At 69.4% G+C, this 49,747-nt stretch carries 45 protein-coding genes, 1 tRNA gene and 1 pseudogene; 23 read left to right on the forward strand and 24 right to left on the reverse strand.

Going from position 1 to position 49,747, the window contains the following annotated elements:
- Positions 1–294: 294 nt before the first annotated feature.
- Entirely contained in the window at positions 295–786 is a 492-nt protein-coding gene (locus I8N67_RS44355; protein WP_307835416.1) for a helix-turn-helix domain-containing protein, read from the reverse strand.
- On the opposite strand from I8N67_RS44355, the gene I8N67_RS30160 reads away from it, so the two are divergent.
- On the forward strand, positions 692–1,012 hold the full coding sequence (locus I8N67_RS30160; RefSeq protein ID WP_200307399.1) for a transposase: 321 nt from the start codon (positions 692–694) through the stop codon (positions 1,010–1,012). The two genes, I8N67_RS44355 and I8N67_RS30160, sit on opposite strands and share 95 nt — an antisense overlap.
- A 913-nt stretch (positions 1,013–1,925) precedes the next feature.
- Here I8N67_RS30160 and I8N67_RS30165 read toward each other — a convergent pair.
- The 3 genes from I8N67_RS30165 to I8N67_RS30175 all read right to left on the reverse strand — a co-directional run bounded on the left by I8N67_RS30165 (position 1,926) and on the right by I8N67_RS30175 (position 4,991).
- Positions 1,926–2,660 (reverse strand): helix-turn-helix domain-containing protein, encoded by a 735-nt coding sequence (locus tag I8N67_RS30165; RefSeq protein WP_200307400.1) that lies wholly within the window; start codon positions 2,658–2,660, stop codon positions 1,926–1,928.
- Positions 2,661–2,723: 63 nt separating this feature from the next.
- On the reverse strand, positions 2,724–2,867 hold the full coding sequence (locus I8N67_RS30170; protein WP_200307401.1) for a hypothetical protein: 144 nt from the start codon (positions 2,865–2,867) through the stop codon (positions 2,724–2,726).
- An 888-nt stretch (positions 2,868–3,755) separates the two neighbouring features.
- The gene (locus tag I8N67_RS30175; protein WP_200307402.1) at positions 3,756–4,991 is read right to left on the reverse strand and encodes a PIN domain-containing protein; all 1,236 of its coding nucleotides are present in this window, start codon (positions 4,989–4,991) and stop codon (positions 3,756–3,758) included.
- Positions 4,992–5,124: 133 nt separating this feature from the next.
- On the opposite strand from I8N67_RS30175, the gene I8N67_RS30180 reads away from it, so the two are divergent.
- The 5 genes from I8N67_RS30180 to I8N67_RS30200 all read left to right on the forward strand — a co-directional run bounded on the left by I8N67_RS30180 (position 5,125) and on the right by I8N67_RS30200 (position 9,547).
- Positions 5,125–5,751: a hypothetical protein gene (locus I8N67_RS30180; protein ID WP_200307403.1), complete on the forward strand. Its 627-nt coding sequence runs from the start codon at positions 5,125–5,127 to the stop codon at positions 5,749–5,751.
- A 463-nt stretch (positions 5,752–6,214) separates the two neighbouring features.
- The gene (locus I8N67_RS30185; protein WP_200307404.1) at positions 6,215–6,355 is read left to right on the forward strand and encodes a hypothetical protein; all 141 of its coding nucleotides are present in this window, start codon (positions 6,215–6,217) and stop codon (positions 6,353–6,355) included.
- Between the two features lie 806 nt (positions 6,356–7,161).
- A complete protein-coding gene (locus tag I8N67_RS30190) occupies positions 7,162–7,998 on the forward strand; it encodes a hypothetical protein (RefSeq protein ID WP_200307405.1) in 837 nt (278 codons plus the stop codon).
- Complete coding sequence (locus I8N67_RS30195) at positions 7,998–8,978, forward strand: hypothetical protein (RefSeq protein ID WP_200307436.1); 981 nt, start codon at positions 7,998–8,000, stop codon at positions 8,976–8,978. Before I8N67_RS30190 ends, I8N67_RS30195 begins: the two co-directional genes overlap by 1 nt.
- Complete coding sequence (locus tag I8N67_RS30200) at positions 8,975–9,547, forward strand: hypothetical protein (protein ID WP_200307406.1); 573 nt, start codon at positions 8,975–8,977, stop codon at positions 9,545–9,547. Before I8N67_RS30195 ends, I8N67_RS30200 begins: the two co-directional genes overlap by 4 nt.
- A gap of 58 nt (positions 9,548–9,605) precedes the next feature.
- On the opposite strand, the gene I8N67_RS30205 is transcribed toward I8N67_RS30200, so the two are convergent.
- The 7 genes from I8N67_RS30205 to ssd all read right to left on the reverse strand — a co-directional run bounded on the left by I8N67_RS30205 (position 9,606) and on the right by ssd (position 18,114).
- A complete protein-coding gene (locus I8N67_RS30205) occupies positions 9,606–10,175 on the reverse strand; it encodes a DUF6262 family protein (protein WP_200307407.1) in 570 nt (189 codons plus the stop codon).
- Positions 10,172–12,706 (reverse strand): tyrosine-type recombinase/integrase, encoded by a 2,535-nt coding sequence (locus I8N67_RS44360; RefSeq protein WP_200307408.1) that lies wholly within the window; start codon positions 12,704–12,706, stop codon positions 10,172–10,174. The genes I8N67_RS30205 and I8N67_RS44360 overlap by 4 nt, the downstream gene beginning before the upstream one ends.
- Positions 12,703–13,749 carry a tyrosine-type recombinase/integrase gene (locus I8N67_RS30215; protein WP_200307437.1) on the reverse strand — a complete coding sequence of 349 codons (1,047 nt, stop codon included), beginning with the start codon at positions 13,747–13,749 and terminating at the stop codon, positions 12,703–12,705. The genes I8N67_RS44360 and I8N67_RS30215 overlap by 4 nt, the downstream gene beginning before the upstream one ends.
- 429 nt (positions 13,750–14,178) lie before the next feature.
- The gene (locus I8N67_RS30220; RefSeq protein WP_200307409.1) at positions 14,179–14,970 is read right to left on the reverse strand and encodes a type II secretion system F family protein; all 792 of its coding nucleotides are present in this window, start codon (positions 14,968–14,970) and stop codon (positions 14,179–14,181) included.
- Positions 14,967–15,806 carry a type II secretion system F family protein gene (locus I8N67_RS30225; protein WP_200307438.1) on the reverse strand — a complete coding sequence of 280 codons (840 nt, stop codon included), beginning with the start codon at positions 15,804–15,806 and terminating at the stop codon, positions 14,967–14,969. Before I8N67_RS30225 ends, I8N67_RS30220 begins: the two co-directional genes overlap by 4 nt.
- A 14-nt stretch (positions 15,807–15,820) precedes the next feature.
- Positions 15,821–17,023, reverse strand: a complete 1,203-nt coding sequence (locus tag I8N67_RS30230) for a TadA family conjugal transfer-associated ATPase (RefSeq protein WP_200307410.1) — start codon at positions 17,021–17,023, stop codon at positions 15,821–15,823.
- On the reverse strand, positions 17,020–18,114 hold the full coding sequence (gene ssd, locus I8N67_RS30235) for a septum site-determining protein Ssd (RefSeq protein ID WP_200307411.1): 1,095 nt from the start codon (positions 18,112–18,114) through the stop codon (positions 17,020–17,022). The genes I8N67_RS30230 and ssd overlap by 4 nt, the downstream gene beginning before the upstream one ends.
- A gap of 611 nt (positions 18,115–18,725) precedes the next feature.
- Between ssd and I8N67_RS30240 the strand changes: the two genes are divergently transcribed.
- Complete coding sequence (locus I8N67_RS30240; RefSeq protein WP_200307412.1) at positions 18,726–19,550, forward strand: HAD family hydrolase; 825 nt, start codon at positions 18,726–18,728, stop codon at positions 19,548–19,550.
- Between the two features lie 355 nt (positions 19,551–19,905).
- On the opposite strand, the gene I8N67_RS30245 is transcribed toward I8N67_RS30240, so the two are convergent.
- Positions 19,906–20,736 carry a Fic family protein gene (locus I8N67_RS30245; protein WP_200307413.1) on the reverse strand — a complete coding sequence of 277 codons (831 nt, stop codon included), beginning with the start codon at positions 20,734–20,736 and terminating at the stop codon, positions 19,906–19,908.
- Positions 20,737–20,836: 100 nt separating this feature from the next.
- Between I8N67_RS30245 and I8N67_RS30250 the strand changes: the two genes are divergently transcribed.
- Positions 20,837–21,817, forward strand: a complete 981-nt coding sequence (locus I8N67_RS30250; RefSeq protein ID WP_200307414.1) for an ATP-binding protein — start codon at positions 20,837–20,839, stop codon at positions 21,815–21,817.
- A gap of 12 nt (positions 21,818–21,829) precedes the next feature.
- Here I8N67_RS30250 and I8N67_RS30255 read toward each other — a convergent pair whose 3' ends face one another.
- Positions 21,830–23,134, reverse strand: coding sequence for a polysaccharide deacetylase family protein (locus I8N67_RS30255; RefSeq protein ID WP_200307415.1), 1,305 nt, complete (start codon positions 23,132–23,134; stop codon positions 21,830–21,832).
- A gap of 263 nt (positions 23,135–23,397) precedes the next feature.
- Between I8N67_RS30255 and I8N67_RS30260 the strand changes: the two genes are divergently transcribed.
- From I8N67_RS30260 to I8N67_RS43130, 6 genes are all read left to right on the forward strand, one after another.
- Positions 23,398–25,773: a SulP family inorganic anion transporter gene (locus I8N67_RS30260; protein WP_200307416.1), complete on the forward strand. Its 2,376-nt coding sequence runs from the start codon at positions 23,398–23,400 to the stop codon at positions 25,771–25,773.
- Positions 25,774–25,958: 185 nt separating this feature from the next.
- A complete protein-coding gene (acs, locus tag I8N67_RS30265) occupies positions 25,959–27,917 on the forward strand; it encodes an acetate--CoA ligase (RefSeq protein ID WP_200307417.1) in 1,959 nt (652 codons plus the stop codon).
- Between the two features lie 151 nt (positions 27,918–28,068).
- The gene (gene nhaA, locus I8N67_RS30270) at positions 28,069–29,472 is read left to right on the forward strand and encodes a Na+/H+ antiporter NhaA (RefSeq protein ID WP_200307418.1); all 1,404 of its coding nucleotides are present in this window, start codon (positions 28,069–28,071) and stop codon (positions 29,470–29,472) included.
- Positions 29,473–29,512: 40 nt separating this feature from the next.
- Entirely contained in the window at positions 29,513–29,992 is a 480-nt protein-coding gene (locus tag I8N67_RS30275; RefSeq protein ID WP_200307419.1) for a phage holin family protein, read from the forward strand.
- Positions 29,989–30,951 (forward strand): alpha/beta fold hydrolase, encoded by a 963-nt coding sequence (locus I8N67_RS30280; protein WP_200307420.1) that lies wholly within the window; start codon positions 29,989–29,991, stop codon positions 30,949–30,951. Before I8N67_RS30275 ends, I8N67_RS30280 begins: the two co-directional genes overlap by 4 nt.
- Positions 30,952–31,079: 128 nt before the next feature.
- Entirely contained in the window at positions 31,080–31,259 is a 180-nt protein-coding gene (locus tag I8N67_RS43130; protein WP_234046534.1) for a hypothetical protein, read from the forward strand.
- A 57-nt stretch (positions 31,260–31,316) separates the two neighbouring features.
- On the opposite strand, the gene I8N67_RS30285 is transcribed toward I8N67_RS43130, so the two are convergent.
- From I8N67_RS30285 to nth, 3 genes are all read right to left on the reverse strand, one after another.
- Entirely contained in the window at positions 31,317–32,516 is a 1,200-nt protein-coding gene (locus tag I8N67_RS30285) for a MarP family serine protease (protein ID WP_200307421.1), read from the reverse strand.
- A gap of 119 nt (positions 32,517–32,635) precedes the next feature.
- Positions 32,636–33,436 (reverse strand): NUDIX hydrolase, encoded by an 801-nt coding sequence (locus I8N67_RS30290; RefSeq protein ID WP_234046535.1) that lies wholly within the window; start codon positions 33,434–33,436, stop codon positions 32,636–32,638.
- A 199-nt stretch (positions 33,437–33,635) separates the two neighbouring features.
- Positions 33,636–34,583: an endonuclease III gene (gene nth / locus I8N67_RS30295; protein WP_443729050.1), complete on the reverse strand. Its 948-nt coding sequence runs from the start codon at positions 34,581–34,583 to the stop codon at positions 33,636–33,638.
- A 326-nt stretch (positions 34,584–34,909) separates the two neighbouring features.
- Between nth and I8N67_RS30300 the strand changes: the two genes are divergently transcribed.
- Together I8N67_RS30300 and I8N67_RS30305 are read left to right on the forward strand one after the other, a co-directional pair.
- Positions 34,910–35,584 carry a Crp/Fnr family transcriptional regulator gene (locus I8N67_RS30300; protein ID WP_200307423.1) on the forward strand — a complete coding sequence of 225 codons (675 nt, stop codon included), beginning with the start codon at positions 34,910–34,912 and terminating at the stop codon, positions 35,582–35,584.
- A 262-nt stretch (positions 35,585–35,846) separates the two neighbouring features.
- The gene (locus tag I8N67_RS30305) at positions 35,847–36,737 is read left to right on the forward strand and encodes a nucleotidyltransferase domain-containing protein (RefSeq protein WP_200307424.1); all 891 of its coding nucleotides are present in this window, start codon (positions 35,847–35,849) and stop codon (positions 36,735–36,737) included.
- Between the two features lie 35 nt (positions 36,738–36,772).
- Here I8N67_RS30305 and I8N67_RS30310 read toward each other — a convergent pair whose 3' ends face one another.
- From I8N67_RS30310 to sp36, 4 genes are all read right to left on the reverse strand, one after another.
- Positions 36,773–37,603: an MBL fold metallo-hydrolase gene (locus I8N67_RS30310; protein ID WP_200307425.1), complete on the reverse strand. Its 831-nt coding sequence runs from the start codon at positions 37,601–37,603 to the stop codon at positions 36,773–36,775.
- On the reverse strand, positions 37,600–38,487 hold the full coding sequence (locus tag I8N67_RS30315; protein WP_200307426.1) for an NUDIX hydrolase: 888 nt from the start codon (positions 38,485–38,487) through the stop codon (positions 37,600–37,602). The genes I8N67_RS30310 and I8N67_RS30315 overlap by 4 nt, the downstream gene beginning before the upstream one ends.
- A 71-nt stretch (positions 38,488–38,558) precedes the next feature.
- Positions 38,559–39,032, reverse strand: coding sequence for a RidA family protein (locus I8N67_RS30320; RefSeq protein WP_200307427.1), 474 nt, complete (start codon positions 39,030–39,032; stop codon positions 38,559–38,561).
- Positions 39,029–39,187: a Sp36 family protein gene (gene sp36 / locus I8N67_RS30325; RefSeq protein ID WP_005476015.1), complete on the reverse strand. Its 159-nt coding sequence runs from the start codon at positions 39,185–39,187 to the stop codon at positions 39,029–39,031. The genes I8N67_RS30320 and sp36 overlap by 4 nt, the downstream gene beginning before the upstream one ends.
- A gap of 140 nt (positions 39,188–39,327) precedes the next feature.
- Between sp36 and bagA the strand changes: the two genes are divergently transcribed.
- Both bagA and bagB read left to right on the forward strand, forming a co-directional pair.
- Positions 39,328–40,305: an ATPase BagA gene (gene bagA, locus I8N67_RS30330; RefSeq protein WP_200307428.1), complete on the forward strand. Its 978-nt coding sequence runs from the start codon at positions 39,328–39,330 to the stop codon at positions 40,303–40,305.
- Complete coding sequence (gene bagB / locus I8N67_RS30335; RefSeq protein ID WP_200307429.1) at positions 40,302–41,675, forward strand: ATPase BagB; 1,374 nt, start codon at positions 40,302–40,304, stop codon at positions 41,673–41,675. Before bagA ends, bagB begins: the two co-directional genes overlap by 4 nt.
- 148 nt (positions 41,676–41,823) lie before the next feature.
- Here the strand turns inward: bagB and wblA are convergent, their stop codons facing one another.
- Positions 41,824–42,162: a transcriptional regulator WblA gene (gene wblA / locus I8N67_RS30340; protein ID WP_033524587.1), complete on the reverse strand. Its 339-nt coding sequence runs from the start codon at positions 42,160–42,162 to the stop codon at positions 41,824–41,826.
- A 601-nt stretch (positions 42,163–42,763) separates the two neighbouring features.
- Between wblA and I8N67_RS30345 the strand changes: the two genes are divergently transcribed.
- Positions 42,764–45,055 carry a transglycosylase domain-containing protein gene (locus I8N67_RS30345; protein WP_200307430.1) on the forward strand — a complete coding sequence of 764 codons (2,292 nt, stop codon included), beginning with the start codon at positions 42,764–42,766 and terminating at the stop codon, positions 45,053–45,055.
- Positions 45,056–45,223: 168 nt separating this feature from the next.
- Here the strand turns inward: I8N67_RS30345 and I8N67_RS30350 are convergent, their stop codons facing one another.
- Complete coding sequence (locus I8N67_RS30350; protein ID WP_200307431.1) at positions 45,224–45,691, reverse strand: GatB/YqeY domain-containing protein; 468 nt, start codon at positions 45,689–45,691, stop codon at positions 45,224–45,226.
- 177 nt (positions 45,692–45,868) lie between these two features.
- Between I8N67_RS30350 and I8N67_RS30355 the strand changes: the two genes are divergently transcribed.
- From I8N67_RS30355 to I8N67_RS30365, 3 genes are all read left to right on the forward strand, one after another.
- Positions 45,869–46,798 (forward strand): metallophosphoesterase, encoded by a 930-nt coding sequence (locus I8N67_RS30355; RefSeq protein ID WP_200307432.1) that lies wholly within the window; start codon positions 45,869–45,871, stop codon positions 46,796–46,798.
- Between the two features lie 205 nt (positions 46,799–47,003).
- Positions 47,004–47,837, forward strand: a complete 834-nt coding sequence (locus I8N67_RS30360; RefSeq protein WP_200307433.1) for a Pr6Pr family membrane protein — start codon at positions 47,004–47,006, stop codon at positions 47,835–47,837.
- A gap of 29 nt (positions 47,838–47,866) precedes the next feature.
- A tRNA-Pro gene (locus I8N67_RS30365) sits at positions 47,867–47,940 on the forward strand.
- 291 nt (positions 47,941–48,231) lie between these two features.
- On the opposite strand, the gene I8N67_RS30370 is transcribed toward I8N67_RS30365, so the two are convergent.
- Positions 48,232–48,492 carry a Txe/YoeB family addiction module toxin gene (locus tag I8N67_RS30370; protein WP_200307434.1) on the reverse strand — a complete coding sequence of 87 codons (261 nt, stop codon included), beginning with the start codon at positions 48,490–48,492 and terminating at the stop codon, positions 48,232–48,234.
- 10 nt (positions 48,493–48,502) lie between these two features.
- Entirely contained in the window at positions 48,503–48,760 is a 258-nt protein-coding gene (locus I8N67_RS30375) for a type II toxin-antitoxin system Phd/YefM family antitoxin (protein WP_200307435.1), read from the reverse strand.
- 282 nt (positions 48,761–49,042) lie between these two features.
- Here I8N67_RS30375 and I8N67_RS43135 point away from each other — a divergent pair.
- Positions 49,043–49,747, forward strand: a pseudogene (locus tag I8N67_RS43135) (ATP/GTP-binding protein); the annotation flags it as partial.

Consider the following 49,747-nt stretch of genomic DNA (forward strand, 5'->3'; position numbering starts at 1 on the left):
TTAAGCACGAAGACTCCGCCGCCAGCGAATCCCGGGACGCTCTTGGCAATTTCCTCCACGTGACGTCGCGCAGTTCGTACGGCACGGTCTTGGCGTCCAGCCGCTCACCTCCGGACTGATCTACCCTGCCCACCGCCTTCCTGGCTAACAGGCTTTCCCGAAGGGGATTCACACCCACTTTCGATGAGTTCGGGAGGCCGGCCACACCCGCGAGGCCTGCGTGGGACGTCCGACCGGTTGCCGCCAGACCGGCAGACCGGACTCCGGAGCATCGTGATCATGTGGTGACGCCCCTCAGTTGCCGTCGCCGTTTCGGTCACGGCTGCTGAAGACCGAGAGGAGCTCCGACGGCGTCGTCTGCAAGCCGCGCGCAAGGTTGAGCAAGGTGGTCAAGCTTGGGTTGCGACGGCCGTGCTCGATGTAGACCACTCCGCGGAAACTCATCCCACTTCTACTGGCGAGCTCCTCCAGGGTAAGTCCACGAGCCTCGCGCAACTGACGCAGATACATACCGAAGGCGTGGAGTTGAGGGTCAGGCGGATCAAGGTGAGGCACAAACTTGACTTGACATCTGCGCCCATTTGACTGCCATGAACAGTTGTGCATAATCGGCGCTGAGTGCTGCGCTTCAGGCTTACCGCACCAAGGGACGGCCGTCGGTGAAGCCAGGTTGCTTGGAGAGGAAGCCCCTATGCCCGCCCCGAGGAAGTACCCACCAGAATTGATTGAGCGGGGAGTTCGGATGGTCATTGAGATGAGACCGGACGCCCCCGGCCGTTCCAGCATCGTGAGGCAGGTGGGAGAGCTCCTGGATATCCATCCAGAGGTACTTCGACACTGGGTCAATAAGGCCGACAAGGAAGCCGGCCAAAATCCCAACGCTGTCGCAACCGTCACTGCCAGAGTCCGTCAACTTGAGAAAGAGAACGCGGACCTTCGCCGCCTTAACGGCATCCTCAAGGCGGCAGCCGTTCTTTTCGCGGCCGAACTCGAATCCGGACAAGTAACCTGATGCAATCGTCAAGTAAGCGCAACACCCCTGGGGCGTGACCCCCGCTGCCTATTTTGCAGAGTTGCGAAGTGCAGCGATCGGAACGGGATAAAATAATTGCGCAGGCCCGTGCTTGCAGTGCGATGGCGCGGGCCTGTAACCGAAATGAGCGACCTGACCTTGTCCCGCCCCAACACCGAGACCTTGGTGGGGTGCCCACCAGGACCCTGAACCAACACGCCAGACATCAATGCTGGTGCACGGCACGGCTAGTGCCTGAGATCCTGTGAACGAACCTCGGACAGCACAAGGTTCGGGCTTTGATTACCTTGGACACGAAGTCAAGCTTTACCAGGATGTCGTTCAGGTCGATTCCTTCATTCTTGGCAAACGCGCGCAGTTGGCCCCACGTCTCGGAACCATTACTGACTGCTCTGCTCCTCGGAACCACTCAGGGCAGTTCCTCGCCCACTCGTCCACGTAAAGATCTGCGGCTTCGACTCTCGCCGCTTCCTCGCAGATGCTGATAAGAGTTACGGAGCTGGTCGTCAAGCGCCGCTCGATGAACTGGCAGTTGGGTTCATTCTCCTTGACGACCCGCGTGAAAACCTGGCGAGCTTGCCGGGTCAGCGCGCCACGCGGTCGGCGACTGGCCGACCAGGGCAAGAGTCTGAGCCTCCTCCGCTGGCTCCAAGCCCTCGCCCACCCGCTCGAAGACCGGCGGCCGGACCCTCTACCTGCAACCCCGCGACCTCATTCGCCTCGATGCCTGGTGGAACGGCCACCCGCTCGACCGCACCGCGTCAGTCAGCTTGCCCGCCTCGACCTCTCCCTCGCCGCGTGACCGCATGGGCCATCAGGATCATCGCCAGCCGCAAACAGCGGTGATCAAATACGGCGAGCGATGATCCGGGCTCGGTTCCGCAGGATGTCCTCAGCGCCGCGCCCGTATCTGCCACCAACGGCGCCGCTTCGTTTCGGTTGGGGCTACGTCGGTCAGTGGTGGTTCCGCCGACGGAGCTGCGGGTCGGGGAACCTGGATCCACTGAGGGTAGGCGTCGAGCCGGTTCCAGGCGGCCATCCAGTCAGCTTCTCTGCTGCGCAAGCTGCCTCGGTGGTCGTAGCAGATCGTCACGAAGGTTCTGGTGAAGTCCCAGCTGGGGAGGACGTCACGGTTCAGGGTGTCGCTGAGGGTTGAACTGGCCAGCGCCATCGTGACTCCGGGCTTGCGGGACGTGTAGCTCCGCATGCTGATTCGCTCGATCTCGCGCAGGGATAGGCCAGCGTGAGCGCGCAGTTTGCGCAGTGCCTCCATGAATTCAGCGGTGGTCTTGACACCCGACGGGTCGGGGTGCCGTTGGTAGTCGATGGCAAAGGACGCGAGTGCCTTGTCGAAGTCGAAGGGCGGGTTGGCAGTGCGGTCCAGTTCAGTCCAGCGGGTCTCCCACTCGGCTGTGTCGCCGTTGCATGCCTCGACGTAGGCGCGGGTGACGGGCCAGGTCGGCAGTGTCCTGCCGTTGGCCGCCTGCGACAGCGTCGCCTGGGAATAGCTAGTCGCTTCGGCCATGCGTGCGTAGGTCATTCTGGCTTGCGTCCGCAGGGCGCGAAGGGCGAGTGCGAATTCGGCGTAGGGGACGCCCTCGGCGATGGGTTTCTCGATTCCTGGCACCGCTCCTCCTCGGATCACGGTCAGGGGAGACCCCACCGAAATGGGGCCTCCAGTGATGAGGATTTAGGAAGAGCGAGCGGTGAGGCGCCAGATCCCCAGCAGTGCCACGAGGGCTTCCAGGGTGGCGGCCGGCACCTGCCCGAGGGCCACTAGGACGATGACGATGACGACCGTCGCAGTGATGGCTGTTGCTACCTGCGGCGTCACGCAGTAGGCAGCTGGTGTTGCAGATTCCGCAGGGGATGCCCCTGCTGCGGGTTTAGGGGCGAGGAGGAACGGGCGCGTGTACGTCCACGCGCTGAGGCGACCGTCCATGAGGGACACCTTCCGGTCGATGCGTTGGTCTGGGCGGGCAGCGCTCAACGGCAGCACAAGGCCACTGGGGGCAGTTCGAGCTACCCCCGCTGTCGGCGCTATCCCCCGCATCATGGACGCCCAATTCCTCAATTGGCAATAGCGGCCTGAGAATTGAGAAGGGCTTCATGATGCCAGTGCTGAACCTAAATCCACGTCGCGAAGATAGAGGTGCAGCTCAGTTCCGATTCGTGTCCGGAACCACTAAAGAATCCATTGGCCGACCTGAACAATGAGGCCCTGACCTGCGTGAACAGCCAGGCGGGGCGCGCATGTGTCCGAGTGAGTCCGAGTTGAGGTAGATGGTCGGCGAACGACGGGCACTCTCTACTCATCGCTGCGGGCTATGCCCCGGCGAGGGGCACCTGTCCGTTGGTCTGGGCGGGCCCTTGAGTCCTAGGGAGGAGTGACATGGCCAGCTGGCGTAGCTTCCACGCGGCACAGACTGTCGGTCACGCCTACTCCCATGCGACTCGCTGCTTGATCGGGGTGCCGTCGTTCGAGCGGCGGCACCCCCCTTTTGCGCCGCCGGTCGTCGTCGCACGCCCGAGTGTGGGGGATTGAGACCCGTACGGCGGGCGGGCGCAGTGACTCCTCGGCCGTTCGCGCGGTCAGCTCGGGCACCTTCGGCCACGGCCTCAGCCGCATCGACACCGGCTGCTACTGCGGCTGACGCAGCCTTGAGTACTGGGCAGCGGTACGGACGCCCCGTCACCCGAAAGGCGGCATGGTCCGATCCGGCTACTCGTCGGCGTCCGCCTGTTCGAGAAGGCCGGCCAGTCGCCGCTCGACGGCGCTTTGGCGCACCTGCCTCACCAACGCGCCCTCGTACGCCCGGGGAAGCCCTTGCGTCGGAGACCATGACGAAATCGCCTGTGCGATGTTCTGGACGACTTCGAGGAACGGGCGGATCGAAGTCGGCGCGTCGCCGCTCAGGCCGAGGGCGTTGAACTCCTCCCCGGTGAGCGGACGCGGGGAGTCGTGACGCAGGACCGTGACGCGCGGGTCGTCGGCGTTCGGGGTGAAGAGGACGGACGTGGTCCATGCACAGCCCGCGGAGCCAAGGCTCGGGTCTTCCCCGGAGATGAAGGCATTCCCGCCGATGTGCCAGCGAACAACTGCTGTGCACCACTCGTGCTCGCCGATCCGGTACGTCTTCACCTCCTCGACCGAAGCCAGCATCGGCCTGGCATCGAGCCACCCGAAGGCGGAGGAGACGGCCACCTCCTGCCCCACATCGCCCACGGACGTGGTGCACGAGAAGGCCACGCCAACGTCGAACCGCTTCTGTACCTCCTCGCTGATCGCCTTGCGCACGGCCAGCGAGCCGAGGATCTCGGCGGCGAGGGCGTCGTCCGTATCGGCGGGCTGCGTGAACCGGGCGATGACCTGGTCCAGGCTTGTCAGGAGTACGAAGCGGTCACCGAGACCGGCGACATCCTGGTCCATTGGGGCCCGATAGGCCGTGCCGTTCCCGAAGTCCTTGGTGTTCGCACTGACGAAGTAGATCGTCTCGCCCGGATGCTCGCGTGCGTACTCGACCGCGGACAGCCAGATCGCAGCGTCCCTGGCCCCGGTCTTCAGCGCCTTCCCGCTCTCCGTCTCCATGATCTTGCACGGGGCGAGGCCGTTCGCTTCCCGTACCATCCCCTCCCGCAGGGCGCGCTCGCTGGTCGCCAACACCTCAACGACCGCCGCGTACTGCTCCCGCCAGTGCTCCCGAACCCGCTCAGGGTCGCACGGCCCCAGCGCCACATCGACTCCCCAAGGAGTGACTCTCGTCAGGGACTTCGTCGCCTTGACCGCGGCGTCGAACTTCTGCGTGTACTCCACCGCCTTCCACGCGGCGAGCTCTTCCAGTACCAACCACGGCGCGGCGACGCTCTCGATGCCGACGGTGCGAAGAGTCCGCAGGAAATCGGCACTACTGCTTTCCAAGCGGCAGCCCCGGAGGATGTTCGTGTCCAAGATGATCAAGATTTGCCCCTTGCGCCGTCCGAAGCTGGATCACAGGATCTCAGGCGTTAGCCGTATCGCGGTCGATGACGGCACCAGAGCCCGGGGCAGCCCACCGCCGTACTGCCCTGCGCGGCACGGCAGTATGGCGGCCATGGATGCAGGAATGGCGGCTGTTGCGGCTTCGGTGGTCACGGGCGTGGTGTCGCTTGCGGCAATCGGGGGCGGGCTGCTGACGTCCCGAATGAACACGAAGGCTATGCGCCAGCAGGCGCTTGACCAGTCAGTGGCGGAACACGCTCACTGGCTGCGGGACAGACGGGCCGACGCCTGCCTCCACTTCCTCCAGCAAGCCTCCAAGACCCTCCTGAAGCTCGACGAGGTCGAAACGAGGGTGGACGCCGTTCGGGCGGACAGGGACACGAGTACCCGCGCACGCCACCAGCTGCACGACAGCACCCGAGATGTGCTGTACGGCGGGATGACCGAGGACATGGCCGCCCTGGACGATACGGTCGCGCACATCCGGCTGATGGCGCCGTCCCTCGTGCCGGCCGCCACCGACTTCCAGAAGACCGTCCAGACGTACGTCCGGGCGGTGTACGACGACATGACGCACAGGCTGGTGCCCGAGTCCGTGCCCCAGTACGAGCCTCTCGACATGGAGGCTTGGAACCACTCTAAAGACCAACTCGGTGATCAGCTCCAGCTCTTTACCTACGCGGCGAACGCCGTCCTTGCCGAACTTCCCCGGGCGGCCGTCCGGCAACCTGACCTGTAGTCGCGGCATCGGGCCCGGCAGGCGCCTCGCACCCGCGTCGGTGCCGCTGTTCCACATCCACGTGACCCAACTAGTCGTATTAATACGGTCGTTCGGGCCTGACGGTTCAGTTGGAACCTGGCATTCCTGTGTGAGATAGACGACTCTCCTGGGGGGAACTGGCACTCCGTTCCGGACGTACGGCCAGGATGAGTTGCAGGTAAGAGTGCCGTGATCGCGCGAAGTTGAGGATGCGTGCCCCTTGCAGCTGCCTGTCGTGGCACGCGGTGCCTCGCTCGCCGTGCAGCGAGGGGAAGTTGACGGCCCCACGGATTCCGCACCGTGCGGGTACGCTGCTCGCAATCAGTCACCCCTGGGGTCCGCGAGCACTCGTGGCTCCCCGCGGGAGTCCATGAAGGATATGGACCCACCCACCGGACCTGCGAAATCCGTAGGTCCCACGGAATGGGGTGATTTGATCCCAATGGCTGAGAAGAGCGAAAAGCCGGAGGGGCACTGCCGCTGCTGCAGCAAGCGGATTCCGCCGCACCGACGGGCGGTCCGCTGGCTGGGGCCGGTCGTCTACACGGTCTACAAGATCGTGCGGGACTACGGGCCGCTGTAACGCGAAGAGCCCCGACCTAACGGTCGGGGCCGCGCTGCAGACGGAGTGCTGAGGGAGGGCCTCACCAGGATGCTTCGCGGGCGTCAGGTGGGGCCTTCCGCATTTCCGAATGCGGTTACCGCCGCGTACGCAAGACAAAGGCCGCCTTTGTGGCGACGATCACACTCGGGTGCGGCGATGCCCCTATCTTGCCTTGCGTGTTGTGGTTGTGCATCGTGTAGCCACATGTTGATCTGCGTATTTTGATCTTGCTTATCCGGTAACAGCCCAGGTTAGCACCCCTATTTTACCCTTCGAGTGACGGACATCACACACCCTGGAGGGTGAGGGAAGGCACACCCGAGCGGTTGTTTTTGGGTTGATTTGCCGGGTGTTCACCCAGTGAAGTGGGCAGAATCCGTTGCCCCGGAAATGCGCGGGGGCACTGTACCCGCGCCTACTGACAGTCGACGGTCGCCAAGCCGTGGCTTCGTCCCGATCGACGGCGTGCTCACCGACCGTACGCTGGGGCACTGACAGCCTTCCCTGTTCGCGCTGACGGTCACCCTCCACGGAACGGCGCGAAGTGGACAGGATCCAATGCCCCCTGCGGGCGGGCTCGCCTACTCACCTGTCGCGAGAGCAGGCATGGCGGAGTCGGTCCCCCTCGCGGGTGACCCTCGCAGGCCGCGGCGACGCGCCTGCGTTGCAGGCCACGACGCGATGGCGTCAACTCGCTTCCCTTCCGAGCCAGTTGGATGCGCGTATTTTTGTGATTTCGGCTGATTAGTGTGCGCCCGTCGAACTGACTGCGATGGGACATCCGTATGAGCTACACAGACCAGGACGTGCGCGAGGGCCGTCGGTTGATGAACGAGGGCTGCGAGAACCGCCTTGTCATCGGCGACAAGCTGCTGAGCGTCACGCCGTCGGGCCCCGATGGCGCCTTCGACCAGTACTGCGACGAGATCGGCCTGAGCCCCAGGACGGCCCGGGAGTACCGGCACACCGCCCGCGTGTGCACCCCGCCAGTACGGCAGCTCGTGGCCGACAGCGGCGTCCACGTCAGCTACAGCGCGCTTCGTGAAGGCGCTCGCCTCGCCCCCTCCGGCAAGCCGTACGACCAGGACTACACCACCCTGCGCTCGCTGCTGCAGGAAGCGGGCGGGGCCGGCATCGGCCGCATCAGCGCCCCCCAGTACCGCCGTGCCCTGGGCATCGGCCCCGGCCTGCAAGACCTGCTCGACCCCGCCAGCGACATGTCCGTGGCCCAGTACCTCGGGTCCCTGCCTCCCGTGGAACGGGACAAGGCGCTGCGGGAGTTGGTGGAGGAGGACGACGCCTTCCGTGACGCGGTGAAGCGGGCCATGGACGACAAGCGCCGCCGTGACCGCGAGGGCCGCACCGGCTGCGGCGGGGACAAGCCGAGCAAGGCCCAGGCCCTGGTCCGGGACCTGGTGCGGCTGAACGACCAGATCACCGCCCTCATGCACCGGTACCCGCCGTCCGCCGCCCTGGACTTCACACGCGAGGAGACGACCGCCTGCGTGGAGGCACTGGGGACCGTGGAAGTCCTCGCCATGTGGATCGGAGTCCGGGTCAAGAAAGACGCGGCTTCCGCCGCCCGCAGGCAGGCGGCCACCCCAGAACTGGTGGGCGTGTGATGGAGCCGGCCGCAGATGACGGCGAGGACCGTCTCACCGCTGACATCGAGGAGTTTGCCACCCACGACCGCAAAGGCGGCTGGGCCCGAGCACTCCTGATCGCCCGCCGCGTCGAGCCCGACGAGAACCGCGGCGTTGGACTCGGGCAGAAGTCCAAGAAATGTTTCGGCCGAAACACTTTCCGGCGCATCAGCGCGCGCGAGTTCGCCCGCCGGTCCGGAAGCTCCGCCAAGCGGATCATGGCCTTTCACGAAGCATGGAAGCGGGCGGCAGCCGACGGACGTGTCCCCTCGACCGACGAGCTGGAACCCGGCCTCCATGTCGATCTGCCGGACGAGGAGGAGGTGCCGTTCTTCGGCGAGCACGGCTATTACCGCAGCTACGAAGCTCGCATGAACAACGGCGAGCGACGGCAGGCGATCGAGGACGAGGCCGAGCGTGCCGGGATCAAACCGGGCTCCCCGGTCTACGTCGCTCAGCAGCCGAAGGCGCTGAAGACCGCGATCCTGGCGGATGCCACTACCCGTGACGCCGCCCGGGAAGCGCTGGCGGAGTTCGAGCGGCGCGAGGCACGAGCGGACCTTGAAGACTGCAGAGCAGCCGCCCAGTCGGCCGGGGAGGGCGAGGGCGAGCGCCGGGTGGAGAACGCTCCCCCGGGCCGCCGGTCTCAGGACGAGGAAGCTGCGGACGTCGAGCGGGCGGTCCGCACCACGTCGCGGGAGCTCTCCGAGCCTGATGTGGCCCTCCAGGTCTTCACCGAGATGACGGAGGTCCGCCTTGCCACGCTGCGGGCGCTGTCGCTGTTGCAGCGTCACCAGGTGCAGTTCACTGGGGAGCGCAGCCGGGCCATCACCGATCTGTGCACCGCGTCCGAAGCGGCCATCGCTTTCATCCGTGACCTTGCCGCCGGCCCTTATGCGGCGCTGAACGACGAGGCTCTGCAAGCGTTCCTGGACGAGAGTGAGAAGAAGCTTCGGTGAGTCCCAGACGCGACAATGACACCCCCTCCCAGTTGGAGCAGGACGCCATCGACGTCCTGCTGTGGCTCGGGCCCAACGCGGGCCGAGAACTGTCCTACGCGGACATTGCCCGTGGCACCGGCATTCCCGACGGCAGCCGCCTGCGGCGGGCGGTGCCCAGGGCCCGTGCTGCCGCCCACGTGCTGGGGCACCGGCTGGAGCAGTTCATGCACTCTCGCGACCCGCTCAAGCGCGGGGCGAGGGTCACGCGCTTCCACAAGTCGGGCCAGGGCGACGAGTTCGGTGCCCGGGACGCGTTGCTGGCCTGCCGCAAGGCGGTGGCCTACATGGGCGACATGCACCGGGCCTGCTCGTTCGAGGCCGGCAACCCCAACAGCGTCGACCGCGAAGCGTTCGGGCAGATGGCTGATGCCGCCGAAGGCTGCATCAGGACCTTCAGCGGCGTGGAGAGGCTGGGCAGCAAGGTCGTGAAGAACCAGGGGACCATGCGGCGCCAGGCGGAGCGGATCGCGGACCTGGAGGCCCAGATCGCCGAGTTGACCTCGGATCAGTCCGCCGCCTCGGCCTGACCTCGAAGCGGCCCGGCGGCTGTCGCCGCCGGGCCGCTTCGCACCGCACCGCGCCGGTTCAGGTGCGGTTGATGTGCTTGAACATCTCCTTGCCCGCTTCGCGGGCGGCGGTCAGATCGTCTTCGGTCTCGGTGAGTCTGCGCTTGAGATCGTCCCGTTCGGCGCGTATCCGGTCTCGTTCCAGGGTGATCCGCTCCACGGCCGCCAGGAGCTCGTTGACCCGCTGGTTAAGCTCCTTGGTCCCGGCCTGGTCGAGTTGGGCGCCCAGCGAGCGCTGGACGGCCTTCTTGAGACGGTCACGCTCCTCACGCAGGGCCCTGTTCTCCGCGCGGACCAGGGCCAGGTCAGTGGCCAGGCTCGCCGCGGAGGCGTCCCGGCCTGCCTGCTTCGTGCGGCGCTCAGCCTTGGTCTGGCTCTTCATCGCGGCCTCGATGTGCTCGCGCACCCCTTCGGCGTACACGAGCCACCGGGACACGCCGGCGGTGCGAGCGACGGCGAGGAAGGTGACCGTCTCGCCCTTGGCTTTCATCGCGTCCACCGTGGCCAGCACCTTGGCCCTCTTGGACCGGCTGTCCTTCCGGCGGCTCTCGCGCAGGACGTCGCCGGGGGTGCGTTTCGCCTCGCTCATGCCGTGCTCCCTCCGCGCTGGCCGGGCAAGCCCGGCATGCCCAGGGCCACGGCTCCGCCGTGGCCCTGGGCGGCCCTCACCTTGCGCAAGACGGCCGATGCCTCCTCGACCTCGTTGCGTTCCTCAGGGCTCATGGCCTCCGTCAGCTTCCGCATCGTGACGGCCGTTCCCTGGAAGGCCGCGACCTGGTCGTCCAGGTTCTTCACCACGAACGCGTCCGCCTCCATCATGACCGCCATCTCCTTGTCGGCCTTGAGCGAGCGGATGTGGTCCTCGATGGCGGGCAGGTACGACGGGTCCGGCCGGTAGGAGGGGCAGGCGGCACACTGGAAGCGGATCGGGCATGCCTTTCCGCCCGCCTTGACGTTGGAGGGCTCGGTACAGTTGCCGAATGGCACCGCCACCGAGCGGGCCTCGTACGCAGTAGCGGACGCCATCGGCGCGGACCTGCCCCTGCGGTCCACGGTGTGCAGGCGCATCACGTTGACCGCCTCCCGCTTCCGCTTGTGACTGATCCTGTAGTACCGCTGGGTGGTTTGCATGGATTTGTGGTCCATGAGCTCGCGCAGTACCTCGATGCGTACCCCGGCGTCCGCGTACCGTTGGCAGAACGAGTGCCGAAACGCGTACGGATAGATCAGCGAGCGGTCGAACGGCACCCGGTCGCCGTTCCTGTCGAACTCCTCGGACAGCAGGACGGGCACACTGTCGGCCCACTTACGGATCATCGACGAGATCTGCTCGGACACCAGGTGACGGATCTTGCCGTTCTCGCCGGCCGGCGGGAACAGGAACCCTTCGCTGCCCGTGGGCAGGTCGAGCGTCTCGCGCACGGCCCGCCACGTACGGACAGTCTCCACAGTGTCGCGCTCAAGCTCCAGGCGCCGGTTCAGACGCCTTCCCTTGCGGTTATCCCAGATCAACAGCCATTCGCCATCGGCGTGTTCGAGGCAGTCCGTCCTCAGCTCGGCGATCTCATACGGGCGCCGACCGGTGTCCCGCAGCAGCTCGTAGACCGCGCGGGCCATCGCCTGGACCTGCTCGGGCGTCATCTTCCCGTGCGTCGCACCCTGCCCCAACAGATCCGCATAATCGTCGAGTTGACCGATGACCGACTCGGGCAGGGCCTTGCCGACATCGTCCTCGTCGACCTCCTCGGCCTTGATGACGTGGCTGGAGTGCCTCGCGAAGCTCGCGGACATGCCGTCCAGGTGCCCCGCGGCCCGGTTGTAGTCGAGGATCTTGAAGAAGAACGACAGCAGCCCGCCGCGCTGCTTGCTCGACATGGGCCCGCCGTCCAGCTTAGGCAGCACGCGGAAGGTGTCGACCACGGCGTTCATGTCGGCGAAGACCAGCGCCGAAGGGTCCATGCCGCCCCCGGGCCGGGCATCCATGGCCCGGGAGACTGCCGAGCACACCCGCAGGCCCCGTCGGGCCTCGGTGGTGTTCGGCTTCGTCTCGGCGATGAAGGTGACCAGGATCTGCCGCAGCCAGGGCTGGCGGATGTCCGTCACGTCCAGGCCCAGCGGCCGCTGGGTGATGCCCCCGCGCAGGCTCTTGACGCCGAGCTCGGACAGGTCCAGCACGTCCCTGCGTCTCGGGTCGACGCCCTCGAAGCGGTCGAACGCCGAGCGCAGGATGCGGTGCGTCTCACGCACCAGGGCGTCTACGTTCGCCTGCGTCCCGCTCGGCAGCTGTTCGGCCGTCGCGGTGGCGATGGACTCGGCCCGCTCCGCGAGGTGCGAGACGGCCTGGCGCACAGCCACAGGGTCGATCTTTTGGCCGCGTTCGTCGCGCTGCTGCAGCGCGTACAGCATCTCCAGACGGGCCACCGGATGCAGCGGGGCCAGCGAGAACTGGTGAACGTTCAGGAACGGCGCCTGCCTCTCCAGCCATGCGGCCGACGGCGCGGACCGCCGCCCCCGGGCGGCGGCCGTGGCCTTCTTCCAGCGGCTCTGGTGTATGCCACACAGCCTCCAGGTCGCCCGCGCGTCGTAACGGCAGCCCGCCACCAGGCAGGCGGGCGACGGCCCGTACGGCGACTGCCGCTCAATCCACGACACCAACTCGGAGTCGGGATCACGCTGCAGATCCTTGTGCCGCAGTGAGCCGTGCGCGTTGCACAGGCCCCACAGAACCGAGTCCCGCGGGCACCCCTGAACGCGGCAGTCGGCCCGCTCACCGGAGATCACCCGGTTGCGGTCCGGCACGTACGCGGCCTTGAACTCCTTCAGCCCCAGACTGCCGGCCCGGTGGGTCTTCTCGCAGGTCGCGCACAGGCCCCGCCGGATGCGGGTGAGCGCGTCACAGGCTGCCACATCGCACCGAAAGACGGCCGTGCCCGCGTGGTCGACGTCACCGCTGAACAGGTGGGTCTCGCCGTCCCATTCATCGGGCCGCCAGGCGGGCACGATCCGCTCACGCAGCCACGCTGTCCACTCGATCAGGACCTTCGGCGGCAGACCGTCCACCGCCTGGCCGGCGTCCCGCTGTGGCCGGTGGAGCGGGACGACCTTGCCGGACACCGTCACTGACGGGCTTCCTTCCGCTTGGCGGCCACCAGCTTGACGGCGTCGCGCTTGTCCTGGTCGGTCGCGTGGGTGTAGGGATCCATCGACTGCGGCGACTGGTGCCCGGCCATGTTCTGGGCCACATCGCGGGCCATCCCGGAACGGAGCCACCGGGTGATCGCCGAGTGCCGCAACATGTGTGGCCGGGCACGGAACCCGGCGCGGTCCGCGAGCCGCTTGAACAGCTCATACGTGCTGGGGTACTTCATCGGCTCGCCCAGCGGGGCGCGGAACAGGTTCACGAACACCATGTCGCAACCCTCCGCCTCCCGCACCGCGTCACGCTCAAAGCGGTAGGCGGCGTACAGCTCCACCGTCTCGGCCTCCACCGGAATCCACCGCGGATAGCGCGACTTGGCGTACGCATTGTTGCTGTTCAGGCGGCGCCGCACATGCACGTGTGGTCCCTCGATCCGGCAGCCCAGCGAGGTGGAGTCGGGCAGGAAGTGCATGTCCTCGCGCCGCAGCCCCAGCCCCTCGCCGATACGCATACCAGTGACCGCCAACACGGACACCAGGAAGCGGTCGCGAGCGTGCGTCGTGCAGTCGAGGACCTTCTCGATCTGGTCGTCGGACAGCCACTCGTAACCCGGCACCGCGACGCGGTACTTGATCCTCCGGGACTGGATCGTCCGATGCTGGCCGTCCTCACCCGGATCGAACCCGGACGGAGCGTAGTGCAGGAACTTCGGCTGTACGAGCTGGCTCACCACGCTCGCCGGCACCCAGCCCTGTAGCGCGGACCACGCCAGGAACTCCCCGACCGAGCCCATGATCTTGTTGGCCGTGCCCTTGTCGCGAAAGCGTGGCTCAGCAGCCGGGCGACGGCCTCTCGGCGGTAGCGGCTCATCGATCAACCACCGCATCATCGCCATCAGTTGGGCGAGTCCGGGCCGGGACCAGTCGACCGCGTTCTCGGTGCAGTACGACAGATACAGGGCGATCCGGCCCGCGTACGTGCGCTGGGTGTTGTAGGCCCGGTCGTCGCTCTTGAGCCCCACCAGATAGGCGCACGCCTCGGTGTGCAGTTCGAAGGCATCGTCAACGACGACCCAGTACGTAGACCCGTCCCCCGATATGGCCCGCTCAGCTCGGTAGTGCCGGTACAAGACAGCAGACGTAGCCAACGTGCCTAACACCCCTTGGATACCGTTAAGGCAAGTGCAGAACTACGTTACTTGCCTTACATAACTGACATCATTCAAGGACCCAAGATAACGATGATGCCCACGGCGTATTCGGAAGTCACCATTCCGGCATCCCTCCGCGCCGCCCGCACCCGGCACGACACCGCACGCGCCACCCGAACCCGCACCGCTTCCCGCACTGCCTTGTACATCTCAACCCCCGTGAGGCTCTGTTCCATTGACTGTCGACTTGACTGTTGACCACAGATTGCCGGTGCCCGTCACCGCTCGTTCACGCCCGCCCCGTCATCCCCCACCCCCTCCCAGCAATCCGTCCGCCAGCCCGATGACCACCGGCAGTACGCCCACCGCGATGAAGGCGGGCAGGAAGCACAGCCCCACGGGCGCGGTGACCAGGACGGCGGCCCGGCGGGCTCGTTCCGTCGCCGAACGCCCCCACCCGACGCGGGCCTCGGCGGCGAGACGGGCGACCGGGGCGGCGGCCGGTACGCCGGACTCGTCGGCGCGTTCCAGGAGCCGTGCCAGGGCGCCGGCGCCGGGGAGGGCGGCCAACCCGCGCCACGCCTCGGCCGGTTCGCCGCCGAGCCGTGCCTCGGCCGCGCCCCTGGCCAGCCGCTCGCCCACGGGCCCGCCCAGGGCTTCGCCCACAGCCTGTGCGGCCACGACGGGGCTCGCCCCGGCCGTGATGCAGGCGGCCAGCAGGTCGGCGGCGAGAGGCAGTTGACGTGCCGCCACCGCGGCGTCGTACGCCTGCGCCGGGTCGCCCACCGCACGCCGGGCCCTGCGCAGCCACTGCCAGGCCCCGACTCCGGCCGCCAGCCCCAGCAGCAGTCCCAGGAGGCCGCCGCCCAGCACCCACCCGGCGCAGACCGCCCCGCCGACCGGCAGCCACCGCCGCACGGCATCCCGTGGCACGAGGGACCGCCGGGGCGGCTCGGCAGCGGCGGCCAACACCGTGGCCAGGCGGGCGCTCAGGCGCCGTTCACGTCGTGCCGTGTCGAACGACCGGGTCAGCCACCACAGTCCCACGACCGCGCCGACGACCACCCCCAGCCTGTGGACAACTTCCCCGCTCACGCCGCCTCCGCTCCCCGTACGATCCGCAGCGCCCACCACAGGCCCGCGCCCTCCAGCACCCCGCCGACGAGCAGACAGCCCAGCCCGGCCATGCTGTGCAGCACCACGTGCAGGGGGTCGGCGCCCAGCGCGGTGCCCAGCAGGAGGCCCAGTACCGGCAGCCCGGCGAGCATCACCGCCGTCGACCGGGCGCCGGCCAGCTGGGCGCGCAGGTCGGCGCGTTGGTCCCGCTCGGCGCGCAGGGCTCCCTCCAGGCGGTCGAGCCCGGCGGCGAGGCCCGCGCCCCGGTCCACGGCCACCCGCCAGCACGCGGCCAGCCCCAGCAGCCCGTCCGCGCCCGGCTGCCGTGCCGCGTCCGCGAGGGCACCCGGCACGTCCCCGCCGAACCGGGCCGCCGCCAGCACCACGGCCTGTGCCTCGCCGAGGCCGCACGAGTCCCGCGCGGCCCGCGCCAACGCCTCACCCGGCTGCCGCCCGGCCCGCACCTCTCCGGCGAGCGCCGCGCACAGCCCGACCACGGCGTCGCCCCGCCGTTCCCGGGCCCGGCGTTCCTCCGCCGCCCGCCGCACCCGCCTCAGCAACGGCACCGCGGCGGCTCCGGCGAGCACCGGCAGCACCGAGGCCCCCAGCACCGCGATCACCGATCCGGCCACCGGCGCCCACCATTCGGCCCCCAGCGCCCGCACCCGGCGGACCCCCCGCGCCCAGACCGGCGGCCCCACCGCCCCGCCATCCGCCAGCAACGACCGCGCCCGCCGAGCCCCGGCGCCCCTCCCCTCGCCCAGCATCCAGGCGGCCGCCCCGGCACACGCCACGGCCAGCACCCCGACCGACATCTCCCCGGCCCCCGTCACCGCCGCTCACTCCCTTCCACAAGCTCCTCGCCCCTGCCGTACAGCCCATCCCGGAGCAGCCCCCGCAGCCGCTCCCAGCCGCGCTCGTAGACGAACGCCTCGGCGCCCCAGCGCAGCGCCGGCACGGTCACCACCAGTCCCGAGTCGTCCCGCTCCAGCACATGCACCTCGGCGATCCGCCGCCGTCCTTCCCGGTCCCGTACGAGGTGCAGGACCACCGAGAGCGCGGCCGCCAACTGGCTGTGCAGCGCGGCCCGGTCGAGCCCGGCGGCCGTGCCGAGGGCCTCCAGGCGGGCCGGTACCTGCCCGGCGGCGTTGGCGTGGAGCGTTCCGCAGCCGCCCTCGTGGCCGGTGTTCAGGGCTGCCAGCAAAGACACGACCTCAGGTCCCCGGACCTCGCCGACCACCAGCCGGTCCGGGCGCATCCGCAGCGCCTGCCGCACCAGCTCCCGCAGCTCGACGAGGCCCACGCCCTCCTGGTTGGCAGGCCTGCCCTCCAGCCGCACCACATGCGGATGGTCCGGCCGCAGCTCCGCGGAGTCCTCGGCCAGCACGATCCGCTCGCCGGGGTCGACCAGGCCGAGCAGGGCGCTCAGGAGCGTGGTCTTGCCGGTCCCGGTCCCGCCGCTGATGACATACGACAGCCGGGAGCGGATCAGTGCCCGCAGGATCCGGTCGCCGCCCGGTGGCACCGTGCCCGCCGCGGCCAGCTCGGCGAGGGTGAACGCCCGGGGCCGTACGACCCGCAGGGACAGGCAGGTGGAGCCGACGGCCACCGGTGGCAGCACCGCGTGGAGCCGGGTGCCGTCGGGAAGCCGGGCGTCCACCCAGGGCCGGGCGTCGTCCAGCCGGCGCCCGGCGACGGCCGCCAGGCGCTGCGCGAGCCGCCGTACGGCCGCAGCGTCCGGGAAGGAGATCCCGGTCAGCTCCAGGCCGCCGCCCCGGTCCACCCACACCCGGTCCGGGGCCGACACCAGGACGTCGGTGACCGACGGGTCGGCGAGCAGTGGCTCCAGTGGTCCGCTGCCCACCAGCTCCGACCGCAGCCGCTCGGCCGCGCCGAGCACCTCGGCGTCCCCGAGCACCCGCCCCCGCTCACGCAGCGCCTGCGCGACCCGCGCGGGCGTCGGCTCCGCGCCGCTCTCGACGAGCCACTGCCGCACACCGTCCAGCAGCCCGTCGTCGGGCATCCCGTTCATCCGGTCTCACCCCCGACCGCGACGCGCTCCCAGAAGCCCTCACAGAACCGGGCGAGCGGCCCGCGCGGGGCGGCTCCCGGCGGTTTGCCCGCGTCCGGGAGCCCGGACTCGGCGGGTACTTCGCCCGCGAGGGGCAGGCCGAGAAGGCGGGCGATCTCGTGGTCGTCGAGGCCGGGCGCGTACGGGCCTCGGACAGCCACGCGGAGGTCGCGCAGGACCATGCCGAAGGCGGAGGCGACTCGGGAGGCGGCGGCGACGGCCCGCAGTTCGGCGGGGACGACCAGGATGCCGAGGTCGAGCTGGGCCACGGCCTCGGCGACGCCTTCGTCGATGCGGCGCGGCAGGTCGACGACGACCGCACCACCGCGCCGCCTGCCCGCGGCGAGCACCGCGCGGACGGCCTGGGGCGGGACGGCGACGGCGTCGCCGCGGTCCCAGCTGAGGACACGCAGGGAGTGCAGTCGGGGCAGCGACTCCTCCAGGGCGCCGCCGCCGACCCGGCCGCGCGAAGCGGCGAAGGCCGGCCAGCGCAGTCCCTCGGCGCCCTCGCCGCCGAGGAGCACGTCGAGGCCGCCGCCCAGCGGATCGGCGTCCACGAGGAGCGTGCGCCTGCCCTGGCGGGCGGAGGTGACGGCGAGCGCACACGCCAGGGTGGACGCGCCGGCGCCGCCGCGGCCGCCGATCACACCGACGGTGAGCGCGGGCCTGCCGACCCCTTCGGCCACGTCGGCGATGCGGTCGACCAGCCACTGCTCGCCGTCCGGCAGCATCAGGACGTGGTCGGCGCCGATCTCCACGGCCCGCTGCCAGACCCCGGAGTCGTCCTGGTCCTTGCCCACGAGCACCACTCCGCGCCTGCGTGCGGCCCCGCGCAGCCGCCGCGCGGCGTCGTCCCCGACGAGTACGAGCGGCGCCGTCTCCCACCTGCCCCGGCCCTCCGGCACCCCGTGGTGGACCTCCGCTCTGGCGCCGGCGGCCGCGCACAGGCGCAGCAGATCGTCCAGCAGTTCCACGTCCTCGGTGACGATCAATGGCCTGCCCTGCCGCCCCTCGGCGGCGGACGGCCGGTCGTTGGTGATGGCTCCCGCCACGATCTCCAGCCCCCTTCGCTGTGTCCCGTGCGGGCGTCGCGTCGCGCCTTCCGGCGCTGCGCGACTCCCGCACGGGACCGAACGCCTGTGTTCAAGTCCTGTGTGAAGGTCCGGCAACCGGCCGCCATATGAGCGGTCGGCAGAATCCGGCCATACGCGTCCGAGAAACCGAAGCGGCCAGGAACTCGCCGCCGTCGGGACGCGCTGGAATCACGGTGCAGCGATCCCGGAAATCGTGTGGATCTTGGTCGATAACTGTGGACAACTCGATGGTTGTGAATATCGCCGTCACCCGACCAGGCGACTCCCGGGCGGCTCCCGGAGCGCAGCCCGACAGCTACGGACAGTGACGAATCCTGTAGTGGGGCAGAGAAAAGCCCACGCCGACGCCAAGGCGCCTCGCGGGCTGGGGAGAGAAGGGGAAAACGCACCCGGACGTGCGACGACCCCCACCGGGGGGGAGAGTGGGGGTCGTCTCCACGGCCGACTCGGGGGGGGAGGAGTCGGGCCGGGTTAGCACGGTCGCGAACGATCCGTGACTTCCATGGTGTACCCGAGAGGCCTCTCAGGCAAACCCACGCGCCCCACACTAGCCCGAATGGTGGGCGCCTATGCTCAGCCTCGTGGAAAACCACTCCTTGCCTCGCACAGCGGCCTTCTTTGACCTGGACAAGACGGTCATTGCGAAGTCGAGCACGCTCACGTTCAGCAAGTCGTTCTACCAAGGCGGCCTGATCAACCGCAGGGCCGCCTTGCGGACGGCATACATCCAGTTCGTGTTCCTCGCGGGCGGCGCCGACCACGATCAGATGGAACGGATGCGCAAGTATCTGTCCGCGCTCTGCCGGGGCTGGAACGTCCAACAAGTGAAGGACATCGTCGCCGAGACCCTTCACGATCTGATCGACCCGATCATCTACGACGAGGCCGCCTCCCTCATCGAGGAGCACCACATCGCCGGGCGGGACGTCGTCATCGTCTCCACCTCCGGCGCCGAGGTGGTCGAGCCGATCGGCGAACTCCTGGGCGCGGACCGCGTGGTGGCGACCCGGATGGTCGTCGGCGACGACGGCTGCTTCACCGGCGAGGTGGAGTACTACGCCTACGGCCCGACCAAGGCCGAGGCGATCCGGGAGCTGGCCGAGTCCGAGGAGTACGACCTCGCCGAATGCTTCGCGTACAGCGACTCGGCGACGGACCTGCCGATGCTGGAGGCCGTAGGGCATCCCCATGTGGTGAATCCCGACCGGACGCTGCGCAGGGAGGCACTCGCGCGTGGGTGGCCCATCCTCGACTTCCACCGTCCGGTGCGCCTCAAACAGCGACTGGCCGTACGGCCACGGCCCGCCCTCCTCGCGGCCGCCGCCATAGGAGCCGCGGCGGCCACCGCGGGGCTCGTCTGGTATGCGAGCCGGCGCCGTATGGCGACCGCCTGAGCAAGTGGACGCCCGATTCGGACCCCTTTGAATATAAAAGTAAAGAAGTGCAGCCAGGGCTTCCGCTTGCTCCGGTCCTGGAGTAGAAAGGACTCAAGGCCCGCGAGACCAAAGGACATCCGAGAGGATCACCTTTAAAACTCATTTTGGCCCCACGGACCGAGCATGAACACTGGGCACCCACGCGACGTCGACCCGTCGATTACGGGCCAGCTGCACCAGGAACGGGCCACAGTTCCCGGCCTGATGGGCATATATCGAGGACGCTTGGTAACCGGGTGAACATGCCAGCGGCGGTACGAGTATTCGTACCGCCGCAACCCTTTTCCGGCCTCCGTCGCTCCCGCCTCCGTCGCTACGCAGCTCCGCGCTGCAGCGCCTCGCACACCGCCGTCGACTCACGTGCGCCGAGCTCGATCGCCCGGCCGCAGTGGGCGATCCAGGCGGCCATGCCGTCCGGGGTGCCGGAGACATAGCCGTCGAGAGCGGCGAGATAGGCGGCGCGGCCGAGTTCCCCGTGGCCGACCTCCGCCGGACAGACGGACTTGGGGTCGAGGCCGCTGCCGACCAGGACGATCCGCTCGGCCGCGCGCGCGACGAGGCCGTTGTCGAAGCCGAAGGGCCGCAGAGCGAGCAGTTCGCCGTGGACGACGGCCGCGGTCACCAGGGCGGGCGCCGTACTGCCCTTGACGATCAGCTCCGACAGGCCGTCGAGGCGGCCCGCGACCTCGGCGGCGCCCGGCAGGGGCAGCTCGACGAGGGGCTCGTCGACGGCCTCGCCGTCCTGTCGGGGCCGTCCCACGCGCGCGTCGTCCCGGCCGGCCGCGACCAGATGCAGCCGGGCCAGCACCCGAAGGGGTGACTGCCGCCAGATGGACAGCAGCTGGCCCGCCTCGGCGGTCAGCCGCAGCGCGGCACCCACGGTGCCGGCCTCGTCGTCGTTCCGGCCGCTGAAGTCGCTACGACGGCGCACCTCTTCGAGGGCCCAGTCGGCGCCGGACAGCGCCGCCGAGCCGCGGGCGCCGCGCAGGGCCGCCTCGGAGGTGACCGCGTTACTGCGGCGCCTCATGACGCGGTGGCCGTAGACCCGGTCCACGGCCTTGCGCACGGATTCCACGGACTCGGCCACGCCGGGAAGCTCTCCCAGGGCCGCGAGCGGATCGGCGGCCGCACCTGTCGTACTCATGAGTACGACCCTAACTCGCACCGGCGTCGCCCCCTCGAAGGAGTGGTCTTGCACCGCCCCATGAGCACCCTTGGCGATCACCCCACTACACTTAGTGAACATGAAAATTGCTTTCGTTGGGAAGGGCGGGAGTGGCAAGACCACACTGTCCTCCCTGTTCATCCGCCATCTCGCCGTCTCCGGGGCACCGGTCGTCGCCATCGACGCCGACATCAACCAGCACCTGGGCGCCGCGCTCGGCCTCGACGAGTCGGAGGCCGCCGAGCTGCCCGCGATGGGCGACCGGCTCTCCCTGATCAAGAACCATCTGCGCGGCTCCAACCCGCGGATCACCTCCGCCGAGACGATGATCAAGACGACCCCGCCGGGCGAGGGCTCCCGGCTGGTACGGGTGTGCGAGCCCAACGCGATCTACGACGCCTGCGCCCGGCCGGTGGAACTCGACGGCGGGGCCGTCCGTTTGATGGTGACCGGCCCCTTCACCGACGCCGACCTGGGGGTCGCCTGCTACCACTCCAAGACGGGAGCGGTGGAGCTGTTCCTGAACCACCTGACGGACAGCCGCGACGAGTACGTGGTGGTCGACATGACGGCCGGTTCGGACTCCTTCGCGTCCGGCATGTTCACCCGCTTCGACATGACCTTCCTCGTCGCCGAGCCGACCCGACGGGGCGTCTCCGTCTACCGCCAGTACAAGGAGTACGCCAGCGACTACGGCGTCGCGCTCAAGGTCGTCGGCAACAAGGTTCACAACAGCGACGACCTCGACTTCCTGCGCGCCGAGGTCGGGGACGACCTGCTGGTCACCATCGGGCACTCGGACTGGGTGCGCGCCCTGGAGAAGGGCCGCCCGCCCCGCTTCGAGCACCTGGAGGAGACCAATCGCCTCGCCCTGCGCACCCTTCACGACGCCGCGGACGCCACGTACGAGCTGCGTGACTGGGAGCGCTACACACGCCAGATGGTGCACTTCCACCTGAAGAACGCGACCAGTTGGGGCAATGAGCGGACCGGGGCCGACCTGGCCGCGCAGGTCGACCCCGAGTTCGTGCTCGCCGAGGAAGTCACGGCCGGCGTCTGACCGCCGCTCCCCTCAGCCTTTAGGCTTGGCCGCCGGGGCTCCGGGAACGCCTTTCGGGGCCGGAGCCGGCCCGGCGGCGAGGAAGGCCTTCCAGCCCTTCTCCGGGGACTTGCCGACCTCGAGGGTGCTCAGCTTGTCCAGGACCCTCGGGTCCTGGGCGTCGAGCCAGTCGGCGAGCTGCCGGAACGACACACAGCGCACCTCGGCCTTGCCGCAGACCGCCTCGATGGTCTCTTCGACGGCGCGCATGTAGACGCCGCCGTTCCAGGACTCGAAGTGGTTGCCGATGATCAGGGGCGCGCGGTTGCCCTTGTAGGCGCGTTCGAAGCCCGCGAGTAGGCCGTCACGGAACTGGTCGCCCCAGCGCTCCCGCTTGGCCGGGGCGCCCGGACGGGCCCCGGACTGGTTCACATAGAAGTTGTAGTCCATGGTCAGCGTCTCGAAGTCGCGGCCGGGGACGGGGACGAGCTGCATCGACAGGTCCCACAGGCCCTCCTTCTTCTCGGGCCAGACCTGGTCCTTGACACCACTGGTGTCGTAGCGGAAGCCCAGGTCGCGGGCGGCCCGCATGAAGTTCTGCTGCCCCTCGAGACAGGGGGTGCGGGCGCCGATCAGCTCCTTGTCGTAGTCGAAGGGCAGGGGCTCGGCCTTCTCGGTCCCGGTGTTGGTCTTCCAGGACTTCACGAACGCCTTGGCCTGGGCGATCTCGCTCTTCCACTCCTCCACCGACCACTCGCCCACGCCGCCGCCGCGGCCGCAGAAGTGGCCGTTGAAGTGGGTGCCGATCTCGTTGCCCTCCAGCCACGCGCCGCGCAGCTGGTCCGCGGTGTCCTTGATTCCGCGTACGTCGTTGAAGCCGATGTCCGAGCGGCCCGGTGAGTGCTGGGGCGGCCGGTACAGATCCCGCTTCTCCTCCGGCAGCATGTACACGCCGCTCAGGAAGTACGTCATCGTCGCGTCGTTGGCGCGGGCCACCTCGCGGAAGTGCGAGAAGAGCCGCTGACTGTCCTCCCCCGCGCCGTCCCAGGAGAAGACCACGAACTGCGGGGGTCTCTGACCGGGCTTCATCCGCTCGGGCCGGGGCAGATGCGGCTGCGCACCGGTGTAGGCGGTGGAGCCGTCGCCGATCGGCCGGACCACGGCCTTGGGCGGCGCCGGGATGCCCTTCTTCGCGGCGGGCGCGTCCTCCTTCTTCGTCTTGTCCGCGCCGGGTGAGCCAGCGGTTCGGGTCGGCTCACCGACCCCGCATCCGGCGAGCGCCGCGGCGCAGGTCGCGGCGAGCGTGACGCCGACGGCGATCCTCTGGGTGACGGCCATTTTCCGCCCACCTTCTTCCTTCGCTCAGGGGCAGAGTGGCCACGGTCACACAGAGTTTCGATCCCAATTAGTACGACAAGCCGATGAAAAGACTATTCATCCTCATGAGTGATCCGATAACCCATTTGCCTCTAATGTCCTTGCATATCCTTTACTCTGCATTACGATTCGTTTACTGAGCGTTGAGAAATCCCGCCATTGAACGCCGTGACCCACGGCCGCGAACCGACGCGACCGCGCAGCCCCGGAAGAGACGGGAGAACATGTCCGCCTGCGTCCACCCCCACACCACCGACCCGGCGTCGGACCGCACCGAGTGCGATCACCAACCCCACAGCCCCCCGAAGGACCCGCGCCGCCGGTTCCGTATCGCGGGCGCCGATGTGTCCGCCTCCATCGCGGTCTTCCTGATCGCCCTCCCCCTGTCCCTGGGCATCGCCCTCGCCACCGACGCCCCGCTCCGGGCCGGCCTCGTCGCGGCCGCGGTCGGCGGTCTCGTCGCCGGGCGCCTGGGCGGCTCCCCCCTCCAGGTCAGCGGCCCGGCCGCCGGTCTCACCGTCGTCACCGCCGACCTCATCCAGCAGTACGGCTGGCGCACCACCTGCGCCATCACCGTCGTCGCCGGCTTTTCCCAACTGGGCCTGGCCTACCTGCGCGTGGCCCGCTCGGCGCTCGCCGTCAGCCCCGCGATCGTGCACGGCATGCTGGCCGGCATCGGCGTCACCATCGCCGTCGCCCAGCTGCACATCGTGCTCGGCGGTACACCGCAGAGCTCGGTCCTCGCCAACGTCGGCGCCCTTCCCGCCCAGTTGGCGAACCTGCACCCCGCCGCGGTCTCCGTCAGCGCGCTCACCCTCGCCCTGCTCTTCGCCTGGCCCCGCCTCCCCGGCCGGATCGGCCGGCGGCTGCGCACGGTCCCGGCCGCCCTCGTCGCCGTCGGGGGCGCCACCGCCACGGCCGCGCTCGCCGCGCTGAGCGTGCCCAAGGTCGATCTGCCGTCGTGGCGGAGCCATGCCCTGGCCGGGCTGCCCGACGGGCCGGTGCTCGGCCTCGTCGCCGGCGTCCTCACCACCACCCTGGTGTGCAGCGTGCAGTCGCTGCTCGGGGCCGTCGCCATGGACAAGCTGGCGGCGGGGCGGACCGACGTACGGCGCTCGGACCTCGACCGCGAACTGCGCGGTCAGGGCGCGGCCAATGTCGTCTCCGGTGTCCTCGGCGGACTGCCGATCGCCGGCGTCGCCGTCCGCAGCTCGGCCAATATCCGGGCCGGCGCCATCAGCCGGAACTCGACGATGCTGCACGGCGTCTGGGTCATGGCGGCCGCACTGCTCCTGGTCCATGCCCTGGAGCTGATCCCCCTCGCCGCACTCGCCGCCCTGGTGATGGCCGTCGGGATCCAGATGGTGTCCCTGCACCACATCCGCACCGTCACCCGCCACCGCGAGGTGCTGGTCTACGCCGTCACCACGCTCGGTGTCGTCCTTCTGGGCGTCCTGGAAGGCGTCGCGCTCGGGATCGCCGTGGCCGTCGGCGTCGCCCTGCACCGCCTCACCCGCACCCGCATCACCCACGAGGAGACGGAAGGCGTCCATCACGTCCACGTACGCGGACAGTTGACGTTCCTTGCCGTGCCCCGCCTCAGCCGCGCCCTGCACCAGGTCCCCCGGGGCGCCGCCGCCGTGGTGGAGCTGGACGGGTCGTTCATGGACCACGCGGCGTTCGAGTCGCTGCAGGACTGGCAGCACGCGCATCAGGCGCACGGCGGCTGCGTGGAGATCACCGGCCGCGCGGGCACCCGTATCAGCGAACCTGCGAGCACCTCGGCGGCCGGCTGCCGCTGCCGGCCCTGGACGCCGTGGCGCAACCACCAGTGCGAGGCCCCGGTTCCCACGGCCGACGGCACACCGTCGGAGGAGATGGCCGACGGTCCGAGCGGTCATCAGCTGACGCGTGGCATCAGCGCGTTCCAGCGCAACACCGCTCCCCTGGTCCGCGGTGAGCTGGCCCGGCTCGCGCGTGAGGGGCAGCAACCCTCGCAGCTCTTCCTGACCTGTGCCGACTCCCGGCTCGTCACGTCGATGATCACCTCAAGCGGCCCCGGCGACCTCTTCGTCGTACGCAATGTCGGCAATCTGGTGCCACTGCCGGGTGAGGAGAGCGGGGACGACTCGGTCGCGGCGGCGATCGAGTACGCGGTGGAGGTGCTGAACGTACGGTCGATCACGGTCTGCGGGCACTCCGGCTGCGGGGCGATGCAGGCCCTGCTCAAGACCGACCCGCACGGGGCCCAGACCCCCCTCAAGCGGTGGCTGCGGCACGGCCGCCCCAGCCTGGAGCGCGCGACCGACAAGGACCGGCCCTGGGCCCGGCTCGCCGGCCGTGAACCGGCCGACGCGATCGAACAGCTCTGTCTGACCAACGTCGTCCAGCAACTGGAGCACCTGCGGGCCCACGACTCCGTCGCCCGCGCCCTGCGCGAGGGCGCGCTCGAACTGCAGGGTATGTACTTCCACGTGGGCGAGGCACAGGTGTACCTGCTCACCGAGGAGACGCCGGACAGCGGGGTCTTCGACCAGGTCGCCGGGACGGCCGGGACAGCCGGACCGGCCGGGACGGCCCTGTACGACACGCGCGCGTGAACCGTCACGACACGCGCGCGTGAACCGATCCCTTTCCCCGGCCGTGGGAACGGGTGGCCCCCAAGGGCCGTGGGGCACCCACCCACAGGTCTAAACCAATCCGAGGAAGGCCCTTGTCACCGGGGGTCCGGGTCTGATGAGCTGTGGCCTGGGACACAACGGACACCCCGGGAAAGGGAGATGTCGTGAGCAACGAAAGCCTGGCCAACCTCTTGAAGGAGGAGCGACGCTTCGCGCCGCCCGCTGACCTGGCCGCACACGCCAACGTCACGGCTGAGGCGTACGAGCAGGCCAAGGCTGACAGGCTCGGCTTCTGGGCGGCTCAGGCCCGGCGGCTGACCTGGGCCAAGGAGCCGACGGAGACGCTGGACTGGTCGAACCCGCCGTTCGCCAAGTGGTTCGAGGACGGCGAGCTCAACGTCGCGTACAACTGCGTCGACCGCCATGTCGAGGCCGGGCTAGGCGACCGGGTCGCCATCCACTTCGAGGGCGAGCCCGGCGACAGTCGCGCGATCACCTACGCCGAGCTCAAGGACGAGGTCAGCAAGGCCGCCAACGCCCTGCTGGAGCTGGGCGTCCAGGCGGGTGACCGGGTCGCCGTCTACATGCCGATGATCCCGGAGACGGCCGTGGCGATGCTCGCGTGCGCCCGGGTCGGCGCCGCGCACTCCGTCGTCTTCGGCGGCTTCTCCGCGGACGCGCTCGCGACCCGTATCCAGGACGCCGACGCGCGTGTCGTCATCACCTCGGACGGTGGCTACCGGCGCGGGAAGCCCTCCGCGCTCAAGCCGGCCGTGGACGAGGCGGTCACCAAGGCGGGCAATGTCGAGCACGTCCTCGTCGTCCGCCGTACCGGCCAGGACGTCGCCTGGAACGACTCGCGTGACGTGTGGTGGCACGACATCGTCGACCGCCAGAGCGCCGAGCACACGCCTGAGGCGTTCGGGGCCGAGCACCCGCTTTTCATCCTGTACACGTCCGGTACGACGGGTAAGCCCAAGGGCATCCTGCACACCTCCGGCGGGTACCTGACCCAGACGTCGTACACGCACCACGCCGTCTTCGACCTCAAGCCGGAGACGGACGTGTACTGGTGCACGGCCGACGTCGGCTGGGTGACCGGCCACTCGTACATCGTGTACGGGCCGCTGGCGAACGGCGCGACGCAGGTCATGTACGAGGGCACTCCGGACACCCCGCACCAGGGGCGGTTCTGGGAGATCGTGCAGAAGTACGGCGTGACGATCCTCTACACCGCGCCCACGGCCATCCGTACGTTCATGAAGTGGGGCGACGACATCCCCGCGAAGTTCGACCTGAGCAGCCTGCGCGTGCTGGGGTCGGTCGGTGAGCCGATCAACCCCGAGGCGTGGATCTGGTACCGCAAGCACATCGGTGGCGACACGACGCCGATCGTGGACACCTGGTGGCAGACCGAGACCGGCGCGATGATGATCTCGCCGCTGCCGGGTGTCACGGCGACCAAGCCGGGCTCCGCGCAGACACCGCTGCCGGGCATCTCCGCGACCGTCGTCGACGACGAGGCGAACGAGGTGCCGAACGGCGGCGGTGGCTATCTGGTGCTCACCGAGCCGTGGCCGTCGATGCTGCGCACCATCTGGGGCGACGACCAGCGGTTCCTCGACACCTACTGGTCGCGGTTCACCGGCAAGTACTTCGCCGGTGACGGGGCGAAGAAGGACGACGACGGGGACATCTGGCTCCTCGGCCGCGTCGACGACGTGATGCTCGTGTCGGGGCACAACATCTCGACGACCGAGGTGGAGTCGGCCCTCGTCTCGCACCCGTCCGTGGCCGAGGCGGCCGTGGTCGGCGCGGCCGACGAGACCACCGGCCAGGCGATCGTCGCCTTCGTGATCCTGCGCGGCACGGCGAACGCCGAGGACGAGAACCTCGTCGCCGACCTCCGCAACCACGTCGGCGCCACCCTCGGCCCCATCGCCAAGCCGAAGCGGATCATGCCGGTGGCGGAGCTGCCGAAGACCCGCTCCGGGAAGATCATGCGACGACTGCTGCGAGACATCGCGGAGAACCGGGAACTGGGTGACGTGACCACGCTGACCGACTCCACCGTGATGGACCTGATCCAGGCCAAGTTGCCGGCGGCGCCCAGCGAGGACTGAGAGGTCACGCAAGGGGCCGAGAGGCCGTACGCCCATGAAGGGCACCCGGCGGCGAGCACGCCGGGTGCCCTTTAGGTAAACTAAACAAAGGTGCGCCGGGAAGTCTGGTCGGCAAGTGTTCCGTCATGCCCACCGACCGGAGGTCCCCACCGTGGCCGCGCCCCGTTCCACCCCCACCCGCAAGGTCCTCGGACGGCTCTCCCTGCCCGAGCGGGCCTTCGTGGCGGACGCGCTGCGCACCGAGACCGTCGGCGGTGTACTGCTCCTCCTGGCCGCCGTCACCGCGCTGGTCTGGGTCAACGTCCCCGCGCTGCACGACAGCTACCAGAGCGTCAGCGACTTCCACTTCGGCCCTGAGGTCCTCGGCCTGAATCTGTCCGTGGCGCACTGGGCGGCCGACGGGCTCCTCGCGGTCTTCTTCTTCGTCGCCGGCATCGAACTCAAGCGCGAGCTGGTCGCCGGTGATCTCAAGGACCCCAAGGCGGCCGCGCTGCCCGTGGTCGCCGCGCTGTGCGGCATGGCCGTACCGGCGCTCGTCTACACGCTCACCAACGTCACCGGCGGCGGCTCCCTGGCCGGTTGGGCGGTGCCCACGGCGACCGACATCGCCTTCGCGCTGGCCGTTCTCGCCGTGATCGGCACCTCGCTGCCGAACGCGCTGCGGGCCTTCCTGCTCACCCTCGCCGTGGTCGACGACCTGTTCGCCATCCTGATCATCGCCGTGTTCTTCACCGACGACCTCGACTTCGCCGCGCTCGGCGGCGCCGTCGTGGGCCTCGCCGTCTTCTGGCTGCTGCTGAGGAAGGGCGTGCGCGGGTGGTACGTGTATGTGCCGCTGGCGCTGGTCGTCTGGGGGCTGATGTACAACAGCGGCATCCACGCCACCATCGCCGGGGTCGCGATGGGGCTCATGCTGCGCTGCACCCGGCGCGAAGGGGAGGAGCGCTCCCCCGGCGAGCACATCGAGCATCTTGTGCGCCCCCTCTCCGCCGGTCTGGCGGTGCCGCTGTTCGCCCTGTTCAGCGCAGGTGTCGCGGTGTCAGGCGGTGCGCTGGGCAAGGTGTTCACCCAGCCGGAGACGCTCGGAGTGGTACTCGGGCTCGTCGTCGGCAAGGCCCTCGGCATCTTCGGCGGGACCTGGCTGACCGCCCGCTTCACCCGTGCCTCGCTCTCCGATGACCTGGCCTGGCCGGACGTCTTCGCGGTCGCCTCCCTCGCCGGGATCGGCTTCACCGTGTCGCTGCTCATCGGCGAACTGGCCTTCGAGGGCGACCGGGCGCTCACCGACGGCGTCAAGGCGGCCGTCCTCACCGGTTCGCTGATCGCGGCGGTCCTCGCGACCGGCCTGTTGAAGATACGCAACGCCAAGTACCAGGCTCTGTGGGCCGTCGAGGAGCGCGACGAGGACCTCGACGGCGTCCCCGACATCTACGAACAGGACGACCCGGCGTACCACCTGCGGATGGCGGAGATCTACGAACGCAAGGCCGCCGAGCACCGCAGGCTTGCCGAAGTGGCGGGCGGGGCAGGCGATGGCGACGGCGGTCCGGCATGATCTGACACGACCGTACACACGCATATGAGGGAGACCCCAGATGAGCGCACCCGACGGCAGCCCGGTCGGTGCCGAACGCAGTGTCGGCCAGCTGTTCGCCTCGGCGACGGCCGAGATGTCCGCACTGGTGCACGACGAGATCGCGCTGGCCAAGGCCCAGCTGAGGCAGGACGTCAAGCGCGGTGCGGTCGGCGGCGGGGCGTTCGCGGCGGCGGGCACGGTGCTGATCTTCTCCCTACCGATGCTGAGCTTCGCCCTGGCGTACGGCATCCGCACCTGGAGCGACTGGAACCTGGCGATCTGCTTCCTGTTGTCGTTCGCGGCGAACGTGGTGGTCGCCCTCGTCCTGACGCTCATCGGTGTCGTCTTCTCGAAGAAGGCCAAGAAGGGGCAGGGCCCGCAGAAGGTCGCCGCTTCCATGAAGCAGACCGCCGGTGTGCTGCAGAACGCCAAGCCGCACCCCCGCCGGACCGCCCCGACCGACGGCGCCGTCGAGGCTGTGGCACGCTCGACGTCATGACGGACCCCGCCGCCCCCCCGGCCACCTCCTCGAATCAGCCCGCGTCTCCCGTGCGGCTCGACGTGCCCGGCGCCAAGGGGCTGATCCACCGGGACGTGGCCGCCAATGGCGCGCGCTTCCATATCGCCGAGGTGGGCGACGGGCCGCTCGTGCTGCTGCTGCACGGCTTCCCGCAGTTCTGGTGGACCTGGCGGCACCAGCTGGTCGCCCTCGCCGACGCCGGCTTCCGGGCGGTCGCCATGGACCTGCGCGGGGTCGGCGGCAGCGACCGCACCCCCCGGGGCTACGACCCCGCCAACCTCGCCCTCGACATCACCGGGGTCGTACGGTCCCTCGGGGAGCCCGACGCCGCACTGGTCGGCCACGACCTCGGCGGCTATCTGGCGTGGACGGCGGCCGTGATGCGCCCCAAGCTCGTACGGCGGCTCGCGGTCTCCTCGATGCCGCATCCGCGGCGCTGGCGCTCGGCGATGCTCTCGGACATGAAGCAGACGGCCGCGGGTTCCTACATCTGGGGGTTCCAGCGGCCCTGGATCCCCGAGCGGCAACTCACCGCCGACGACGGCGCGCTGGTCGGCCGGCTGATCCGCGACTGGTCGGGGCCGCGACTGCCCGACGACGAGGCCGTGGAGGCTTACCGGCGGGCGATGTGCATCCCGTCGACGGCGCACTGTTCGATCGAGCCGTACCGGTGGATGGTGCGGTCCATGGCGCGTCCGGACGGCATCCAGTTCAACCGCCGGATGAAGCGTCCGGTGCGGGTGCCGACGCTCCACCTGCACGGTTCGCTCGACCCGGTGCTGCGGACGCGCAGCGCCGCCGGGTCCGGGGAGTATGTCGAAGCGCCGTACCGTTGGCGTCTGTTCGACGGTCTGGGACACTTCCCGCACGAGGAGGACCCGGTCGCGTTCTCCACCGAGCTCATCAACTGGCTGAAGGACCCCGAGCCCGACCGGTGAGTCCCGCCAGGTCGCCCGCTATGCGGACACGAACACCTGTTCTCCGAACAGCCACTTGCCCGGCGCATAGGCCAATTGGGGGGCGTGGGGGCGGTTATCGACCTTGGGGCGGGGGCACACGTCGGGGTATGGGCTGGACGCACGACTACAGTGACGCACCACGCAACCGCCGCTCGGCCGCGGGCCTGAGCTCCCACCAGAGGGGCGCCCCGCAACTGCAGGGCACGGATCCCCGGCTGGGTATTCCGCGCATCCTGCGCCGCCGGGCCCGCTGGGTCTCGGCCCGGCTGCGCCACCCTCGTCCCTGACCCTCGCGGGGCGACCTTCACAGGACCTCACCACACCGGCCGCAGCCGGCCTCGGCCTCAGAGCGCGCAGCTGTCGCTGTCCACCTGCTGGTTGGCCGTACGCCCCTCGGTGATGTCCTCCTTGACCTCGTCCGCGGTGAGCGCGTACCCCGTGTCCGGGTCGTCGAGGGACTTCGCGAAGACCACTCCGTAGACCTTGCCCTCGGGCGTGAGCAGCGGGCCGCCGGAGTTGCCCTGGCGGACGGTCGCGTAGAGCGAGTAGACGTCGCGGTGGACGGTGCCGCGCTTGTAGATGTCGGCGCCGTCGGCCGTGATGCGACCGCGCACGCGCGCGGGGCGGATGTCGTACGCGCCGTTCTCCGGGAAGCCCGCGACGATCGCATCGTCGCTGCTGACGGCGTCCTTGGTGGTGAACTCCAGCGCGGGCGCCCGCAGGCCGGGCACGTCCAGTACGGCGATGTCGCGCTCCCAGTCGTAGAGGACGACCTCGGCGTCGTACTTGCGGCCCTCGCCGCCGATCTGGACGGTGGGTTCGTCGACGCCGCCGACCACGTGCGCGTTGGTCATGACGCGGCGCTCGCCGAAGACGAAGCCGGTCCCTTCGAGGACCTTGCCGCAACTCTGGGCGGTGCCCATGACCTTGACGATGGACCGCTTGGCGCGCTGGGCGACCGGGCTGCTCGCGAGCGCGGGGTCGGGGGGCTGGACATCGGTGATCGGCTCGTTCGAGAACGGGCTGAAGACCTGGGGGAAGCCGTTCTGCGTGAGGACCGAGGAGAAGTCCGCGAACCAGGTGTTGGCCTGGTGGGGCAGGGCTCCGGCCACACCCTGGAGCACCCTGGAGTTGCGGACCTCCTTGCCGAGCGTCGGCAGTGTCGTCCCGGCGAGCGCGGAACCGATCAGCCACGCGACCAGGAGCATCGCCACCACGTTGACGAGGGCGCCGCCGGTGGCGTCCAGAGCGCGGGCCGGGGACCAGGTGATGTACCGGCGCAGCTTGTTGCCGAGGTGGGTGGTCAGGGCCTGGCCGACGGACGCGCAGACGATCACGATGACCACCGCGACGACGGCGGCGGCCGTGCTGACCTCGGAGTCGTCGGTCATCCAGTCCCAGATGACGGGCAGCGCGTAGACCGCGACGAGGCCGCCGCCGAGAAAGCCGATCACCGACAGGATGCCGACGACGAAACCCTGGCGGTAGCCGACGATCGCGAACCAGACGGCGGCGACCAGCAACAGGATGTCCAGCACGTTCACCGCTTCAAGCCTCGCCTCGTCGCTTCGCGATCACTACAGGTCGGCCGGGGGTCCGGCCCGCCGCGCGGCGACAGGGGGGCACGACAACCCCCAAAAGACGCAGCACGGCAGACACCCTGTCATGCGCGCCAGTCGAGCGGGACCTGCTTCTCGCGGTCCCAGGGACGCTCCCAGCCCGCGTAGTGCAGCAGACGGTCGATCACTCCGGCCGTGAAACCCCACACCAGGGCGGATTCGACCAGAAATGCCGGACCTGCGTAGCCGCGGGGGTGAATGGCGGTGGCTCTGTTGGCCGGATCCGTGAGATCCGCCACGGGGACGGTGAAGACTCGGGCCGTCTCGTTCGGATCGACGGCGTAGACCGGGGTCGGCTCGCGCCACCAGCCCAGGACGGGGGTCACGACGAAGCCGCTGACCGGGATGTAGAGCTTGGGCAGCACGCCGAAGAGCTGGACGCCGCTCGGGTCGAGACCGGTCTCCTCCTCGGCCTCGCGCAGGGCGGCCCGCAGCGGGCCGTCGGTGTGCGGGTCGCCGTCCTCGGGGTCGAGGGCGCCGCCCGGGAAGGACGGCTGCCCCGCGTGCGATCTGAGCGAGCCGGCGCGCTCCATGAGCAGCAGCTCGGGCCCGCCGCTGCCGCCCTCGCCGAACAGGATCAGGACCGCAGACTGCCGCCCCGAGCCGTTCTCCGGCGGCAGGAAGCGGCTCAGTTGCAGCGGCTCGATCGTCTCGACGGCGCGCACCACGGGGTCCAGCCAGGGGGGCAGGCCGGCCTTGTCCAGGGCGGCGTTGTCCAGGTCGGCCTTGTCCAGGGCCGGGCGCCCGTCGCGCGTGTGGTGCCCCTCGCGCGTGTGGTGCCCGTGATCGGTGCGCGCACCGCCGTCCGTGTGTGGTGCGCCGTCAGCCCGGCTCACGCGTGTCATAGCCACCCCCGTCGTTCTTCCGGTCCCAACGCCCGGAGGGCCGCTGATCGTTCCGCTTCCGGCACGCATCCCTCTTGTGGGTGGCTGGGGTAGGGGTGGTGAGGGTGCGTGGCCGCGCGCGCTCTCAGGCGCGCGCCGGGCTGCGGGAGGGGGCGGGGGCGGGGGACGGTGTGCGCACCGGGGCGTTCCGTGCCGGCCGTCATCCGGCGGCGCCCAGGGGCGGGGCCGGGATGCCGCCCGCGTCCAGGTAGGACTGCGGAGGGTTGAGGCGCTGGCCGGGGAAGCCGCCCTTCTCGTACTTCAGGAGCTTCCTGGCCTTCTCCGGGTCCGTCTCGCCCTCGCCGAACGCGGGGCAGAGCGGGGCGATGGGGCAGGCGCCGCAGGCCGGTTTCCGGGCGTGGCAGATGCGGCGGCCGTGGAAGATCACGTGGTGCGACAGCATCGTCCACTCGCTCTTCGGGAAGAGCGCGCCGACGGCCGCCTCGATCTTGTCCGGCTCGGTCTCCTCGGTCCAGCGCCAGCGTCGTACGAGCCGCTGGAAGTGCGTGTCCACCGTGATTCCTGGCCGCCCGAAAGCGTTGCCGAGCACGACGAAGGCGGTCTTGCGGCCGACGCCTGGCAGCTTGACGAGGTCTTCGAGACGGCCGGGGACCTCGCCCTCGTGCCTCTCCACCAAGGCCTTCGACAGGCCTATCACCGACTTCGTCTTGGCCCGGAAGAACCCGGTCGGCCGCAGGATCTCCTCGACCTCCGCCGGGTCGGCCACCGCCAGGTCCTCGGGGGTCGGGTACTTCGCGAACAGCGCCGGCGTCGTCTGGTTGACCCTCAGGTCGGTCGTCTGGGCGGACAGGACCGTCGCCACGATCAGCTGGAAGGAGTTCTCGAAATCCAGCTCCGGGTGCGCGTACGGATACACCTCGGCGAGCTCGCGGTCGATACGGCGGGCGCGGCGGACGAGAGCGGTTCGGGACTCGGGTTTCAGGGGTTTGGCGGGGCTGGCGGAGGCGACCAGTTTCTTTGCCGCCGACGCCCTTCTCGCCGGTACGGCCTTCTTCGCAGCCGGTACGGCGTTCCTCGCGGGTACGCCCCTCTTCGCCGGGGCCGTGGTCTTCTGGGCGGGGTTCTCCGCCGCTGATGGATCGGACACCTTCGTCGCCTTTGCCGTTTTGTTCGCTCTGGTGGAGCCCTGTTCGCCCACAGCGGAATCGCGCCGTGCAACCACCTGCCCAGCCCCCTTGGCCTGTGCTCTCACCGGCGATTTGGACACCCGGCCAGCCTAAAGCCCGGCGCCGACATCCGCCCCGGGCCCTGAAGATCGGCCCCCAATTGGACCCCTGACGCTCACCCCGGGACATGTGTGCGGCATCCTTGTGACAGATCACACTGTTTGGTCCGTCCGGCAAGATGGGGAACACGGTCCCCTGGTAGTACGGGGAGAAAGATCCCCTGAGCAGGTCGACAAGGAGAGAACTCGTGGACGACGTTCTGCGGCGCGCCCCGCTCTTCGCGGCGCTCGATGACGAGCAGGCCGCGGAGCTCCGCGCATCCATGGGTGAGGTGACCCTCGCTCGCGGCGATGCTCTCTTCCACGAGGGCGACCCCGGTGACCGCCTCTATGTGGTCACCGAGGGCAAGGTGAAGCTCCACCGCGCGTCGCCCGACGGCCGCGAGAACATGCTGGCCGTGCTCGGCCCCGGTGAGCTGATCGGCGAGCTGTCGCTGTTCGACCCGGGCCCGCGGACGGCCACCGCCACCGCGCTGACCGAGGTCAAGCTCCTCGGCCTCGGCCATGGCGACCTCCAGCCGTGGCTGAACGCGCGGCCCGAGGTGGCCGCGGCGCTGCTGCGGGCCGTCGCGCGGCGCCTGCGCAAGACCAACGACCAGATGTCCGACCTCGTGTTCTCGGACGTCCCCGGCCGGGTCGCCCGCGCGCTGCTCGACCTCTCCCGGCGCTTCGGCGTGCAGTCGGAGGAGGGCATCCATGTGGTGCACGACCTCACGCAGGAGGAGCTGGCCCAGCTGGTCGGTGCCTCGCGCGAGACCGTCAACAAGGCGCTCGCGGACTTCGCGCAGCGGGGTTGGCTGCGGCTTGAGGCCCGAGCGGTGATTCTGCTGGACGTGGAGCGGCTGGCGAAGCGGTCGCGCTGACGTCGGGCCTGTTCCGGGCCGGCATGTGTACGTCGATGGGGTTCGTCTCGTTCGCGGGGCGGGCCCCATCGTTTTCGCCCCCGCCGCCCCTACCCGTCCCATCCCCCAGGGACGGCTGCCCCTTCGACCCCGCGCCCCCACGGGGCTGCGCCCCGGACCCCGCTCCTCAAACGCCGGAGGGGCTGGGACGAGCGTGGCGGGGCTGAGATGAGCCCGGCGTCAATCGCCTGACCCCGCCCGCCTCTCACGGCACAGTGATCCCATGGCTGAAACGGGGCGTCGAAGAGGGCTGGACGGTCGGGGGTACATCGAGCGGGAGGGGGCGCTCGGGCGCGTGGTGGAGGTGTTCCGGCCGGTGGTGGCTGCGGCGCGCGATGGGGTGCTGAGCGTCTTCGGGGCGCGGCTGCACAGCGCGTACCTCTACGGGTCGATTCCGCGGGGCGCGGCCCGTCCGGGGCGTAGTGACCTCGATCTACTGCTGGCGTTGCACGAGGAGCCCACCGAGGCGGCCCGGGCGCAGGCGCGTGCGCTGGACGAGGCGCTGGACAAGCGGTTCGCGCAGCTCGACGGGGCCGGGACGCTGCTGGTGAGCCGGGCGCAGGTGCTCAGCGAGCTGGACAGGCACGACCTGGGCTGGTTCGTGGCCTGTCTGTGCACTCCCCTGCTCGGCGAGGACCTGGCCGAGGATCTGCCGCGCTACCGGCCCGACTCCCTCCTCGCCCGCGAGACCAACGGTGACCTCGCGCTGCACCTGCCGCGCTGGCGTGCGCGGATCGCGGAGGCCACCACCGACAAGGCCCGGCGGACGCTGGTCCGCGGATACTCGCGCCGCCTCGTCCGCACCGGGTTCACCCTCGTCATGCCCCGCTGGAACGGCTGGACCAGCGATCTGCACGAGATGGCGCAGGCGTTCGGCGCGTACTACCCCGAGCGCGCCGCCCAGCTCCGCGCGGCGGCGGTCGCCGGATACAACCCGGATGCCGGTTCGGGCCGTTCGGGTCGTTCGGATCGTTCGGGCGGGGCGGGGGATCCGGGGGCGCAGGCCGCGCAGGCCGCCGTCCTGCGTTCGTACGTCGACGACCTCGGGCCCTGGCTGGCCGAGGAATACGCGCGCGTGCACGGTGTCAAGGCCCCGCGCCCCGGCGGCCGCTGAGGGTGTCTCCAGAGGCCTCTGAAGAGCACTGGGGCTCAGATCAGGCCGTGTTCCCTCAGGTACTCCAGTTGCGCGCGTACCGACAGCTCCGCCGCCGGCCACAGGGAGCGGTCCACGTCCGCGTACACGCGTGCGACCACGGCGTCGGGCGTCCGGCAGCCGTTCTCGACCGCCGTCTCGACCTGGGCGAGCCGGTGGGCACGGTGGGCGAGATAGAACTCGACGGCGCCCTGGGCGTCCTCCAGGACGGGGCCATGACCGGGGAGGACGGTGTGGACGCCGTCGTCGACCGTGAGGGACCTGAGGCGCCGGAGTGAATCGAGATAGTCCCCGAGACGGCCGTCGGGGTGGGCCACAACCGTCGTACCGCGCCCCAGGACGGTGTCGCCCGTCAGAACCGCCTGATCGGCCGGGAGATGGAAGCACAGCGAGTCGGCGGTGTGGCCGGGGGTGGGGACGACACGGAGTTCCAGGCCGCCGACCGAGACGACGCCACCCGCGCCCAGTCCTTCGTCACCCAGCCGCAGGGCCGGATCGAGGGCCCGGACGTTCGTCCCGGTGAGCTCGGCGAAGCGGGCGGCGCCCTCCGCGTGGTCCGGGTGCCCGTGCGTGAGGAGGGTCAACGCGACCCGCTTGCCCGCCTTCTCCGCCGTGTCGACGACGTTGCGCAGATGACCGTCGTCGAGCGGGCCCGGATCGATCACGACCGCCAGCTCGGAGTCCGGCTCGGACACGATCCAGGTGTTGGTGCCGTCCAGGGTCATCATGGACGCGTTCGGCGCGAGCACGTTGACCGCGCGCGCGGTGGCGGGGCCCGACAGGACCCCGCCCCTCGGCCGGCCGGGAAGGGCTGCTGCGTCGGTCATGCGGGGCCTCCACCGGCCGGTATGCGCTTGGTGAACTCGGCGTGGCCCGGCCAGGTGAGGACCACGTCGTCGTGGTCCAGGCGGGCCTCGGCGAGCACGGGGGTCAGATCGCGGCCGGGTGCGGCGGCGAGCGCCTCGGCGGCCGTGCCGTACGCCGAGAGCTGGCGCAGGGTCGCGATGGTGGGCGGCATCATCAGCAGTTCACCCTTGTCGTAGCCGTCCGCCGCGTCCCTGGGGCGGATCCACACCGTGCGGTCGGCTTCCGTGGAGGCGTTGCGGGTCCGCTGGCCCGGCGGGAGCGCGGCCACGAAGAACCAGGTGTCGTAGCGGCGGGTCTCGAACTCGGGGGTGATCCAGCGGGTCCAGGCGCCCAGCAGGTCGGAGCGCAGGACCAGTCCCCTGCGCTCCAGGAACTCCGCGAAGGACAGCTCCCGGGCGGCCACCGCCGCGCGGTCCGCCTCCCAGGCGTCGCCGCCGGTGCCGTCGCCGCCCGTCGTGTCGCCGACGACCGTGTCGGGGGTGGGGCCGGCGAGCAGGACGCCCGCCTCCTCGTACGTCTCCCGCACGGCCGCGCAGACGATCGCCTGGGCGTCGGTCTCGTCGACGCCGAGCCTGGACGCCCACCACGCGCGCGTGGGGCCCGCCCAGCGGATCAGGTGGTCGTCGTCGCGCGGGTCCACACCGCCGCCCGGATACGCGTACGCGCCTCCGGCGAAGGCCATGGAGGCGCGTCTGCGCAGCATGTGCACGACCGGGGTGTCGGCCGTGTCCTTGAGCAGCATGACGGTGGCGGCCCGCCTGGGGGTCACCGGTGTCAGCGTGCCGGCCGCGAGTGCCCTGATGCGGTCCGGCCACTCGGCTGGGTACCACTGCCCGTTTGCCATGGGCGGAGGCTAACTCGTGACGGCCGGATGTTCGAGAGGGAGCCGATGCGGCCGGGCACCCCATACGGAAGCTACGGCGTGTCCGAGGTCAGCTCCACCTGGATCTCCACCTCGACAGGCGCGTCCAGCGGGAGCACCGCCACGCCGACCGCACTGCGCGCGTGGACGCCCTTGTCGCCGAGGACGGCGCCGAGCAGCTCGCTCGCGCCGTTCACCACGGCGGGCTGGCCCGTGAAGTCCGAGGCCGAGGCCACGAAGCCCACGACCTTCACCACGCGCGCGACCCGGTCCAGATCACCGGCGACGGACTTGACGGCGGCGAGGGCGTTCAGGGCGCAGGTGCGGGCGAGTTCCTTGGCCTCCTCGGGGGTGACCTCGGCCCCGACCTTGCCGGTGACGGGCAGCTTGCCGTCCACCATCGGGAGCTGGCCCGAGGTGTAGACGTACACGCCCGTCCGGACGGCCGGCTGGTACGCGGCGAGCGGCGGGACCACCTCGGGCAGGCTCAGCCCGAGTTCCGCGAGCTTGGCCTCGACGGCGCTCACGGCTTCGGCCGCTTCAGGTAGGCCACCAGCTGCTCGGGGTTGTTCGGCCCGGGCACGACCTGGACGAGCTCCCAGCCGTCCTCGCCCCAGGTGTCCAGAATCTGCTTCGTGGCGTGGACGAGCAGCGGCACAGTCGAGTATTCCCACTTGGTCATGCGGCCGACTTTATCCGCTGTCCGGCCACCGCCCGGCACGGGTTCCGCCGCCGCCCCGGGCGGGCCGGTACGGCCGGTGGCGGCCAAGTTGTCCACAGCCTCCCGCGTACGCCACGCGCGGACTGGTTAGGCTCGAATACGTGAGCAGGCTCCAGGTCGTCAGCGGCAAGGGCGGGACCGGAAAGACCACGGTCGCCGCCGCACTCGCGCTCGCCCTCGCGACCGAGGGAAAACGCACCCTCCTGGTCGAGGTCGAGGGCAGACAAGGCATCGCACAACTCTTCGAGACGGAGGCGTTGCCGTACGAGGAGCGGAAGATCGCCGTCGCTCCGGGGGGCGGGGAGGTGTACGCGCTGGCCATCGACCCCGAACTGGCCCTGTTGGACTACCTCCAGATGTTCTACAAGCTCGGCGGGGCGGGACGGGCGCTGAAGAAGCTCGGCGCGATCGACTTCGCGACCACCGTCGCGCCGGGGCTCAGGGACGTGCTGCTGACCGGCAAGGCGTGCGAGGCGGTGCGCCGCAAGGAGAAGAGCGGGCGGTTCGCGTACGACTACGTGGTGATGGACGCGCCGCCCACCGGCCGCATCACCCGCTTCCTGAACGTCAACGACGAGGTGGCGGGCCTCGCCAAGATCGGCCCGATACACAATCAGGCCCAGGCCGTCATGCGCGTCCTGAAGTCCCCCGAGACGGCCGTGCATCTGGTGACGCTCCTCGAAGAGATGCCCGTCCAGGAGACGGCGGACGGCATCGCCGAGCTGCACGCCGCGAAACTGCCGGTGGGGCGGATCATCGTCAACATGGTGCGGCCCGAGGTGCTGGACGCCGACGAGCTGGAGTACGCGCGCGCGGTGCCGCGTACGGCTGTGGCCAAGTCCCTGTCCACGGCCGGCCTCGGCGGCGCCCGGCGCGGCGGCAACGCCGAGCGTCTGGTGGACCCACTGCTCGCGCAGGCAGAGGAGTACGCCGAGCGGTACGCCTTGGAGCACGAACAGCGGGGCGTACTGGGCGAGCTGGGCCTGCCGCTGCACGAACTGCCGCTGCTCGCCGAGGGTATGGACCTGGCGGGCCTGTACGAACTGGCCACGGAACTGCGTCAGCAAGGGATCTCATGACTTTGGACCCGGCCGCCACGCACGACTCGGCCCCTGCACACGACTCGACACACGACTCGGCCCACGCAACCGACACCCACGCGACCGACACCCACCGTGCGATCTCCTCGCCCCGGCTCCTCGCGGTCGACCCGTTGATCGACGATCCCAGGACCCGCATCGTCGTGTGCTGCGGCGCCGGCGGCGTCGGCAAGACGACCACGGCGGCCGCTCTCGGGCTGCGGGCCGCCGAGCGCGGCCGCAAGGTGGTCGTGCTCACCATCGACCCGGCCCGGCGGCTCGCCCAGTCCATGGGCATCGACTCGCTGGACAACACCCCGCGGCGGGTCAAGGGCATCGACGGGACCGGCGAACTGCACGCCATGATGCTCGACATGAAGCGCACCTTCGACGAGATCGTCGAGGCGCACTCGGACCCCGGCCGGGCCTCCGCGATCCTGGGCAACCCCTTCTACCAGTCACTCTCGGCGGGCTTCGCGGGCACGCAGGAGTACATGGCGATGGAGAAGCTGGGCCAGCTGCGGGCCCGGGACGAGTGGGACCTGATCGTCGTCGACACCCCACCGTCCCGCTCGGCCCTGGACTTCCTGGACGCCCCCAAGCGCCTCGGCTCGTTCCTGGACGGCAAGCTGATCCGTGTTCTGCTGGCGCCCGCGAAGGTCGGCGGGCGGGCCGGCATGAAGTTCCTGAACGTCGGCATGTCGATGATGACGGGCGCCCTGGGCAAGCTGCTCGGCGGCCAACTACTGAAGGACGTACAGACGTTCGTGGCCGCCATGGACTCGATGTTCGGCGGCTTCCGTACGCGCGCGGACGCCACGTACAAGCTGCTCCAGGCGCCCGGTACGGCGTTCCTGGTGGTGGCGGCCCCGGAGCGGGACGCGCTGCGGGAGGCCGCGTACTTCGTGGAGCGGCTGGCGGCCGAGGAGATGCCGCTGGCCGGGCTGGTGCTCAACCGCGTCCATGGCAGCGGCGCGGCCCAGCTGTCCGCCGAGCGCGCGCTCGCCGCCGCGGAAAATCTTGACGAGCCCCGCATTGTGGATCAGATGGACGGGAAAGCAGTTCGTAACTCTCCCGACACGTACGACAATTCAGAATCTTCCGCAACCACCGGCGCCCAGGACGACTCCCCCGCCCCGGACCGGTCTGTCGAACAGCTCACGGCAGGCCTGTTGAGGCTGCACGCCGATCGGATGCGGCTGCTCTCTCGCGAGCAGCGCACACGGGATCGCTTCACCGCGCTTCACCCCGAGGTGGCCGTGGCCGAAGTGGCCGCGCTGCCCGGTGATGTCCATGACCTGACGGGTCTGCGGGACATCGGGGACCGGCTCGCGACCATAAGGCCGGAACTGCCCACCTCTGACGGCTGATTGAGAATCCGACGACTGCTGAGGAACGATCCCGTGCCCCGACGGCCGATCCATGCCTCGGAGCACCCGAGAGCCGGCACACCTGCCCGACGCGCCGACACCTCAAGGGCGCCCTCGACGAACGTGACCCGCGGTAGGGGCCTCGTCCTCAGCTCACCGCCGCGTAGTTCTCGTACATCTCGTCATCGTCGAGCGGCAGAATGCCCGCGCCACGCTCGTACTCCGTGCGCGCGGTCTCCAGCAACCTGCGCCATGACGTGACGGTCGGCCGCCTGCGCAGCAGTGCGCGGCGCTCGCGCTCCGTCATTCCTCCCCACACGCCGAACTCGACGCGGTTGTCCAGTGCGTCCGCCAGGCACTCCGTGCGCACCGGGCATCCGGTGCACACCGCCTTGGCCCTGTTCTGCGCTGCTCCTTGAACGAACAGTTCATCCGGATCGGTAGTGCGGCAGGCAGCCTGCGCACTCCAGTCGGTTACCCAGCCCATACCGGCGCCGTCCTCTCCCGAATCGAGGCTCCCCCACGGCGGCAGCGGCATATTCACCGCCGCCAGTTGAGGACGTTACGGAAGGTGGGCACAGCGCAACACCCCCTTCGGGCCCAATCTTGAATGGCCCGAACGGACTATGCGTAAGCGGCAGATCACCCGCGGGAGTGACCTGAGGGCATACGTAACTATCCCGACAGACCGGGACAGTTGACATGCGTCACAACGGACACCGAATGACACACGAGGTGGATTCGGACATGGCCCCCGAAAAAAATCGGAAGAACGTCGCAACGATTCGGGCTCGGCGGACGTACTTGATACAAGGGCCCACGGCTGTGACAGTTGAGAGCAGCTTAGGCCAAGGCCTATGCGCGTGTCCGGCGAATGAGAACGTAGACAACCGTTCACGTTCCAATGTGTCGCCGAACCGCCCTTTCCGCGTGCCACTCGTCGCGGTGCCATCCCTTCCAGTGCCGTTACGGCGACTCTCCGTTCCGCCCGCCGCAAAGCGTGTATGGATGTCACGATCCGGCACTTGAACCCCTCCAGAGGCACCCGCTCCTTCGGAACGGTCATTGCTACGGATTAGGCTGCCCTCATGCCAAACAAGCGCTCGGGCGGTGGTCTGTCCCCCACACAGCAGGCCGCCAAGTTCCTCGGTGTCAGTGTGCTCGCGGGAGCCGTCATGGCGGGCATCGCACTGCCCGCGATCGGCGCCGTGGGGCTGGCCGCCAAGGGTTCGGTCGAGGGATTCGACGAGCTTCCAGCCAACCTCAAGCAGCCACCGCTGAGCCAGCGCACCACGATCCTGGACAGCAAGGGCGACTCGATCGCCACGGTGTACAGCCGCGACCGTACGGTGGTCGATCTCAAGGAGATCTCGCCGTACATGCAGAACGCGATCATCGCCATCGAGGACGCGCGCTTCTACCAGCACGGCGCGATCGACCTGAAGGGCGTGCTCCGCGCGCTCAACCGGAACGCGCAGGAGGGCGGCGTCGCCCAGGGCGCGTCCACGCTGACGCAGCAACTGGTGAAGAACGTCGCGGTGGAGGAGGCCGGTGACGACCCGACGAAGGTCGCCCAGGCCATCCAGCAGACCCTCGGCCGCAAGATCCGCGAGCTGAAGTACGCGATCCAGCTCGAAGAAGAGCTCGGCAAGAAGAAGATCCTCGAGAACTACCTGAACATCACGTTCTTCGGGCAGCAGGCCTACGGCGTCGAGGCGGCCGCCCACCGTTACTTCTCCAAGTCGGCCAAGGACCTGACGGTCGAGGAGGCCGCGCTCCTCGCCGGCATCGTGCAGTCGCCGAGCCGGTACGACCCGGTGAACGACCCGCAGGAGGCCACGAAGCGGCGCAACACGGTGCTGCAGCGGATGGCCGACCTCGGTGACATCTCGCAGGCGGCGGCCGACAAGGCCAAGGAGAAGCCGCTCGGCCTGGACATCAGCAAGCCGAAGAACGGCTGCATCACGGCGGTCAAGAACGCGGGCTTCTTCTGCGACTACGTCCGTGAGGTGTTCCTGAACGACCGGGTCTTCGGCAAGACCAAGGAGGACCGGGCCAAGATCTGGAACCAGGGCGGTCTGACGATCCGGACGACGATGGACCCGAAGGCGCAGAAGTCGGTCCAGGCCTCCATCAAGGACCACGTCAACCAGAAGGACGACGTGGCCACCGCCGCCACCATCGTGGAGCCCGGCACCGGCAAGATCCTCGCCATGGGCCAGTCGAGGCCGTACGGCCTCGACACCAAGAAGAACGAGACATCGATAAACCTGTCGGTCGACGCGTCCATGGGGGGCGGCGCGGGCTACCAGCCCGGTTCGACGTTCAAACCGATCGTCGTCGCCGCCGCCCTCGAAGGCGGTATGTCTCCGACGAAGTCATACTCCGCGCCGTACAAGATGGAGTACCCGAGCCCGATCTCGGTCTGCGGCGGCAAGAACTGGGTGAACAACGCCAGCCCCCGCACCACGCTCACCAACGAGAACGAGTCCGAGGTCGGGCCGTACACGATGAAGAAGGCGACCGCGCTGTCGGTCAACACCTACTTCGTGCAGATGATCGCGGACGTCGGCATCTGCCCGGTGACGGAGATGGCCGACAAGATGGGTGTCGAGCGGGCCGACGGCGCCAAGATGGGCCAGAACCCGTCGATCGCCCTGGGCACCCAGGAGATGTCCCCGCTGACCATGGCGAACGCGTACGCGACCTTCGCCTCGCGCGGCATGTACTGCACGCCGATCGCCATCGAGTCCATCACCCAGCGGGTCGGCGAGAAGTCGAAGTCCCTGGAGGTCCCGAAGTCGACGTGCTCGCGGGCGATGTCCGAGACCACCGCCGACACCATCAACACCCTGCTCGAGGGCGTGGTCGAGGACGGTACGGGTACGGAGGCGGGCCTCGGCGCCGGCCGCCCCAGCGCCGGTAAGACCGGTACGACGGACTTCCGTTACGCGGCCTGGTTCGTGGGTTACACCCCGAACATGGCCGGCGCCGTCTGGGTCGGCGACCCCGCGCACGAGCGCCGCATGGTCAACATCACCATCGGTGGCGAATGGCACGACAAGGTCTTCGGTGGCAAGGTCCCGGGCCCGATCTGGCGCGACATGATGTCCGGCGCACTGGCGGGCGAGCTCGCCCCCGACTTCACCCGCGTCCACATCCCCGACCCGCAGCCGGACCGCGGCCGCGGGGACGACGACAACGGGAACGGCAACGACGACGACAACGGTGACGACAACGGCGACGACGAGGGCGACCTGATCGCCGGCAACGACGGCGGCACCTTCCCGACCCCGGAGTTCACGATCCCCGAGGGCTGGATCCAGGGCCAGACCAACGGCGGGAACAACGGGAACGGCAACGGGGGCGGCTTCGGGTGACGGCCGTGAGCGCGTGAATAGGTACTGATACGGCGGTGGGGGCGTCCCTTTTTCAAGGGGCGCCCCCACCGCCGTTTCGCGTGTACGGGTGCTGAGCCCGGCCGGCGTGTGAGCTGCTCTGCTGCTGAGCCGCGTAGGGCTGCCGCTCCGCCGTGCCTGAGGTGCTGCTCAGCTGCCGGTGAGCTGCTGCTTGACGATGGCGGCGACGCGGCCGCCCTCGGCGAGCCCGGCCACCTTCGGGTTGACGATCTTCATGACCTGGCCCATGGCGCGGGGGCCCTCGGCGCCGGCGGCCCTGACCTCCTCGACGGCCTGGACGACGATCTGCTTCAGCTCCTCGTCGGACAGTTGCTTGGGCAGGTACCCGGCGAGGAGCTCGCCCTCCGCCTTCTCCCGCTCGGCCGACTCGGTACGACCACCCTGGGCGAAGGCGTCCGCGGCCTCGCGGCGCTTCTTCGCCTCCTTGGTGATCACCTTGAGGACCTCGTCGTCGGAGAGCTCACGCTTCTCCTTGCCCGCGACCTCCTCCTTGGTGATCGCGGTGAGCGTCAGCCGCAGCGTCGAGGAGCGGAGCTCGTCGCGCTCCTTGATGGCGGCGTTGAGGTCTGCTTGCAGCTTCGACTTGAGCGTGGTCATGGCGTCGATTGTCGCAGGTGCGGTAGGGGAAGCGCGCCTTGATTTCGCTGGTGTGTGCGGATCGGGCGAGGAACGCGGAGTCGGTTGTCCACAGGGCGAGTTGGCGATGGAGGGTGGGGATCGACGGTTGTCCACAGGCGTTCTCCCGTGCCGGGCGGGGTCTGACACGATGGACACATGCGAGCGCGATACGGAGTACCTCTGGGGATCGCGGCGGCCGGTGCCGCCGGTGTGGTGTACGCGGCGGGCTTCGAGGTCCGCTCCTTCCGGTTGCGGCGGGTGACGGTTCCGGTGCTGCCACCGGGCATGCGACCGCTGCGCATACTCCAGGTCTCCGACATCCACATGGTGAGCGGGCAGTACAAGAAGCAGCGCTGGCTGCGTTCCCTGGCAGGGCTGCGCCCCGACTTCGTGATCAACACCGGGGACAACCTCTCCGACCCCGAGGGCGTCCCCGAGGTGCTGGACGCGCTGGGCCCGCTGATGGAGTTCCCCGGCGCGTACGTCTTCGGCTCGAACGACTACTACGGCCCGAAGCTGCGCAATCCAGCCCGCTATCTCCTGGAGAAGGCCCGGGGCCACCACGGCCTGAACGGCAACAAGCCGGTGGTCGGCGCCATCCACAACCCCTGGGAGGACCTGCGCGACGGCTTCGACGGCGCGGGCTGGCTCAACCTCACCAACACCCGCGGCACGCTGAAGATCGAGGGCCTGTCGGTCGAGCTCACCGGCGTCGACGACCCGCACATCAAGCGGGACCGCTACGACCGGGTGGCCGGCGGCCCGTCCGAGTCCGCCGATCTCTCCCTGGGCGTCGTCCACGCCCCCTATCTCCGCTCCCTCGACGCGTTCACGGCCGACGGCTACCCCCTCGTCCTCGCCGGCCACACCCACGGCGGCCAGCTCTGCATCCCCTTCTACGGCGCCCTCGTCACCAACTGCGACCTCGACACCGACCGCGTAAAGGGCCTCTCCACCCACACGGCAGAGGGCCACACCGCCTACATGCACGTCTCGGCCGGCTGCGGAACGAACCGGTACACCCCGGTGAGGTTCGCGTGCCCACCGGAGGCTTCCTTGTTGACGTTGGTGGGGCGGGGGGCTTAAGGAGCGGGTGGGGCCTGCTGGGTGGGTCGGCGAACGGGGTGACGGCGCGGCGCCCTGCGGGGAGGACGGCTTACCGGCGCTTACCGACGCTGGCTGGCACTGACTGGCGCTGTCTGGCACTGACTGGCGCCGAGTGGCAGGGGCGACTAACCCGCACGGATCGCCCTGGATGGCCCGTTTTGTCTGATCGTCTTAGCGTGAGCGCATGACCGCACCGATACCCAGGGACATCCCCGACCTGCCCGCGATCTCGGGCATTCCCGCGCCGGTGACGTCCGTCGTGCCCGCGACGGCGGTAGTAGAACCGGCACGACGCCGGCCGACGGCGGCGTATCGCGCCTTGGTGGCGCTGGCGGCGGCTACGGCCGTCACGATCGAGCTGGTGCTGGGCAGCCCCCTACGGGCCATCAGCCACTTCTCTGTGCAGAGCACGGTCCTGGTGGCGCTGGTATTCGCCGCCTCGTCGCGCCGCGCATGGTGGGCCCGCCGCCCCGTGCCGGCGCTGGTGACGGGCGGCACGGTTCTCTATGCCGTGATCACGGCCCTGGTGTACCACCTGGTCCTGATGAAGGACCCGACCGTCTTCTCCATGACGATGACGCCGACAGGCGCCCCGGTCACCCCCACCGGCTGGCACGTCCTCACCAACCACGCCTTCCACACGGCGATCCCCCTCGCGGTGGTCGCGGACTGGCTGCTCCTGACCCGCCCGTCCTCGCCACGCCTGAGCCACGCGGCGGCCTGGCTGCTCTACCCGATGACCTACCTGGCGTTCACGCTCGGCCGAGCCGCCCTGCTGACCCCCGACTGGCCGGCCCCGTACCTCTACCCGTTCATGGACGTCGACCGCCACGGCTACAAGAGCACCCTGGGCAACGCCCTCCTCCTGGGCCTCGCCTTCTACGCCCTCGCCCTCCTCCTCATCGCCGTCGACCACCTCCGCCCCGACCCCGTACGCCCCCGCCGAGGCCGCCCCGACCGCCCCGACCGCCGCCCCGAAAACCGGATTTCGTCTCCGGCCAGCAGTGGGCTAAAGTAAACGACGTCGCCGCCGCAAGCAGCGACAATCGGGGTGTAGCGCAGCTTGGCAGCGCGCTTCGTTCGGGACGAAGAGGTCGTGGGTTCAAATCCCGCCACCCCGACAGTGAAACAACAGGTCAGGGCCACCCATTCAAGTAGTGGGTGGCCCTGATTTCGTGGTGCGTGAATCACTGCGCGACTAACGCTTCGGACCAGGCGCCGACCAGGCGGTAGATCTGCTCCAGTAGCAGGCCGTTGCAGGGCAGGATCGACACCAAGCTCCATCGGAACTCCCGGGGCGTCCGCTCCTGCGGGTTGATCCTGCGGCGATGGATACCTACCTGCCGCCCGACGACATCGCCCCAGGGAGCAGCACCCTCGCGCGTGGCCGCGCTCGATCCGCTTGCGCCGCGTCAGTTCTCATAGTGGTAGCGGCACTGCGCGATCAGGACGCTGTCCTCGGGGGCCTTGTAGATCAGCCGGTGCTCGTCGTTGATGCGGCGCGACCAGTAGCCCTGGAATCCATCCTTGAGCAGTTCCGGTTTTCCGATCCCCTCGTTGCCGTTCCGGGCAATGTCCGCGATGAGCGTATTGATGCGCTTCAGGATCTTGCGGTCCTGAAGCTGCCACCACAGGTAGTCCTCCCAGGCGCGGGAGGAGAAGGTGATCTTCAACTCGCGGCCCTTATTCGCCGGTCGCCAGCTCGCGTACGCTGCCGCCGCCGTTTTCCAGCTCGTCGATGGACGCGAGCAGGCGCCGGGCATTCGCAGGGCTGCGCAACAGGTACGCCGTCTCCTTCAGGGACTCGTAGTCCTCAAGGGAGACGATGACGACCGGTTCATGTCCGGCCCGGGTGATGACAACCTCTTCACGGTCGTCGGTGACGGAGTTGAGCACCTCGGCGTACCGCGCGCGCGACTCGGAATAGGTCATTGTCTTCACGATCACCCCTCTTCAACCCTTTGACGTACAAGAAACTGTACGTCGACCTCGGCGATGCGGCAAGCAGATGAACGACGGCTGCGACCGAGCGGCCTCCTGCGGGCAGCATTGTGGAGCTCGCACCGCAACGTCGTTGATCGTCAGGGGGAGCGGTGACAGGGCGGGACCTTCGAACGCTGTTCAGCTCGAACGACCGGAGCATCGCCACCAGTGGGGCGTTCACGAACCGGCAGGGCACAGTGGCAAGCGGTAACGGCCGGCCTCGCAGAGCACCTACGGCACGTGAGCTGTGCGGACTTCGATGTGGAGGACCTGGCAGCTCCCCGCCGCAACATCCTCGTCCTCCACGGCGTGGGCGGGATCGGCAAGTCCACTCTCTCCCGCAAGATCGAGGCATCGCTCGCCCGCAGCGAGCACCGCCCGGTGCAATGGGAATCGCCGTCCCACCCCGAGGAGCGGACTGCCGGTCCGTATCGACCTCGCGCGCCGCGGGCGTTATTGGGAGCACAACCACCCGGGCGAACCCATCGAGGACTACCTGCGCCGGGGCGGACTGCTGGGCCGCTTCAGCGCCGCTGCCGCCCTGCCCCAGCAGATGCAGTCCGCCCTCAGCGACATCGCCCAGGCTCTGCTGCTGCCCCCGGCACCGTCGGCAGGGCGCTCGGCCACGGGACCGGAGCTCTCATCAAGGCGTTACGCGAGCGGCACCAGTCCGTACGTGCCCTCGCCGGCTGTTCGCGCCTGGCCGACCTCCTGGAGGCTGAGCCCGGCCTGGAAGCCCTCAGCTTCTACCCGCACCTTCTCGCCTGGGACCTGGCCCAACTCACGGCCGACGAGAGCGCATTACCCGCGATCCTGCTGGACACCTTCGAAGACACCGGCGACCGCACGCACCGCGATTTCGAGCACCTGCTCCAGCGCGTCGTGTGGCTGATGCCCAACGCGTTCTTCGTCATCACCGGACGCACCGCCTCCAGTGGGCGGAGA

Source organism: Streptomyces adelaidensis, assembly GCF_016598475.1.
Taxonomy (GTDB): Bacteria; Actinomycetota; Actinomycetes; order Streptomycetales; family Streptomycetaceae; genus Streptomyces; species Streptomyces adelaidensis.

Bases quoted from the DNA above. Each gene is read 5' to 3' on its own strand.
- I8N67_RS30160 (WP_200307399.1), top strand. From the start codon at position 692: ATGCCCGCCCCGAGGAAGTACCCACCAGAATTGATTGAGCGGGGAGTT.
- I8N67_RS44355 (WP_307835416.1), bottom strand. From the start codon at position 786: ATGCTGGAACGGCCGGGGGCGTCCGGTCTCATCTCAATGACCATCCGA.
- I8N67_RS30180 (WP_200307403.1), top strand. From the start codon at position 5,125: ATGGATGCAGGAATGGCGGCTGTTGCGGCTTCGGTGGTCACGGGCGTG.
- I8N67_RS30185 (WP_200307404.1), top strand. From the start codon at position 6,215: ATGGCTGAGAAGAGCGAAAAGCCGGAGGGGCACTGCCGCTGCTGCAGC.
- I8N67_RS30190 (WP_200307405.1), top strand. From the start codon at position 7,162: ATGAGCTACACAGACCAGGACGTGCGCGAGGGCCGTCGGTTGATGAAC.
- I8N67_RS30195 (WP_200307436.1), top strand. From the start codon at position 7,998: ATGGAGCCGGCCGCAGATGACGGCGAGGACCGTCTCACCGCTGACATC.
- I8N67_RS30205 (WP_200307407.1), bottom strand. From the start codon at position 10,175: ATGAGCGAGGCGAAACGCACCCCCGGCGACGTCCTGCGCGAGAGCCGC.
- I8N67_RS30225 (WP_200307438.1), bottom strand. From the start codon at position 15,806: ATGTCGGTCGGGGTGCTGGCCGTGGCGTGTGCCGGGGCGGCCGCCTGG.
- I8N67_RS30230 (WP_200307410.1), bottom strand. From the start codon at position 17,023: ATGAACGGGATGCCCGACGACGGGCTGCTGGACGGTGTGCGGCAGTGG.
- I8N67_RS30240 (WP_200307412.1), top strand. From the start codon at position 18,726: ATGCTCAGCCTCGTGGAAAACCACTCCTTGCCTCGCACAGCGGCCTTC.
- I8N67_RS30245 (WP_200307413.1), bottom strand. From the start codon at position 20,736: ATGAGTACGACAGGTGCGGCCGCCGATCCGCTCGCGGCCCTGGGAGAG.
- I8N67_RS30250 (WP_200307414.1), top strand. From the start codon at position 20,837: ATGAAAATTGCTTTCGTTGGGAAGGGCGGGAGTGGCAAGACCACACTG.
- I8N67_RS30255 (WP_200307415.1), bottom strand. From the start codon at position 23,134: ATGGCCGTCACCCAGAGGATCGCCGTCGGCGTCACGCTCGCCGCGACC.
- I8N67_RS30260 (WP_200307416.1), top strand. From the start codon at position 23,398: ATGTCCGCCTGCGTCCACCCCCACACCACCGACCCGGCGTCGGACCGC.
- I8N67_RS30275 (WP_200307419.1), top strand. From the start codon at position 29,513: ATGAGCGCACCCGACGGCAGCCCGGTCGGTGCCGAACGCAGTGTCGGC.
- I8N67_RS30280 (WP_200307420.1), top strand. From the start codon at position 29,989: ATGACGGACCCCGCCGCCCCCCCGGCCACCTCCTCGAATCAGCCCGCG.
- I8N67_RS43130 (WP_234046534.1), top strand. From the start codon at position 31,080: ATGGGCTGGACGCACGACTACAGTGACGCACCACGCAACCGCCGCTCG.
- I8N67_RS30290 (WP_234046535.1), bottom strand. From the start codon at position 33,436: ATGACACGCGTGAGCCGGGCTGACGGCGCACCACACACGGACGGCGGT.
- I8N67_RS30305 (WP_200307424.1), top strand. From the start codon at position 35,847: ATGGCTGAAACGGGGCGTCGAAGAGGGCTGGACGGTCGGGGGTACATC.
- I8N67_RS30310 (WP_200307425.1), bottom strand. From the start codon at position 37,603: ATGACCGACGCAGCAGCCCTTCCCGGCCGGCCGAGGGGCGGGGTCCTG.
- I8N67_RS30315 (WP_200307426.1), bottom strand. From the start codon at position 38,487: ATGGCAAACGGGCAGTGGTACCCAGCCGAGTGGCCGGACCGCATCAGG.
- sp36 (WP_005476015.1), bottom strand. From the start codon at position 39,187: ATGACCAAGTGGGAATACTCGACTGTGCCGCTGCTCGTCCACGCCACG.
- bagB (WP_200307429.1), top strand. From the start codon at position 40,302: ATGACTTTGGACCCGGCCGCCACGCACGACTCGGCCCCTGCACACGAC.
- wblA (WP_033524587.1), bottom strand. From the start codon at position 42,162: ATGGGCTGGGTAACCGACTGGAGTGCGCAGGCTGCCTGCCGCACTACC.
- I8N67_RS30345 (WP_200307430.1), top strand. From the start codon at position 42,764: ATGCCAAACAAGCGCTCGGGCGGTGGTCTGTCCCCCACACAGCAGGCC.
- I8N67_RS30350 (WP_200307431.1), bottom strand. From the start codon at position 45,691: ATGACCACGCTCAAGTCGAAGCTGCAAGCAGACCTCAACGCCGCCATC.
- I8N67_RS30355 (WP_200307432.1), top strand. From the start codon at position 45,869: ATGCGAGCGCGATACGGAGTACCTCTGGGGATCGCGGCGGCCGGTGCC.
- I8N67_RS30360 (WP_200307433.1), top strand. From the start codon at position 47,004: ATGACCGCACCGATACCCAGGGACATCCCCGACCTGCCCGCGATCTCG.